General features: G+C 51.1%; 54 protein-coding genes, 4 tRNA genes and 1 other annotated feature (1 of these 59 running past the window's edge). Of the genes, 53 read left to right on the top strand and 5 right to left on the bottom strand.

The genetic code is table 11. The annotated features are described in order from the left end of the window. The 23 genes from FZ040_RS09770 to rpsI form a co-directional block, all read left to right on the top strand. Positions 1–762: the final stretch of a TonB-dependent receptor plug domain-containing protein gene (locus tag FZ040_RS09770; RefSeq protein ID WP_187620303.1), read on the top strand. It extends 1134 nt beyond the left edge of the window; only the last 762 of its 1896 coding nucleotides appear in the window; its start codon lies beyond the left edge, outside the window; it ends in the stop codon at positions 760–762. Positions 763–773: 11 nt separating this feature from the next. Continuing rightward, the gene (locus tag FZ040_RS09765; protein WP_149171802.1) at positions 774–1610 is read left to right on the top strand and encodes an ABC transporter ATP-binding protein; all 837 of its coding nucleotides are present in this window, start codon (positions 774–776) and stop codon (positions 1608–1610) included. Further along, entirely contained in the window at positions 1607–2632 is a 1026-nt protein-coding gene (locus FZ040_RS09760; RefSeq protein ID WP_255448832.1) for a FecCD family ABC transporter permease, read from the top strand. Before FZ040_RS09765 ends, FZ040_RS09760 begins: the two co-directional genes overlap by 4 nt. Positions 2633–2641: 9 nt before the next feature. Then, entirely contained in the window at positions 2642–3304 is a 663-nt protein-coding gene (locus tag FZ040_RS09755; protein ID WP_149171801.1) for a MotA/TolQ/ExbB proton channel family protein, read from the top strand. Then, positions 3291–3698 (top strand): ExbD/TolR family protein, encoded by a 408-nt coding sequence (locus FZ040_RS09750; protein ID WP_149171800.1) that lies wholly within the window; start codon positions 3291–3293, stop codon positions 3696–3698. The genes FZ040_RS09755 and FZ040_RS09750 overlap by 14 nt, the downstream gene beginning before the upstream one ends. A 1-nt stretch (position 3699) precedes the next feature. Beyond that, positions 3700–4461, top strand: a complete 762-nt coding sequence (locus FZ040_RS09745; RefSeq protein ID WP_149171799.1) for a TonB family protein — start codon at positions 3700–3702, stop codon at positions 4459–4461. A gap of 63 nt (positions 4462–4524) precedes the next feature. Next, a complete protein-coding gene (locus FZ040_RS09740; protein WP_149171798.1) occupies positions 4525–6498 on the top strand; it encodes a TonB-dependent receptor plug domain-containing protein in 1974 nt (657 codons plus the stop codon). 146 nt (positions 6499–6644) lie between these two features. After that, positions 6645–7400, top strand: a complete 756-nt coding sequence (cobM, locus tag FZ040_RS09735) for a precorrin-4 C(11)-methyltransferase (RefSeq protein ID WP_033170497.1) — start codon at positions 6645–6647, stop codon at positions 7398–7400. Then, a complete protein-coding gene (locus FZ040_RS09730) occupies positions 7397–8503 on the top strand; it encodes a cobalt-precorrin 5A hydrolase (RefSeq protein ID WP_149171797.1) in 1107 nt (368 codons plus the stop codon). The genes cobM and FZ040_RS09730 overlap by 4 nt, the downstream gene beginning before the upstream one ends. Beyond that, positions 8491–9246 carry a precorrin-3B C(17)-methyltransferase gene (gene cobJ, locus FZ040_RS09725; protein ID WP_033170495.1) on the top strand — a complete coding sequence of 252 codons (756 nt, stop codon included), beginning with the start codon at positions 8491–8493 and terminating at the stop codon, positions 9244–9246. The genes FZ040_RS09730 and cobJ overlap by 13 nt, the downstream gene beginning before the upstream one ends. After that, positions 9243–10043 (top strand): precorrin-6A reductase, encoded by an 801-nt coding sequence (gene cobK / locus FZ040_RS09720; RefSeq protein ID WP_149171796.1) that lies wholly within the window; start codon positions 9243–9245, stop codon positions 10041–10043. The genes cobJ and cobK overlap by 4 nt, the downstream gene beginning before the upstream one ends. Beyond that, the gene (locus FZ040_RS09715; protein ID WP_149171795.1) at positions 10012–10647 is read left to right on the top strand and encodes a precorrin-8X methylmutase; all 636 of its coding nucleotides are present in this window, start codon (positions 10012–10014) and stop codon (positions 10645–10647) included. Before cobK ends, FZ040_RS09715 begins: the two co-directional genes overlap by 32 nt. A 1-nt stretch (position 10648) precedes the next feature. Then, positions 10649–11227: a bifunctional adenosylcobinamide kinase/adenosylcobinamide-phosphate guanylyltransferase gene (gene cobU / locus FZ040_RS09710; protein WP_149171794.1), complete on the top strand. Its 579-nt coding sequence runs from the start codon at positions 10649–10651 to the stop codon at positions 11225–11227. 12 nt (positions 11228–11239) lie between these two features. Then, complete coding sequence (locus tag FZ040_RS09705) at positions 11240–12781, top strand: cobyric acid synthase (protein WP_149171793.1); 1542 nt, start codon at positions 11240–11242, stop codon at positions 12779–12781. Further along, a complete protein-coding gene (gene cbiB / locus FZ040_RS09700) occupies positions 12778–13719 on the top strand; it encodes an adenosylcobinamide-phosphate synthase CbiB (protein ID WP_149171792.1) in 942 nt (313 codons plus the stop codon). Before FZ040_RS09705 ends, cbiB begins: the two co-directional genes overlap by 4 nt. Before the next feature lie 36 nt (positions 13720–13755). Next, positions 13756–14523: an adenosylcobinamide-GDP ribazoletransferase gene (gene cobS, locus FZ040_RS09695; protein ID WP_149171791.1), complete on the top strand. Its 768-nt coding sequence runs from the start codon at positions 13756–13758 to the stop codon at positions 14521–14523. A gap of 28 nt (positions 14524–14551) precedes the next feature. Continuing rightward, entirely contained in the window at positions 14552–15442 is an 891-nt protein-coding gene (locus FZ040_RS09690; RefSeq protein ID WP_149171790.1) for a GHMP family kinase ATP-binding protein, read from the top strand. Positions 15443–15475: 33 nt separating this feature from the next. Next, complete coding sequence (locus tag FZ040_RS09685; RefSeq protein ID WP_149171789.1) at positions 15476–16882, top strand: cobyrinic acid a,c-diamide synthase CobB; 1407 nt, start codon at positions 15476–15478, stop codon at positions 16880–16882. Next, positions 16879–17949 carry a threonine-phosphate decarboxylase CobD gene (gene cobD, locus FZ040_RS09680; protein WP_255448830.1) on the top strand — a complete coding sequence of 357 codons (1071 nt, stop codon included), beginning with the start codon at positions 16879–16881 and terminating at the stop codon, positions 17947–17949. The genes FZ040_RS09685 and cobD overlap by 4 nt, the downstream gene beginning before the upstream one ends. A 3-nt stretch (positions 17950–17952) precedes the next feature. After that, the gene (locus FZ040_RS09675; RefSeq protein ID WP_149171788.1) at positions 17953–18570 is read left to right on the top strand and encodes a histidine phosphatase family protein; all 618 of its coding nucleotides are present in this window, start codon (positions 17953–17955) and stop codon (positions 18568–18570) included. 29 nt (positions 18571–18599) lie between these two features. Next, positions 18600–19523, top strand: coding sequence for an NAD-dependent epimerase/dehydratase family protein (locus tag FZ040_RS09670; protein WP_149171787.1), 924 nt, complete (start codon positions 18600–18602; stop codon positions 19521–19523). Positions 19524–19721: 198 nt separating this feature from the next. Continuing rightward, positions 19722–20162, top strand: a complete 441-nt coding sequence (gene rplM, locus FZ040_RS09665) for a 50S ribosomal protein L13 (protein WP_033170485.1) — start codon at positions 19722–19724, stop codon at positions 20160–20162. A gap of 23 nt (positions 20163–20185) precedes the next feature. Beyond that, positions 20186–20578 (top strand): 30S ribosomal protein S9, encoded by a 393-nt coding sequence (gene rpsI, locus FZ040_RS09660; RefSeq protein WP_033170484.1) that lies wholly within the window; start codon positions 20186–20188, stop codon positions 20576–20578. Between the two features lie 137 nt (positions 20579–20715). Here the strand turns inward: rpsI and FZ040_RS09655 are convergent, their stop codons facing one another. Beyond that, positions 20716–20922, bottom strand: a complete 207-nt coding sequence (locus FZ040_RS09655; protein ID WP_074515355.1) for a hypothetical protein — start codon at positions 20920–20922, stop codon at positions 20716–20718. A gap of 238 nt (positions 20923–21160) precedes the next feature. On the opposite strand from FZ040_RS09655, the gene FZ040_RS09650 reads away from it, so the two are divergent. The 10 genes from FZ040_RS09650 to FZ040_RS09605 all read left to right on the top strand — a co-directional run bounded on the left by FZ040_RS09650 (position 21161) and on the right by FZ040_RS09605 (position 30861). Next, complete coding sequence (locus FZ040_RS09650; RefSeq protein ID WP_149171786.1) at positions 21161–21883, top strand: Tat pathway signal sequence domain protein; 723 nt, start codon at positions 21161–21163, stop codon at positions 21881–21883. 503 nt (positions 21884–22386) lie between these two features. Then, positions 22387–23016 carry a phosphoribosylanthranilate isomerase gene (locus FZ040_RS09645; RefSeq protein ID WP_149171785.1) on the top strand — a complete coding sequence of 210 codons (630 nt, stop codon included), beginning with the start codon at positions 22387–22389 and terminating at the stop codon, positions 23014–23016. Then, complete coding sequence (gene trpC, locus FZ040_RS09640; protein ID WP_149171784.1) at positions 23013–23780, top strand: indole-3-glycerol phosphate synthase TrpC; 768 nt, start codon at positions 23013–23015, stop codon at positions 23778–23780. The genes FZ040_RS09645 and trpC overlap by 4 nt, the downstream gene beginning before the upstream one ends. Before the next feature lie 33 nt (positions 23781–23813). Continuing rightward, positions 23814–25004 carry a tryptophan synthase subunit beta gene (gene trpB, locus FZ040_RS09635; protein ID WP_149171783.1) on the top strand — a complete coding sequence of 397 codons (1191 nt, stop codon included), beginning with the start codon at positions 23814–23816 and terminating at the stop codon, positions 25002–25004. Then, positions 25001–25795, top strand: coding sequence for a tryptophan synthase subunit alpha (gene trpA / locus FZ040_RS09630; RefSeq protein WP_149171782.1), 795 nt, complete (start codon positions 25001–25003; stop codon positions 25793–25795). The genes trpB and trpA overlap by 4 nt, the downstream gene beginning before the upstream one ends. Positions 25796–25871: 76 nt before the next feature. Beyond that, positions 25872–26138, top strand: a complete 267-nt coding sequence (locus FZ040_RS09625; protein WP_255448829.1) for a hypothetical protein — start codon at positions 25872–25874, stop codon at positions 26136–26138. Positions 26139–26209: 71 nt separating this feature from the next. Next, on the top strand, positions 26210–27712 hold the full coding sequence (locus FZ040_RS09620; protein ID WP_149171781.1) for an anthranilate synthase component I family protein: 1503 nt from the start codon (positions 26210–26212) through the stop codon (positions 27710–27712). After that, positions 27693–28262 (top strand): anthranilate synthase component II, encoded by a 570-nt coding sequence (locus tag FZ040_RS09615; protein ID WP_149171780.1) that lies wholly within the window; start codon positions 27693–27695, stop codon positions 28260–28262. Before FZ040_RS09620 ends, FZ040_RS09615 begins: the two co-directional genes overlap by 20 nt. Before the next feature lie 139 nt (positions 28263–28401). Then, positions 28402–30093, top strand: coding sequence for a DUF4127 family protein (locus FZ040_RS09610; RefSeq protein ID WP_149171779.1), 1692 nt, complete (start codon positions 28402–28404; stop codon positions 30091–30093). Positions 30094–30165: 72 nt separating this feature from the next. Continuing rightward, positions 30166–30861, top strand: coding sequence for a thiamine phosphate synthase (locus FZ040_RS09605; RefSeq protein WP_149171778.1), 696 nt, complete (start codon positions 30166–30168; stop codon positions 30859–30861). Between the two features lie 88 nt (positions 30862–30949). On the opposite strand, the gene FZ040_RS09600 is transcribed toward FZ040_RS09605, so the two are convergent. Next, positions 30950–32029: a haloacid dehalogenase-like hydrolase gene (locus tag FZ040_RS09600; RefSeq protein WP_149171777.1), complete on the bottom strand. Its 1080-nt coding sequence runs from the start codon at positions 32027–32029 to the stop codon at positions 30950–30952. Between the two features lie 220 nt (positions 32030–32249). Here FZ040_RS09600 and clpB point away from each other — a divergent pair, with 220 nt between their 5' ends. Further along, positions 32250–34823 (top strand): ATP-dependent chaperone ClpB, encoded by a 2574-nt coding sequence (clpB, locus tag FZ040_RS09595; RefSeq protein ID WP_149171776.1) that lies wholly within the window; start codon positions 32250–32252, stop codon positions 34821–34823. A 751-nt stretch (positions 34824–35574) separates the two neighbouring features. Here clpB and FZ040_RS09590 read toward each other — a convergent pair. Both FZ040_RS09590 and FZ040_RS09585 read right to left on the bottom strand, forming a co-directional pair. Further along, the gene (locus FZ040_RS09590) at positions 35575–36420 is read right to left on the bottom strand and encodes a polysaccharide deacetylase family protein (protein WP_149171775.1); all 846 of its coding nucleotides are present in this window, start codon (positions 36418–36420) and stop codon (positions 35575–35577) included. Between the two features lie 111 nt (positions 36421–36531). Further along, complete coding sequence (locus FZ040_RS09585) at positions 36532–37203, bottom strand: C40 family peptidase (RefSeq protein ID WP_149171774.1); 672 nt, start codon at positions 37201–37203, stop codon at positions 36532–36534. 277 nt (positions 37204–37480) lie between these two features. Here FZ040_RS09585 and map point away from each other — a divergent pair, with 277 nt between their 5' ends. The 17 genes from map (at position 37481) to FZ040_RS09500 (ending at position 54093) form a co-directional block, all read left to right on the top strand. Further along, on the top strand, positions 37481–38353 hold the full coding sequence (gene map / locus FZ040_RS09580; RefSeq protein ID WP_149171773.1) for a type I methionyl aminopeptidase: 873 nt from the start codon (positions 37481–37483) through the stop codon (positions 38351–38353). After that, a complete protein-coding gene (locus tag FZ040_RS09575) occupies positions 38353–39672 on the top strand; it encodes a DEAD/DEAH box helicase (RefSeq protein WP_149171772.1) in 1320 nt (439 codons plus the stop codon). Before map ends, FZ040_RS09575 begins: the two co-directional genes overlap by 1 nt. Before the next feature lie 140 nt (positions 39673–39812). Next, a complete protein-coding gene (gene pfp, locus FZ040_RS09570; protein ID WP_149171771.1) occupies positions 39813–41102 on the top strand; it encodes a diphosphate--fructose-6-phosphate 1-phosphotransferase in 1290 nt (429 codons plus the stop codon). A gap of 159 nt (positions 41103–41261) precedes the next feature. Further along, positions 41262–41337: transfer RNA gene (locus tag FZ040_RS09565), tRNA-Met, on the top strand. Between the two features lie 38 nt (positions 41338–41375). Next, positions 41376–41451 (top strand) — tRNA-Met (locus FZ040_RS09560). 12 nt (positions 41452–41463) lie between these two features. Next, a tRNA-Thr gene (locus FZ040_RS09555) sits at positions 41464–41539 on the top strand. Positions 41540–41547: 8 nt separating this feature from the next. Continuing rightward, positions 41548–41624, top strand: a tRNA-Met gene (locus FZ040_RS09550). 169 nt (positions 41625–41793) lie between these two features. After that, on the top strand, positions 41794–41943 hold the full coding sequence (gene rpmG, locus FZ040_RS09545; RefSeq protein ID WP_033170892.1) for a 50S ribosomal protein L33: 150 nt from the start codon (positions 41794–41796) through the stop codon (positions 41941–41943). 36 nt (positions 41944–41979) lie between these two features. Next, positions 41980–42153 (top strand): preprotein translocase subunit SecE, encoded by a 174-nt coding sequence (gene secE, locus FZ040_RS09540; protein ID WP_033170891.1) that lies wholly within the window; start codon positions 41980–41982, stop codon positions 42151–42153. A 16-nt stretch (positions 42154–42169) separates the two neighbouring features. Then, positions 42170–42721, top strand: a complete 552-nt coding sequence (gene nusG / locus FZ040_RS09535; RefSeq protein WP_033170890.1) for a transcription termination/antitermination protein NusG — start codon at positions 42170–42172, stop codon at positions 42719–42721. 40 nt (positions 42722–42761) lie between these two features. Continuing rightward, positions 42762–43187, top strand: coding sequence for a 50S ribosomal protein L11 (rplK, locus tag FZ040_RS09530; RefSeq protein WP_033170889.1), 426 nt, complete (start codon positions 42762–42764; stop codon positions 43185–43187). Positions 43188–43253: 66 nt separating this feature from the next. Next, entirely contained in the window at positions 43254–43934 is a 681-nt protein-coding gene (gene rplA, locus FZ040_RS09525; protein WP_149171770.1) for a 50S ribosomal protein L1, read from the top strand. 35 nt (positions 43935–43969) lie between these two features. Continuing rightward, positions 43970–44108, top strand: a sequence feature (ribosomal protein L10 leader region). Positions 44109–44142: 34 nt separating this feature from the next. Continuing rightward, positions 44143–44682, top strand: coding sequence for a 50S ribosomal protein L10 (rplJ, locus tag FZ040_RS09520; protein WP_149171769.1), 540 nt, complete (start codon positions 44143–44145; stop codon positions 44680–44682). 62 nt (positions 44683–44744) lie between these two features. Beyond that, positions 44745–45113, top strand: coding sequence for a 50S ribosomal protein L7/L12 (gene rplL / locus FZ040_RS09515; RefSeq protein WP_074515948.1), 369 nt, complete (start codon positions 44745–44747; stop codon positions 45111–45113). A gap of 296 nt (positions 45114–45409) precedes the next feature. Then, a complete protein-coding gene (gene rpoB / locus FZ040_RS09510; protein WP_149171768.1) occupies positions 45410–49138 on the top strand; it encodes a DNA-directed RNA polymerase subunit beta in 3729 nt (1242 codons plus the stop codon). An 18-nt stretch (positions 49139–49156) separates the two neighbouring features. Beyond that, positions 49157–53164 carry a DNA-directed RNA polymerase subunit beta' gene (gene rpoC / locus FZ040_RS09505; RefSeq protein ID WP_149171767.1) on the top strand — a complete coding sequence of 1336 codons (4008 nt, stop codon included), beginning with the start codon at positions 49157–49159 and terminating at the stop codon, positions 53162–53164. Positions 53165–53256: 92 nt separating this feature from the next. Next, positions 53257–54093, top strand: coding sequence for an Mrp/NBP35 family ATP-binding protein (locus FZ040_RS09500; protein WP_149171766.1), 837 nt, complete (start codon positions 53257–53259; stop codon positions 54091–54093). A gap of 445 nt (positions 54094–54538) precedes the next feature. On the opposite strand, the gene FZ040_RS09495 is transcribed toward FZ040_RS09500, so the two are convergent. Further along, a complete protein-coding gene (locus FZ040_RS09495; RefSeq protein WP_149171765.1) occupies positions 54539–55390 on the bottom strand; it encodes an AraC family transcriptional regulator in 852 nt (283 codons plus the stop codon). Between the two features lie 138 nt (positions 55391–55528). Here FZ040_RS09495 and FZ040_RS09490 point away from each other — a divergent pair, with 138 nt between their 5' ends. Together FZ040_RS09490 and FZ040_RS09485 are read left to right on the top strand one after the other, a co-directional pair. After that, on the top strand, positions 55529–55888 hold the full coding sequence (locus tag FZ040_RS09490; RefSeq protein ID WP_255448828.1) for a diaminopimelate epimerase: 360 nt from the start codon (positions 55529–55531) through the stop codon (positions 55886–55888). A gap of 151 nt (positions 55889–56039) precedes the next feature. Then, a complete protein-coding gene (locus FZ040_RS09485) occupies positions 56040–57563 on the top strand; it encodes a flotillin family protein (protein ID WP_149171764.1) in 1524 nt (507 codons plus the stop codon). Positions 57564–57671 lie beyond the last annotated feature (108 nt).

Here is a 57671-nt window from a genome sequence, read left to right as displayed (position 1 = left end):
GTGCCAGGCGTGCGGGTAGATAATCATACGAGCTTTGGCACCCATTGGACACCGAAGGCCGGTCTTACCTATCGGGCGGATAAAGCCACCAAGATGTTTGCTTCCTGGGGACGTGTTTATAAGGCCCCAACTGCGGATGATATGTTCTATGTCTCTTACGGTACCTGGGGGTCTTTTAAGGGGAATCCGAACCTCAAGGCCGAGACGGGGCATACGGAGAGTTTGGGAATTTCCCATGACTTCGATGCCAAGTCGACGCTGTCGGCCAGCTATTTCCACAGTGTCTTGAACGATGCGATTACTTGGTATCCTGTGGATGGTATGAACAACAATGAGATGACGAATGTTGACCACGAAAAACGGCAGGGGATTGAACTTTCGTGGCAGCAGAAACTGACGCCGGCATGGAGCTATGACATCGGGTATACCTATACGGATACCTCGGCTACGGATACTTCGGCAAAAAGTAGCTATTTGCGTCATAACAGCATGCCAAATGCTTACCGTCTCGGCCTTCACTATCAGCAGGGGGCTTGGAAGGCAAATCTCATGAGCCGCGTGGGAACGGGGCTTGATAAGGCAAGCTACGGCAATCGCCACTTTGCGGTCTGGGATTTCAACACGAGCTATGAAGCCAGCAAGCAGTTGACGGTTTATTTGAAAGCGTTGAATTTCACCAATCAGGCATATTCGGTTTACAGCAGTTACCGGTATCCGGCTGCAGGACGATTCTTCCAGTTGGGCATGACGTATCAGTTCTAAGGAAGAGGCTTATGGTTTTATCAATCCGTGATTTGCAGGCTGGTTACTCGGGAAAGACGATTTTACAGCAGGTTTCTTTTTCTGTGGAAAGAGGAGAACTGGTGAGCTTGGTGGGGCCAAATGGGGCAGGAAAAAGTACCTTATTGAAGACCATTCGCGGCTTGCTTCCGGCACTTCAGGGAAAAATTTTCCTTCAGGGAAAAGATATCACCAAGTTATCCGAGCGGGAATTTGCGCGGCGGGCTGGCTATTTGCAGCAACAAATGCAGGTGCCCTTTGCGTATACCGTGCGGCAAATTGTGCAGACGGGACGGTATCCCTATCTTCACTGGTGGCAGCAAGCCGGAAAGCAGGATGAAGAAATCGTTCGGGCGTGCCTTTCTTATACAGGGGCTTTGGATTTTTTGGACTGCCCCGTACAGGAGTTGTCCGGTGGCCAGCAGCAGCGGGTCTATTTGGCGAAGATATTGGCCCAGCAGACTCCGATCTTGTTGTTGGATGAACCGGCAACAGGCCTCGATCTCATCTATCAGGAGGAGATATTTCGTTTTTGCCGGGAGCTCTGTGCTGCTGGCAGGACGATTGTGATGGTTGTTCACGAACTGTCACTGGCTGCGCGCTTTAGCTCTAGGCTTTTACTGCTTTCGCAAGGGAAAGTCCTCGCCGATGGGAAGCCGGAGCAGGTACTTACGCCAGAACTTTTGACCAAAGCCTATGGAGCTCCGATTGCGGTGAAGGAAAATCCGCTTACCGGTCACATGGATATCTATACGACGGGGAGCAGGCGGCAGGACGAGCGTCAGGCAAGACTTTTGCAAGCGGTGCTCGGCAGGGAGGTGACAGAGTGAGACGGTATGGCATTATCGTGTTAGTTCTGGGAGTCTGCCTAGCTGTGGCAGGTATCCTTTCACTTAGCTGGGGGCAGATGAAGATTCCCTTCCTTCATGTGGTGGCAGGACTCGCACAGGGAATGGAGCTTCCGTTTTTGACGCAGGTACCTGTGCCAGCGGATGAGATGGCAGTTATCTGGCATATCCGGCTGCCGCGAACCATCGTTGGTCTCTTGACGGGAGCGGGGCTAGGGATTTCTGGTGCAGTGCTTCAGGGAATTTTTGCCAATCAGTTGGCAGATCCTGGAATCATTGGCGTGTCAAGCGGCGCCTCGGTGGGGGCTGTGCTGGCAATTGCCACAGGAGCGGCTGGAGTTACGATGTTTGCCCTGCCAGTGGGAGCACTCGTCGGCGCGCTGGCAGCGGTTGGCCTTACGGTGGCGATGGCCTGGCGGCATGGGAGGATTCCTGTGATGACATTGCTCTTGTCTGGTGTAGTGGTTGGGATGTTTTTGGCGGCTTTTTCGGCAGCGGTGTTAACGCTTCTTGACGTGAACAAGCTGCAGGAGTACCTCTTCTGGACTATTGGCGGACTTGATTACCGCCGTTGGGAACATGTGCTGCTGGGAATTGGCCCGATACTCGGCAGTGCTGTTGTTATGCTGCTGCTGGCGCGTCAGCTGAATGTGCTGGTACTCGGTGATAATGAGGCGCGGGCCGTGGGAATGGCAGTCAAAAGATACCGGCTGCTGTTGTTGGTATTGGCCTCACTGGCTACGGCGGCCAGCGTCTGCATAAGCGGCAATATCGGCTTTGTCGGTTTGGTGGTTCCACATATGATGCGGCTCATTATCGGTCCTGACCACCGGCGCTTGCTGCCGGCAAGTCTTTTGGCCGGGGCAGCGTTTTTGGTGCTTTGTGATGCGATAGGGCGTGTTATTGTGCCAGGCTGTGAAATACGCGTGGGAATTATGACCGCCTTTGTTGGCACACCCTATTTTTTGTATTTGCTCCGGCGATATCAACGGAGTCTGGATTAGGAGGATTTTATGGAAAGTATTATGGCAGGCCTGGCACTCTTTCAAAAAGGCGGTTTCATTATGTATGTGCTGCTTCTTTGCTCGCTTTTTGTAGTGGCAGTTGGCGTGGAACGCTTTCAGTATTTCCGCCGCGAAGATTCGGGCAGAATGTTTGCCAGCCGTTTTATGGAGCTTTCGGCACAGGCAGATTATGCAGGTGCTATGGAGCTTTCGGCAAAACAGCCAGGGGTGCTGAGCGATTTGCTTACGAAAGCCGCTGTCCGTTATGCGGCGGGAAATCATGATGTTGCTGCTTATCTGGAGATTCAGTCGGGAACGGCGCTTTCCCGCTTCCGCCAGCGGCTTTATTATCTTAGCGTCGTGGTCACGATGGCACCTCTTTTGGGATTGTTGGGAACCATCAGCGGCATGATTTCCGCGTTTAGTGTGTTTAATGGCGAATCGGCTCAGGCCGCCGCGATTACAGGCGGCGTAGGCGAAGCGCTGATTGCGACGGCGTTTGGTCTTTGCGTGGCGATTCTTTCGCTCATGATTCATGCGTATTTTTCCCAGCGGCTCGAAAATATCGTAACGGATATGGAGGCCTGCTTCTCGCTCGTCGAGACGAATCCTTCGGCGTTTGCAGAAGAAGTCCGTAAGGAAGAGGAAGGTGCTCAGCATGCGCTTGCGTGAACGTCATCATATCAAACAGCCGGACCTCATCATTATCCCGATGATTGACATTATGTTTTTCCTGTTGGTGTTCTTTATGATGAGCACGTTATATATGGTCAATATGAAGACCGTTGATGTGGATATGCCGGCGGCGCAGCATGCGGAAACGAAACTTCACGTAACCTATGTGGTGACGGTCCGCAAGGATGGTTCCCTCTGGCTCGAAGATAAGCCGATAAGTGAGGCAGAACTCCTGACGAAGGCACAGCAGTCCTATCAGCATGACCCGCAGTTTGCCGTTGTCGTTCGGGCGGATCAGGGGCTCGATTACGGAATGGTGATCGGTTTGCTCGATGAGTTCAAGGCGCTTGGGATTACGCATATCGGCTTGGCCGCAGATGGAGGAAAGTGATATGCGTGAGGAGGAACAGAAAGCAAAATGGCGGGCCTGGGGGATTTCTATCCTGCTGCATGTAGTTATTTTCCTGCTGGTGGCGGCGACTGGCTTTTTCTTGCTGGTAAGACCCACTGATAAAACGGTGCCGGAAGATACCGTTTGGCTTGAGCAGCCGATGGGAGCCGCAGGAAGTGGCGGCGGTCAGGCTCCAGCTGCGTCTGCCCCCGCGGCGATGGAAGTTGCGATGCCGCCAGCGGCTGACTTGCCGGCGATTACGGAAGATTACACGCGTCATCCGGAGAAAAAGAACGATTATCGCAAGCAACATCAGGTAGCAGAAGATGGAACAAAACATGAGAACCAAGAACCGGGAGCTTCGCCTCGGGGAAATTCTCAAACGAAAGGTTCTGGCGGTAATGGCGGTGGCAATTCCTCCGGGAGTGGTACGGGGAATGGCAATGGAGATGGAGCTGGTGCAGGTGCTGGCGGTGCGGGAAGCGGCAGTGGCGAAAGCAAGGCACCGGAACCAGCCAAGTGCCTGGCGAAAGCTTCGCCGGTGTACCCGGCCAGCCTGCGGTCGCAAAATGCTGAAGGCGTGGTGGCCCTGCTTATCTATGTGCAGGATGGTTTGGTCACCAATGTGGCGGTGACGGGTTCTTCAGGGTATGGGGCGATGGATCAGGCGGCTGTTGAGGCCGGTTATCGCTGCCAGTTTCGCGGCAGTGGTGTCTATCCAATCCGCTATCGGTTTCAAATGACGGATGGAGATGACTGGTAAGTAATTACCCGTTAGCTCTTGCGAATGGATTCTAAAATGGGAAAGCAAGTTTAGGAGGATTATATGAACAAGAAGACGAAACAGAAGTTAGCAGCAAGTGTGGCAGCAGGATTGACAGCTGCTATGTATTGGTCGGTTCCATCTGGCGCAGCAGCCGCTGGGCAAAATGTGACCGAAGACCTTGGGGAAGTGGTGGTAACGGCTACCCGTTCGCAGAAAAAAGATGTAGATGTTCCGGCCGCAACGGAAATCATCACTGCCGAAGAAATCAAAGACAGTGGTGTACAGACGGCTGGAGAGGCATTGTCGAAAGTTGATGGCATTGCCTATGGCGCTTTTGGCCCCAATGGGGCAGCGATGGGCACGATGGATAACTCCGTCAACATCCGCGGCATCGATAATGGCACGCTGGTTCTCGTCAATGGCAATCCGATTTCCTGGCGCGGCAAATATGACTTGTCAGCAATCCCCGCTGACAGCATCGAGCGCATCGAGGTCGTAAAGGGCTCTGGCTCGGTACTCTACGGAAGTGAAGCTATGGCTGGTGTGGTAAATATCATCACGAAAAAGGGCGCAGCCAATACGGTTACGGCTGGCATCGGCAGCTCGGGACAGCACCATTATGCCGCCAACGTCGGCGATGACCGTCTGGCGGTCAGTTACAATTTTAATGAGTGGCGTCACGGTGTAGATGTCAGCAAGACGGCAACGAAATTTGGCAGCACGCGCACGACGCTTACCGGTGTGAAAAAACAGAGTGCCGGGGTAAGTTATCAGCTCGATGAGCATCTGTCGCTTCTTTACAATTATCTGGAAACGGAGAGCAAGTTCAGCCGCTACGCCGAAGCGGTCAAGGCAGGCTCTACAATTGCTCAGGGAGACCTCTTCAACAATCGCAAGTATACGACCCAGCGTCATATCACCCAGCTCAATTATAAAGACAAAAAGGTTAAGGCTGGTGTGTATTTCAATACGGGTACGGTAGAGTCAAAAGGTGTGACGAACTTCCAAAATACTGCGAAGGGCGATAAGGAAACCGAGGCGCCACGTTATAATACGCGTGAGAAAAATATAACTTATGGTGCTGATGTGCAGCGCCGCTGGATTTTATCGCCGAAAACCAAATGGATTCTCGGCAGTTCGGTTCAGCGTGAGCAGTACGATAAATTGCTTACGTATACGACTAAGCCAGCGGCTCAGTATGCCCGCAATAATTTTGGCTTGTTCTCACAGCTTGAACAGGCTTTTGATGCCAGGAACACAGGGATTTTTGGCGTGCGGGAGACTTGGACCAACGGTGCCTGGATGGACAAGAATTATCATAACTTCAGTGCCTCGGGCCAGTGGCTCCACAAGATGGATAAAGCCAACAATCTGTATGTGAATGTTTCCCAGTCCTTTATCATGCCTACCTTTGCGCAGATGTATGGCTCATCCGAAAAGGCCATTCCAAACTATAATCTAAAGCCGCAGAAGGGAATCAATTATGAGCTCGGCTGGAAGCAGAACCACGGCGCCCATAAATGGAAAGCGGCTTTGTTCCACATGGACATCAAGGACAATATCAGTGCTTCCTGGAAGGATAAAAAGAATGAGTATGAATATACCAACGAAGACTTCCGCAACACTGGTCTGGAACTCAGCTGGGACATTAAGGACGCAAAGCCCCTTTCTTATCATTGGGGAATAACGGTTCAGAACCCGGAAAGCAAGAGCAGTAAGAAGGGCTATTGGGACCGCAAATACGGCCGCGTTCAGCTGACTTCGGGAATAACCTATAAGAAGGATAAATGGGTATCGAATCTCAAGGCCGCTTACCTGTGTAAACGCGTACAGGCACCATCGTCGGAGCATTCCTTTGATACGAAACCGTATTTGCTCACGACGTGGAATACGACTTATGCACCGGATAAGGCCAACGAACTCAGTCTGATGATTCGCAACGTGCTCAATCGTCAGGACATCATTTCGCATTCGTCATCCGCTTATTATGATGCACCAACCAGCTATATGTTTAATTACACCTATAAATTCTGATCTGATTTGAGAAAGCCCGGCAGGAAGATTTTCTGCTGGGCTTTCGTGCTTGTGCTATGGACTTATTGGACGGTCATTTGTATAATATATAGATGCGATGTATGGAAGAATAAAAACATTTGCAAAATAGATGGGAGGAACATCTCATGGTACATATAGTTGGTGCAGGACCTGGTGATCCTGAGCTCATTACCGTTAAAGGACAGCGGTATCTTTCTGAGGCCGATGTGGTCATTTATGCCGGTTCGCTGGTTAATCCAGCGCTGCTGGATTTCTGCCAAGAAGGAGCAGAAATTCATAACTCGGCGTCGATGACGCTGGATGAGGTCGTCTGTGTGATTGAAAAAGCTGAGCGGGAAGGTAAGACGACGGTTCGCCTGCATACTGGCGATCCATCCGTCTATGGAGCAATCCAGGAACAGATGGATGCCTTTGACAAGAAAAAAATCGCTTACGATATCGTTCCAGGCGTGAGCAGTTGTTTTGCGGCGGCAGCGGCACTCAAGCAGGAATATACTTTGCCGGGGATTTCCCAGACCGTCATCATCACGCGCAACGAGGGACGCACCCCGGTGCCGGAGGCAGAAAAACTTCGGAGTTTGGCGGCACATCAGTCGACAATGTGCATATACCTTTCGATTACAATGCTCGATAAGGTGGTAACGGAGTTATTGGCGGGCGGCTATACGCCGGATACGCCTATCGCCATCGTGCAACGGGCGTCGTGGCCGGAGCAGAAAATTGTCCGGGGAACTTTAGCAACTATTGTGGAGGAAATAAAAGACAAAAATATTGACCGTACCGCTATGATTGTAGTCAGCCGCTGCCTCGGTGCCGATTATGAGCTTTCGCGGCTCTATGCGCCGGAGTTTTCCCATATGTTCCGAGAGGCCAGCAAATGAGAACAGCTTGTTTTGCCTTAACGAAAAAGGCCTACGAATTAGCCAAAACGTTTCAGTTAAGTCTCGACAGCACGATGACCATTTATGTGTCGGAGAAGGTCCTGACGAAGGAACAGGAATCACTGGAGGGGACGCGCAGCTTTGTGAAACTCTCGCAGGTGGTGGCCGAAGCCTTCCCCATTTATGATGGTCTGGTATTCATTATGGCTACAGGAATCGTCGTGCGGACTATTGCTCCCTTGCTGGAAAGTAAGTTGAAGGACCCAGCGGTGGTGGTGTTTGATGAGCGCGGGCAGCATGGTATCAGCTTGTTGTCGGGGCATATTGGCGGCGCCAATGTGTTGACGCAGCTGCTCTGCCAGGCCGTGGGAGCGGCGCCGGTCATCACTACGGCAACGGATGTTAATAAGTGTCTGGCTCCGGATGCGTTGGCAGCGCGGCTGAGCTTGCGCCCATGGCCCAAGGTACGAATCGGAACGCTCAATTCGGCGGTGTTGGAGGGCCAAAAAGTTACTTGGCGTATTGATAAAACGCTGCCTCATAGCGTGTTCTATAAACGAATGCTGGAACAGTCCGGGCAGCCCGCTGAACTTTGCATTACCAGTCAGTTGATGAATATTCAGCCCGAAGATCAGCAGCTATATGCGGTTATTGTTTCGGAAGCCAATCTTCCGGAGCTTTCGGAGTTGCCAACTAATGTACTTTGTTTGTCGCCGCGCCGCTTGATTGCTGGTGTGGGCTGCCGCCGGGGAACACCGGCAGCAGTGGTCATGTCAGCGATTGACACGGCCTGCCGCATGATTGGTCGGGATCGGTCCTTTGTGGATGTCATCGCCAGTACGGCGGTAAAACGCCATGAGGCGGGAATCCTTTTTACCGCGGACAGCTTGGCGCGGCCCGTAAGATTTTATGAAAATGCGGAAATGGAACAGAACATTGCGAAATATCAGCTGGAGGAGTCGTCCTTTGTCAAAGAGACCATTGGTATTGGGAATGTCTGCGAGGCAGCAGCTTATTGCTGTGTGGGGGAACGTGGCGGACGGATGGCTCTTCGCAAAACCAAATTTGAGAAAGTGACGGTAGCTTTATTATGGGAAAAATAACAGTAATCGGTATCGGTCCGGGAAGTCTTGAGGATATGACCCCGCGGGCTAGAAAAGCGATTGAAGCGGCGGAAGTAGTCGCAGGCTATAATACCTATATTAACCTGGTGGAATCGCTGCTGGCGGGCAAGAAGGTTATCGGCACGGCGATGATGCAGGAAATTGACCGCTGCCGCATGGCTGTGGAGGAAGCCGTGGCAGGCCGGGATACCGTGGTAGTATCCAGTGGCGATGCCGGTGTCTATGGAATGGCCGGCCTCGTGTTGGAATTGATCCTTCAGCGTGAGGAAGCGCAGCGCCCAGAGTTCGGTGGCGTCATTGCCGGTGTTTCGGCGGTCAATGCGGCAGCTTCAGTTCTTGGCGCACCGTTGATGCATGATTTTGCGGTTATCAGTCTATCCAATCTGCTTACCCCTTGGGAGCTCATCCGTAAGCGTGTAGAGATGGCGGCTCAGGGCGATTTTGTTACCGCACTATACAATCCCAAGAGCAAGAAACGCGTGAAAAATATTGAAGAGGTCCGGGAAATCATGCTGAAGGTCCGTGACCCCAAAACGCCAGTGGGGATTGTTACGGCTGCCAGCCGCGATAAGGAGACAAAGGTAATCTCGACGCTCGAAGACTTTACCCAAGAGGACATCAATATGTTTTCGCTGGTGGTCATCGGTAATAGCCAGACCTATGTCAAAGATGGCTGGATGATTACCCCGCGCGGTTATCAGAATAAGGAGAACGGTTTATGATTTTTGTCGCTGCCGGTACGCAGGATGGCCGCGAATTGGCAAAATATCTGTTGGATAACGGTTATGATGTGACGGCGTCGGTGGTGAGCCACTATGGAGAGCAGCTGCTGGCCGACTGTCGTGGCCGCAACTTCATCATTAACGATAAGCCGCTGGATCAGCAGCAATTGGAGGAATATCTGCGAGTTCATGACATCCGTCTGTTTGTGGATGCGAGCCATCCCTATGCGGTGAATATGTCCCAAAATGGCTTGACGGCCTGCAAGAATTTGCAGCTTCCTTATATCCGTTATGAGAGGGATTTAACTTCAAGCAACTATGATCGATTATCCATTGTGCATGACTATGAATCGGCGGCAAAATTAGCTGCCAAGTTTGGGAAAAATATTTTTCTGACTACAGGCAGTCGCAATTTGGAAAAATTTACGACGTCGGAGTATCTGCGTGACTGTCATATAATTGCCAGGGTGCTGCCTACCGCGGAAGTCATGCGTTTGTGCGAAGGGCTTGGACTTACGCCGGGGCAGATTATCGGCATGCAGGGACCGTTTTCCAAAGAGCTCAATAAGGAATTATACCGGCGGTATAACGCCGATGTTGTCGTCACCAAAAACAGCGGTACGATTGGTGGTACCGATACGAAGTTTGCGGCGGCGGCCGAGCTGGATTTGCCAGTTATTGTCATTGATCGGCCGGTGATGAATTATGGAAATGTTGGCAGGACTTATGAGGAAATCCTGAAGTTTGTAGAGGAGCGATACGGACATGGAGTTTATCAAACAACCGATGGAAATTGAAACGCGCAGTATGGAAATCATCGCCCCTTATCTTGAGGGAATGAATCTTGATGAGAAGGCCGTGAAAGTTTACAGCCGCATTATTCATGCGGCTGGTGATGTGGAATATGCACCAATCATTCGCATTGGCGCAGGGGCAATTGATAAAGCCATGGGGGCTCTTCGGAGTGGTTCGGATATCTATACCGATGTTGAGATGGTCCGCACGGGCATCAACAAGCGCAAGCTGGCTTCGTTTGGCGGTGAGGTTCACTGCCTGATTGCCGATGATGAGGTGGTGGCGATGGCGAAAGCTGAGGGAATAACGCGTTCCATGGCTGCGATGCGCAAGTTTGGCAAAAAGCTCGAGGGAAGTATTGTTGCCATTGGCAATGCGCCGACAGCCTTGTTTGAAGTGCTTCGTCTCGTGCGGGAAGAAGGCATCCGTCCTGCCTGCATCGTTGGCATCCCGGTAGGTTTTGTCGGTGCCGCTGATTCTAAAAGGGAATTGGCCGAAAATGGTATCGTGCCCTACATTACGGTTGAGGGAACAAAGGGCGGCAGCCCGATTGCCGCGGCTGCTATCAATGCCATGATGTATCTGATTAACAACGACCGAGGCTGATATGGACGAGGAAAAAAAAGGCAAAATCGTTTTGGTGACGGGCGGCGCCCGCTCGGGAAAATCGACGTTTGCCGAAAAACTCGTGGCGGAGAGCGGCAAAAAAATCGCCTATATCGCCACATCCCAGATTTTTGATGAGGAGATGCGCTTTCGCGTGGCGCTGCATCGTAAGCGCCGTCCCGCGGACTGGCAGACGTATGAGGCGCCCTTTGACGCACAGCGTGCAATCGAGGCGGCAGCGCAGCAGCACGATGCCATTTTGTTTGACTGCATCACGATTTATCTTAGCAATATCCTGTGCCAGTTGGAGGAGCAGGAACTTGACAAGCCGGAGCAAATTTATCAGCTGACCCGTCAAAAAATCAGCCAGCTGATTACGGCTGCCGAAGAAGCCGCCGCACAGGGCGCAGTTGTCGTATTTGTCACGAACGAGGTGGGCGCAGGAATCGTTCCCGAAAATAAACTCAGCCGCCTCTATCGGGACATCAGCGGGCTGGCCAACCAGCAGCTGGCGAAGGCGGCAGCCGATGTTTATGCGGTTATCGCAGGAATACCGGTAAATATTAAAGCATTAGCTTAAGGAGGAATCCACATGTCCAACGCTATTATGCTCATGGGGACGAGTTCCCATGTCGGCAAAAGCATTATTACTACGGCCCTCTGCCGCATCTTCCATCAACAGGGACGCAAAGTCGTTCCATTTAAGGCACAGAATATGGCGCTTAATTCCTATGTTACCCGCGACGGCCGGGAAATGGGACGGGCGCAGGTGGCGCAGGCGGAAGCGGCAGGCTTGGAGCCGATGGTGGACATGAATCCGGTCCTGCTGAAGCCTACTGGCAACAGCTGCTCGCAGGTAGTGCTGATGGGAAAGCCGATTGGCAACATGAGTGCCCGCGAATACCATAAAGGTTATAGCCTCAAAGCCTTTGATGCGGTGAAGGAATCGCTGGGACGGCTGCAGGCGGAATACGATACGATTGTCATTGAAGGGGCGGGCAGCCCGGCCGAGGTCAACCTCAAGGCCAATGACATCGTCAATATGCGCGTGGCCAAATATTTACAGGCGCCGGTCCTGCTGATTGCCGATATTGACCGTGGTGGTGCATTGGCGGCATTGGTGGGAACGCTGGAACTTTTAGACGAAGACGAACGGGCTTTGGTCAAGGGGCTTATCATCAATAAGTTCCGTGGTGATGTGAGTCTTTTGACGCCGGCTATTGATTTTCTGGAGCAGAAGACCGGTAAGCCGGTATTAGGGGTAGTTCCTCATGTCGAGGCGCTGGGCATTGACGATGAAGATTCGGTTTCCTTGGAGGAGAAGCAGGCCGTTCCCTTGGATGCACCGATAAAGATTGCGGTAATCCGGACGCCGAAATTATCGAATTTCACCGATTTTGACAGCTTGGCCGCGGAGCCTGATGTGTCACTCTACTATGTTTCGGACAAGGAGGAACTGGGCGAGCCGGATATGATTATTTTGCCCGGTTCGAAAAATACTACGGAGGACCTCATTCATTTGCGGGAAACGGGGATGGAAAGAGAAATTTCCCGCAGGGCAGCGAAAGGAACGCCCCTTTGGGGAATCTGTGGTGGCTATCAGATGCTTGGCAAGGCTATCCATGACCCGGAACATACAGAATCGGAGCATGATAGCATCGAGGGACTCGGGTATCTGGATATGGAGACAACCTTTGCGGCGCAGAAGCGTACGACGCAGGTAACGGCTGATTGTGTGCAGTTTCCTTTCCTCGGACAGCTGCTGGCGGCGCAGGATATGCCTGGCTATGAGATTCACATGGGTAAGACTGCGTTTGGTCCGGCGGTTCATCATCCGTTCCATATTCATGCCAGGGCAGCCCAGGAGGCAGACAGTTGGGATGGCGCCGTGCTGCGGGAGCAAAATGGGCAGCAGGGAGAAGTGGTTGGCACGTATATCCATGGGATTTTTGACCACGACGGTTTCCGCCGTCAGGTAATTAATGCCTTGCGCAGCCGCAAGGGGCTTTCGCCGCTTGCCATTCAGCGCAATGTGAGAGCGGAAAAAGAAAAAGCCTATAACCATCTGGCGGCAGTAGTTCGCGAGAGTCTCGATATGGAAAAGCTGGCAGAAATCATGGGGGAAAAACTATGATGACGGCAATTATCGCTTTTCTGGTCGATACTATTATCGGTGATCCCAACAGCCGCTGGCATCCCGTCGTGCTGATGGGGAAACTCATTGGCGCTTTGGAAAAGTGGTTTTATCAAAAAGAAGACAGTGACGGCAAAAAGTTCACGATGGGAGCTATGCTCGTACTGATTACGCTGCTCGTTACTTATGAAGCAGCGGCCGCGGTTATGATGCTTTCCTATCGGATTCCTTGGTCGTATGGATCAGCGGTAGCCGGCGGTATTTTGCTGTCATTTACGATTTCGCCCAAGAGTCTGGCTAAGGCGGGAAAAGGCATCTATACACTGCTGATTCTTGGCCAGCTGGAGGAAGCCCGCAAGAAGGTCGGTTGGATTGTCGGCCGTGATACGGAGAATCTTGACGATGCGGAAATTGCCCGGGCAACCGTTGAAACGATTGCGGAAAACACCGTTGATGGCATTATTGCGCCGCTCTTCTTTTTTGTTATCGGTGGCGTTCCGCTGGCCGTACTCTATCGGGCAGCCAATACCATGGATTCGATGATTGGCTACAAGAACGACAAATACCTTTACTTTGGCCGGGCAGCCGCGAAGCTTGATGATGTTTTGAATTATATTCCAGCGCGTATTACCGGCGTGCTGTTTATCTTTGCTGCCTGTGTGCTGGGCTTTGATTATAAGAATGCCTATCGGGTAATGCTGCGGGATGCAGAAAAACATCCAAGCCCCAATGGCGGCTATGCTGAAGCTACCGTAGCGGGAGCGTTGCACATCCGGCTCGGCGGCGTAAATTCGTATTTTGGCAAGAAGCATTTTCGTGCGTATATGGGCGATGTCATCGAGATGATAGCACCCAAGCATATCATGGAATGTATCCGCATGATGTATACGGTAACCGTGATGTTTATCCTTATTGTCTATGCCATGTTTGGGTTATGATAAAGATAGTATCAGAAATATAGGAGGATATTATCGATGAAATCATTTATTACGGCATTGCAGTTTTTAACGCGCATTCATGTGAAGGAGCAGCCTGACCTGACCGTGGAAGATTTTGGCCGCAGTACAAAATTTTTTCCGCTGGTAGGTGTCCTTTTGGGGCTGATTTATATGCTGGTAACCTGGTGCCTCGTGGCGGTTTTTGGCTGGGCCAATTTCGTTACGACGATTTTGGTTCTGCTGCCAGTGCTTATGACGGGCGGTCTGTTGCTCGATGGGTATATGGATACGGCCGATGGTGTTTTTTCGGCGCGCAGCCGGGAACGCAAATTGGAAATCATGAAGGACAGCCGGGTGGGGGCATTTGGTGTCATTGCGTTGGTGTCTTTGATGATGATGAATTGGTCGGTGCTGCGTGATATTAAGCTTGTACTGATTATGACGGCGCTGTTTGTCATGCCGGTTATCGGCCGGATGGCCATGGTTATGGTCATTGCCTTTTTTCCTTATGCGCGTCCGGAGGGGATGGGCAAGGCGTTTTCGGATATGGCTGATAAGAAGACGGTAGCATTGGCTGCCATAACGACGCTGGTTTTCGTCGTTCCCTGGGGGCAGGCCGCGATTGCAGCACTGGCGGCCGGCTTGGGCTTTGCCTGGCTGCTCGGGGCGTGGCTGACCAGTAAGCTTGGCGGTCTGACCGGGGATACCTATGGCGCGGTGGAAACGCTCACGGAGACTATGGTATTGCTCGTCTTTTGGGTGACATCCTGGATTCCGGGAGGTCTGCATATTTTGTGGCGCTGATAGAAAAAGTGTTTTAGGAGCGTAAGGCATGGAATTGACGGTTCGCGTTCCCGGCTCCTGTGGGGAACTCCTGCAGGGGATGAAGGCCGGGAACCCCTTTCTTGTCACCTGCCCGGTGGGAAGTTATACAACAGTCCGGATTTCCGACACGTTAGCGGGGATTCATGGTCTGGGAAGAAAATCGCTTATGGCGTTAGAGAAGACATTGACGAGCCTGGGGAAGGAGGAACTTCCCTGGGGGCTTTGCCTGGAATCGAGTCTGCCGCGGGGGAAGGGAATGGCTTCTTCGAGTGCCGATATTGCCGCAACGGTGGCGGCGGTGGCCCTGGCCTTTGGTTATCGTACCTATCCCGAGGAAATTATGCGCATGGCGGCTGGTATCGAACCGACGGATGGGGTCTTTTATCCGCAGGTGGTCCGCATCAACCATATGAATGGCGATTGGCTGGCAAGCTATCAGGGCTTGCCGGCTTTTCGTATTTCTATTTTCGACACAGGCGGCGTAATCGATACGCTCAGCTATCACGAGCAGGTGAAAGAGGATGGGGTAGCCAATCGTTCGGCAGAAGCGTTGGCTTTATTCGAAGAAGGATGGCGCGCGCAGGATGAAACGCTTATCGCTGAGGCCGCATCTATGAGTGCGTGCAACAATCAATCGTTATTATATAAGGATGGTTTGGAAGAACTGTTGGCATTTGCCAAAGAGCGAGGTGCATTGGGCATCAATATCGCGCACAGCGGCACCGTGATTGGCGTGCTCTGGCCCGAACGATTCCCAGATGATGACTTGCAGCGGGAAACGCGTGCGATACGCTGCCGCTTTCCGCATTTGTCGTTTTTGATGCAAACGCGGCTGCAGGGCGGTGGCGTCCAGGTGGCAGAAGGAAAACAGCAAGAGTTTGTAGAACTTTTTAGATAATCAAAGAGAAATCGTAGCAGAAGAGGTGTTTCGTTGCAGTACGCAAATCAATATTCCATCCCGCGGATTGTCATAGGGGCAACCCAGTCGGGGTCAGGAAAGACGACAATCGTAACCGGCCTCCTGGCGGCGCTCAAGGAACGTGGCCTTACCGTGCAGTCGTTTAAAGTGGGGCCGGATTATATCGACCCGGGCTATCACGAACTGGCCAGTGGCCGCGCGGCGCATAACCTTGACACCTGGCTGACGCCCAAGCAGGTAGTACCAGCAATTTTTGCCGCCGCCTGTGAAGGGGCCGACATCGCCGTGGTGGAAGGTGTGATGGGATTATACGATGGGGGACGGCAGGGCGTTAGCTCCACCGCCGAGGTGGCAAAACTCATCGATGCACCGGTGCTGCTGGTTATTGATGCAAAATCGATGGGCGCCTCGGCAGCTGCCATCGCACAGGGCTTCCGGGATTATGACAAAACGGTCCAGCTGGCAGGCGTCATTTTGAACCGTTTGGGGTCGGATACCCATGAAGCCATGATTCGTGAGGCGATGAAGGCCATCGGGATGGAAGTCTATGGCGCGCTTCGCCGGGAGGAGAATTTGCAGCTGCCAGAGCGTCACTTGGGGCTGCTGCCCGTTCAGGAAAATGAAGAATACCAGGTCATAGATCAAATGGGAAAGGCGGTGGGACAGCAGTTAGACATCGAGGCCTTGCTCCGGTTAGCCAGGGCGGCAAAGCCATTGAAGGGATACGAACCATTCCTGCGTGGAAAGCAGAAGCCGATGGCATGCCGTATCGGTATAGCACAGGACGAAGCATTTTCGTTTTACTATCCGACCAGCCTGAAGGTGCTAAAACATTTGGGGGCGGAACTCATTCCATTCAGTCCGCTTCGCGATAAAACACTTCCCGAGGTTGATGGCTTGCTGATTGGCGGCGGTTTCCCCGAGATGTTTGCCGCAGACCTTGCCGCCAACGAATCCATGCGGCAGGCTGTACGGGAAAAGGCTGCCGCGGGCATGCCAATCTATGCCGAATGTGGAGGGTTCATGTATCTGATGGAGAGCCTTACGGATTTTTCGGGTAACGTTCATGCAATGGCCGGCGTGTTTTCCGGACAGGCGGTTATGACGAAAAAACTGCAAATGGTCGGGTATGTAGAGGCGGTCCTTAAACAGGATTCCCTGCTGGGCAGGAAGGGAACAAAACTCCATGGCCATGAATTTCATTTTTCGGTGGAACAAGCGGCAGAAGATGAAGACCGGCCATTTGCTTTCACCAAGCTTCGCAACAACCAGACTTATGGGGCTGGGCGGAAGTATAAAAATGCCCTTGGCAGTTATTTGCATCTTCATTTTGCTGGCTGCCCGGCTGCTGCGGAATCATTCGTAGAAAATTGTCTGGCATGGAAGCTGGAAAAAGAGAAAGAGAGTGATTGGGTATGATGAATAAGTTTGAGCATGGCGGAAACATCTATGCGGCGCGTGATAATGGCGAAGCATGGCTGGATTTTTCGGCAAATGTAAATCCATTGGGATTGTCATCGGCAGTATATCAGTCTGTTTCGTTAGGAATAAAAGATGTGGTCCATTACCCGGATCCCAAAGCTGCGGAATTAAAAAAAGCTATTGAAGCCTGCTATAACGTTCCGTCTTACGAATTGGTACTAGGCAATGGTGCATCGGAGCTCTTTTACCTCTTTTTGCAGACGGTCCGGCCGCGCAATGTACTGTTGCCAGTTCCTTCGTTTAGCGAATATGAACGGGCGGCTTTGGCGGCAAGGGCGAAAGTGAACTGTTTCCAGATGGACCCGGATGATAACTTCCGCATCGATTGGGATTCTTTTATGGGAGCTTTAGCGGTGGCAGACTGCATCATTCTGGGGAATCCGAACAATCCCACCGGGTCGCTTATAACCCGCAATGAATTGGTCCACTTGCTCGATGAGATGCGCGGGGGACATCAGTGGCTCGTGGTTGACGAGTCGTTCCTGGATTTCCTTCCCTATGACAGCCGTTACACGGTGCGCGATTTGGTGGAGGAATATCCGAATCTCTTTGTGATACAGTCGCTGACGAAATTTTATGCCCTGCCTGGGTTGCGATTAGGCTTTGGTGTGGCCTGCCCGATGCTGGCGAAAAAGCTCAATGCCGGCAAGGATGTCTGGAACGTCAATCTGCTGGCGCAAAAGGCAGGTGTAGCGGCACTGAACGATAAAGAGTACCAGCAGCATAGCAGGAAATTTATTGCGGAAGAAAGGCAGCGTTTCTTCGAGCGGATAAATGGACGCAAAGGGATTCGCGCCTATCCGCCGAGCGTCAATTTTATGCTGCTCGATGTCCGTGGTACGGGGCTCACCAGCAGCGAGTTTACGCAGAGGCTTCGCGAGAAGGGGATTCTCGTGCGGGATTGTGCCAATTATTTAGGTTTGGATGGCGAAAGCTATGTGCGTGTTGCCATCCGTCAATCAGCGGAAAACGACCGGCTGATTGACGCATTGGAGGAATTGTAATTCATGGTAAAAGTGGTTTTTGTCCGTCATGGACAGACGGAGTGGAATGTCAGCGGCCGTTATCAGGGGCAGTCGGATGTGGCCCTGTCGGCAGCAGGAATTGAGCAGGCAGAAAAATTAGCCGCGAATTTCCCGGTGGAACATATTGATGCCGTATATTCAAGTGACCTTATTCGCGCGCGGGTTACGGCTGAGACTGTTGCTAAGCGTTTTGGCCTTTCGGTGCAGCTGGAACCTGCTTTCCGTGAGTTGAGCTTTGGCGATTGGGAAGGCCTTACCTACGAGCAGATTGTTGCCTCGTGGCCCGATGCGATGGAGAACTTCCTGGCGCATCCGGATATTCTCAATATCCCGAATGGGGAATCTTTTCCCGAAGTCCAGCAGCGTGCTATGTCGCGTCTGCAGGAATTGCTTCGGGAACATGAAGGGCAGACGATTATGATTGCGGCCCATGGAGCGGTACTGCGCACTATGCTGACAGCAGCACTGCACATGCCGCTGCAATACCTTTGGAGCATCCGTCAGTTCAACACTGCGGTAAATATCGTCCGCTATGATGCTGAGGGAAATCCTACGGTTGAACTGCTGAACAGTACGGCGCATTTGGGAGAACTGCGCTGAGAATTCAGGGAAAAAGAGAGGAATCTGTTATGAAGGTTTTGGTAACAGGTGGAGCTGGATTTATTGGTTCGCATGTTGTGCGCCGGCTGCTGACAGATGGTCATGCGATAACGGTGCTCGATAATGGCAGCACGGGTGATTTTGCTAATGTGCCGTCTGATTGCGATTCATGGGAAATGGATGTCCGGTCGGCTGCGGTCATTCCGCGTATCATGAAAGCACGTTTTGATGCGATTGTTCATTTAGCGGCTCAGACTACGGTCAAGGATTCCCTGGCAGACCCGGCCTTTGATGCGATGGAAAATATAATCGGTACGGTCAATATCCTGGAGGCAGCCCGTAAAAGCGATGTGCAGCGGGTTGTCTTTTCGTCTGCTGCCGCAGTATATGGGGATGTGCCGGAAAACCAGCAGCCTGTTGGTGAACTACAAGAGCGGAAACCAAACTCGTTTTACGGTCTTAGCAAAAAGACTGTGGAAGATTATCTGATTATGTATCAGCGACGCTATGGATTGCCGTATATCATCCTGCGCCTGGCTGATGTATATGGGGAACGCCAGAGTGACAGCGGAGAAGGCGGTGTAATCCGTGCCTTTATCAAAAAAATCAAGGAGAATAGTGCGATTACCATTTACGGGCAGGGGCTGGCGCAGGATTTTATCTATGCCGGTGATGTGGCTGAGGGAATTTATGCGGCACTATTTACCGAAGAAGTCAATGCAATTTATAATTTGAGTTCTGGCACGGTGACAGATTCCCAGGCGCTGGTCCGGCTGTTGGAAGATGTAACCTGGAAAAAGCTGGAGGTTGTTTCTGGTGCGGCTGGCAGCCAGCAGCAGGGAAACTTGGTGCTGGACTATGCAAAAGCATGCGAAAAACTCGGCTGGAAGCCACGTACCAGCCTGAAAAAAGGACTAAAGAAAACCGTCAGCTATTTTACGGAAAACGATTAAGTTATCCACAAAAAATGCGTGGATAACTTAAAGAAAAATTCTAAGGAAATGCAAAAAAGTCCTTGACTTGTTGCACTTTTATGAGTAGAATATTTCTATGTGATGTTACGGAATCAGGCATCCATTAGCCCCGGAAGCCGATACAAGAGCATCATATACCGATTAAATTAGAAATGAAATTATTAGGGGGGAAATCGCATGAAGACAACGTTTATGGCAAATGCATCCAATATCGAGCGCAAATGGTATGTTGTAGACGCTGAAGGCCAGACTGTCGGCCGCCTCGCAGCTGAAGTCGCAAAAGTTCTTCGCGGTAAAAATAAACCGACCTTTACTCCGCACGTTGATACGGGTGATTACGTCATCGTCATCAATGCAGAGAAAGTAAAATTCACGGGTAAGAAACTGACGGACAAGACTTATTTCCGTCATTCCGGTTACCAGGGTGGCACGACGTTCACGTCTGCTGGCCTGATGCTCGAGAAGTTCCCGGAGCGCGTTCTGGAGCACGCTATCAAGGGCATGCTGCCGCATAACCGCCTCGGTGCTCAGATGTATCGCAAACTCAGCGTTTATGCTGGCAGCGAGCATCCGCATGCAGCTCAGAAGCCGGAAAAGCTCGAGCTGAACATTCGCTAATCTGGAAAGGGAGGAACTTCTAAATGGCACAAGTAAGCTACTACGGCACTGGCCGCAGAAAATCTTCCGTTGCCCGTGTTCGTCTGGTTCCAGGCGAAGGCAAAGTTACGATTAACGGTCGTAGCATGGAAGAATATTTTGGTCTGGGTACGCTGGAACTGATTGTTCGTCAGCCGCTCAACCTTACGGAGACTAACGACAAGTATGACGTCATCGCAAATGTTGCAGGTGGCGGTGTAACTGGTCAGGCTGGTGCTATTCGTCATGGCATCACCCGTGCACTCATGGAAATGGATGCTGAGCTGCGTCCGGCTCTGAAAAAAGCTGGCTTCGTAACGCGCGACCCGCGTGAGAAAGAGCGCCGTAAATACGGTCTCAAGAAAGCTCGTAAAGCTTCGCAGTTCTCCAAACGTTAATTCTTGCGTTTTTATACGAATTGCAAAATCCCATCGGCCTATTGGCTGGTGGGATTTTTTTGTGGAAACATCTTATACTATAGAAAAAGAAAGAGTCAGGCAATGCCTGGCTCTTTCTTTATGTTGTAAATTTGGAATTACTTCTTCAGAGCTTCCTTCAGGATTTCCGTCAGGGCCTTTTCTGTTACACGCATCATATCGTTAAGCAGAGCGTTGTAAAGATCGCCACCGTCCGTCACACCACGACCATTCTCCGTAATGAAGAATTTTTTCGGATGCTCCTCCGACTGATAAGCATCGTTAAGTTTTTCCCGGACAAGTTTTTCAATTTCCTGTTCCGTCATTACACAGTCACCTCTTTCCTAAAATCTATTATATATTATACGACATTTGGTTTGATTTTTCCTTGTTTTTTCTAAAAATAAATAGCAGTTATCCTTTCAGTTGATTTCCATCGAATTTGAATTGGAATTTAATTGACACTTAAAACTAGTTTAAGTAGCCTTCGCTATACTATGACCATACCATTCAACAAGAGGATGGATGAAGAAAAGGTTCATTTATAGAAAGGTGATGTGACATATGAAAAGTGCGAATAAGAAATTAGTAGCAGGTATCCTGGCTGGCGCAATGCTGACGGGAATTGGTGTCAATGCAGCGAGTGCAAAATCGGTTTCTCATGCTGACAAGCATCAGCGTCCGGCTGCTATGCAGAAGGGGCAGATGCCGCAGCATCCGCCGGTTCAGATGAGTGCCGATGATGCGGCTAAAAAAGTCCATGATACGTTCGGCGTCGATGAGAAAGAAGTCAAGAGTGCTATTGAGGATGGAAAAGACATTCGTGATATCGGTCAGGCCGCTATGTTTGCCAATATCAGCGGAAAATCGTTTAAAGAAGTCATGGATATGAAGACGGATACCAAGGATTGGCCAGAAGTAGGCAAAGACCTTGGTATCACCCGCGAGCAGGTTCAGGATAAGATGGCATCGATGCAGGCAAAAGACATTGCCGAGAAGGCTGCTATCGATGAAAATACGGCTGTTTCGCTGCTGAAAAATGGCTATCGTGCGCACGATATCGTAGCAGCAGGTGTTTTGGCAAAAGCTGCCAACAAAGATATCCAGAGCGTTCTGGATATGAAGAAAATCAACAACCGTTGGGGTGATGTAGCAGACCAGCTGGGCGTTGATAAAAGCGTGCTGAAAGTAGGCCCTGGTCCGCAGGAAATGAATGGTCATGGCCCGCAGGGCGGCCCGCCGCCAGCAGATGCACCGGAGGCTCCGGAAGAACCGGCTGATAAATAACATCAAGATAAGAACCCGTTGGCTCATCGCAGAGTCAACGGGTTTTTGTTCGTTGAGGCAGTGGAATATTTTCATTTTATGAATAAAATATCAAAAAAATGACATAAAATGTAAAATATGTATTGACAAGAAAAACAAAAGCGTGTAAGATGTAAAACATCGACGGGTTAACATAGTTACAGTCGATCAACAGAGCGAAATCAACGAACGGGAAATAGTACGGTTACAGGTAGCTGTCAAGCGAGCCGGAGACTGGGAGACCAGTGGTGTGAAGTCCGGTCAGTGAGGTAATCTGAATGGTCCTGCGAGAGTCCACCCAAAGCAGATAGATGTCTGTTAGTAGGCTGGAACGGCTGCCTCCGTTATCGGGCTATGGCATCGGTGTTTGTCCTGTGCCGGAATGAGATGTATTGATACATGCAAACGGGTGGTACCGCGAAGCTGATTCGCCCCGGCTGGAGTTTTCTCCGGTCGGGGTTTTTGTAGTATTAGGGGATGAGTGGATGAAGGTTAAGATTTGTGGAATGAAATCGCTGTTGACGGCAAAAGTTGCGGAAGAGGCAGGAGCGGATTTCATCGGATTTATTTTTTGGCCCGAGAGCCATCGTTATATTGAGCCGGAACACGCTGCCGTGATCAGCAGCCAGCTGCAGCATTCATGGAAAACCGGTGTGTTTGTCGATGAGGACATCGAGAAAGTCAACGAAATCGTCCGGCAGGTACATCTTGATTTCGTCCAGCTTCATGGGCACGAAAATGCGGCTTATGCTCGCAAGGTGCAGTGCTCCGTCATCAAGGCATTCCGTTATGGGGACAACTTCTCGGCAGAAGCAGCCAATGAATATCCGGCCGAGTTTATTCTAATTGATGCGTTTCGTCCGGGCAAACTCGGGGGAACCGGGGAGAGTTTCGACTGGCGGTCCGCCGCCGAAGAAATAGCGAAAGTGGAAAAACCAGTGTTGATTGCCGGTGGTATCAACATCGACAACCTGCAAACGGTGCTGCGGACGTTCCATCCCTATGGTGTGGATGTGTCGGGCAGTTTGGAGGTCGATGAAGAAAAATCAATCAGTAAGATACAGGCGTTTATGCGCAGAGCCAGGAGCCTGCCGCGAGGGAGGAAGCGTCAATGAGAGATATATTAGCGGAAATCGTAGCCGAAAAGAAGGCGATCGTAGCAGCTGCCAAGTCCAAGATGCCTTTGGAGGAAATCAAGGCAAAGATAAAGCCAGATACGTTCCGCATGAGCAAGAAATTCAAGAAGGGGGATTGGAACCTCATCGCTGAGTGCAAGCTCCAGTCACCGGCCAAGGGGCGGTTAAACAAGACCCATACGGTAGAAGAGCTGGCCCGTATCTACGAAGAAAGTGGTGCGAGCATGCTGTCGGTTCATACGGACCCGCATTTTCTCGGCTGCAACGAAGATTTTGCCAAGGTTCGGCAGCTGGTAAAGCTTCCGCTGCTTCGAAAAGATTTTATTATCGATGAATATCAGATTTATGAGGCGAGAATGCTCGGTGCTGATGCGATTCTGCTGATTGCGCGGATTTTGACGCCCGCGCAGCTGAAAGAATTTCTTTACACGGCATGGAGTTTGGGTATGGATGCTTTGGTGGAAGTCCATGATGAAGCGGATATGAAGGCCGCCCTTTCGACGCCGGCGGAATTTATCGGCATTAACAACCGGAATCTCAAGACTTTTAAGACCGATATCCAACAGACGCTGGATTTGCTGCCGAGCGCCGACAGCAGCCGGGTGCTCATCAGTGAGAGTGGTGTTTTCTCTGCTGAGGATGCCAAGGTGCTCCGCGCGGCTGGCTGTGATGGAATCCTGGTAGGCGAGGGGCTCGTACGCTCGGAAAATATCGGCGCGATGACGCGGAAACTTTCCCATTAACCCCTGTGATATAGCAAAGAGTAGGAGATTAACATGAATACAAAAGGAAGATTTGGCAAGTTTGGCGGACAGTATGTACCGGAAATCGTTATGCCGGCACTTAATGAGCTGGAAGCCGCTTATAAGAAATATAAAGATGATGCAGAGTTTCAGCGTGAGTTCCGTTCGCTGCTGCGCGAATATGCAGGGCGGCCGACGAACCTCTATTATGCGCAGAAATTGACAGAGCACTATGGCAAGGCAAAGATTTTCCTCAAGCGTGAAGATTTGCTCCACACAGGTGCCCATAAAATCAACAATGCGCTCGGACAGGCACTGTTGGCAAAGCTCATGGGCAAGAAACGCATCGTTGCTGAGACAGGTGCTGGCCAGCATGGTGTTGCTTCGGCGACGGTGGCCGCGCTCTTTGGCATGGAATGTCATGTGTTTATGGGCGCTGTCGACGTTGAGCGTCAGAAACTCAACGTGTTCCGCATGAAGCTTTTGGGCGCAAAAGTCATTCCGGTATCGAGTGGTACGGGGACGCTGAAAGATGCCACGAGTGAGGCAATCCGCTATTGGGCAACAAATATTACCGATACCCATTACATCATTGGCTCGGCCGTTGGTCCGCACCCGTATCCGACGATTGTTCGCGATTTCCAGAAGGTTATCGGCGAAGAAATCCGCGAGCAGATTAAGGAAAAGACTGGCGGTCTTCCCAACTACATGGTCGCTTGCGTCGGCGGCGGCAGTAACGCGATTGGAACGTTCTATGATTTCCGCAACGATAAGGAAGTAAAGAAGTTTGGTGTTGAGGCCGGTGGACGCAGCGATGCGGTAGCTGACAATGCTAAAACGCTTTCCGGTGCTGGCGAGCCGGGCATCCTGCATGGTGCTTACAGTTATCTCTTGCAGACCGATGATGGACAGGTCGTGGAAGCTTATTCGATTTCGGCTGGCCTCGATTATCCTGGTGTAGGCCCAGAGCATTCCTATTTTAAGGATGCAGGGATTGTCGATTACGTTTCGGTAACGGATGAGGAGGCACTTGAGGCCTTCCAGCGTGTTTCGAAGGTAGAGGGCATTATTCCGGCGCTGGAAAGTTCCCATGCGCTGGCTTATCTGGAAAAGCTCATGCCCCAGACGAAGAAAGAGGAAACGGTGGTTGTCTGCTTGTCGGGCCGCGGGGACAAAGACGTGGCGATGGTAGCAAAAGCATTGGGGGAGGATGTAGAGTTATGAACCGCATTGAAAAGAGAATGGCTGAGCTCAAAGCGGCCAATAAAAAAGGAATATACGTCTACATCACTTGCGGGGCTCCGGATGTAGCGACGACGATTGAGGCTGTAAAGCAGGCTGAAGCAAATGGCGCAAGCCTCATTGAATTAGGACTGCCATTTTCGGATCCCATGGCTGATGGGCCGGTGATCCAGACGGCCTCGGTCATTGCTTTGAAGAATCAGATGACGCTGGCCAAGGAACTGGAAGTATTACGGGAAATTCGCAAGTTCTCCGACATTCCCATCGTCGGTATGGGCTATATCAACAACATGTATCATTACGGCTTTGAAAAATTCGTCAAGGATTTCAAGGAAGCCGGCATGGACGGCATTATCGTTCCCGATGTGCCCCATGAGGAATCTGGTGAGATGCGGCGCATCTGTGCAGAGCATGACTTCGTGCTGGCAGAATTTATCACGCCGGGAACGACCGAAGCGCGCATGGCTGATACCTGCCAGGATGCCCGTGGCTTTATCTATTGTGTATCCAACAACGGCGTAACCGGAGTCAAAAAAGTGGATTACAGCGTAATTGGCGGTGTTTGCGAAAAGGCCCGTAAATTCACCGATACGCCGCTGGCTGTTGGCTTTGGCATAGGCTCGGCAGAAGCTGCCGTAGCGGCGGCAGCGCATGCCGATGCCGTCATCGTCGGCAGTGCAGTAGTCAAGCGCCTGCTCGATGGAAAGCTCGACGAGGCGATGCAGCTGATTCACGATATGCGTGATGCTTTGGATGCGAGCTGCCTGCATTAACTGGCAGGAAAAAGGGTTTTCTTTTCTCATGACGAATAATACTATCAGGTAAAATGAGTCAGAAAGGAAGACCAGTATGATCATTACAGATATTAAGACCGTTGATGCGGCAGAGGATATGATCCGTCGTCATGCCAGCAATCGTCCGGAGAAGCCGAGGAGTGTTCAGGAGATTTCGGCCCGTTATCAGCAGGCCATAAAACAGTATCAGATGCTCATGCGGTCTCAGAATGACAACCGCGAACAGCGCGTGATGCTCTACTCGGAAATAAAAGCCCTCGGATGGTGCCTGGGACGCGATGAACATAAAATCGTCCAGGAGATTAATCTGCCGCAACGGTAAGAGAAACTGTCCGGAGAAAGCCCCTGCAGGCGTTCCCTGCAGGGGCTTTTTGCAGAATGGAGTGAGGTAAAATGGAACTTACACCATCACGAGCTGGCTTTTGCCGGCTGGCGAAAGAAAAGAATCTGATTGCGGTCTCAACCGAAATCAATATGGATATGGATACGCCGGTATCGGTGTATTATAAACTCGTAGATGACCACAAGGGCTTTATTCTCGAATCCGTAGATACTACGCATCAGCAGTTCGGCCGGTATTCCTTTATCGGGGCCGAACCGTTTGCGCGGCTGCAGGTGTTCAAGAACCGGCTGATCATCAAAGAAAACGATTTGATGAAAACCGTGGAGGGTGAACCAACTGTTTCTATCCGGAATTATATGAAACGCTTCAGCCCTGCGCTCGAGGATGCGGAGATACCCTTGGCTAATGGCGGAATGGTCGGCTATTTCAACTATGAGATTGTTTCGACCTTTGATCGCGTGCGCGGGCTGGACCTCGGCGAGGAGGAACTTCTCGGCCAGTTTATGATTTGCCGCATTCTGGTCGTATACGATGCCCTGCGCAACAATGCCCGATTGATTTATTTTGCCGATGTCAAAGGCGCGGAGAATCCCGATGAAGTCTACGGTGTGATTGAGGAAAAGATGGCGGCCCTTAAGCAGCGGTTGGCAGAGCCCGTTAAATCACATAAAATCGAGACGTCAACCGAACGGGAACCGGTGGACTTCCTGAAAAAATACGGGGAAGCTCCGGCCGATTTTCTGTCAGCAATCCGCAAAGCCAAAGAGTATATTTTCGCCGGAGATATCTTTCAAGTGGTGCCTTCCCGTCAGTTCCGCCAGAAGATAACGAAGCCGTGCTTTCATTTTTATCGCCGCCTGCGCCAGGTGAACCCGTCGCCGTATATGTTTTATTTCAATTTCGGCAGTGTGAAATTGGTAGGCGCATCGCCGGAGATGCTCGTAAAGGTGGCTGGCGATACGGTCTACACGTATCCGATTGCGGGTACCCGCCGCCGGGGCAAAAATGCTGCCGAAGACCAGGAGCTGGCGGCAGGGCTTAAGGACGATACCAAAGAGGTGGCCGAACATTCCATGCTGGTGGATTTGGCGCGCAATGATATTGGTCGTATCAGTGAGCCGGGCACGGTCAAGGTGACGAAACTTAAACAGGTGGAATTTTTCAGTCATGTCATGCATATGGTTTCGGAAGTGACCGGGAAAATCAAGCAGGGATATGCGCCAATGGATGTCCTGCGGGCAACGTTCCCCGCAGGAACCGTCAGCGGTGCGCCAAAACTCCGGGCAATGGAAATCATTCATGAGCTTGAGCCGGTGAAGCGGAATACCTATTCGGGGACCGTTGGCTACATGGATTTTGCCGGTAACATGGATATGTGCATCACGCTCCGGACGATGCGCATCGAAAACGATGACACGGCAATCATTCAGTCTGGGGCGGGCATTGTCGCTGACTCAGTTCCGGAAAAAGAATATCAGGAAATCCTGCAGAAATCCAAGGCTCTGTTTGAAGTAGTAGAGGAGGTGGAAAACGATGCCGTTACTTTTGCTTGATAACTATGATTCATTTACCTACAATGTCTATCAGCTCTTGAGTGAACTCGGGGCTGAGGTGGAAGTCATTCGTCACGATCAGATTACCGTCGCCGAAGTTGCTGACCGGCATTATGACGGCATTGTGATTTCACCGGGACCCGGCGTGCCCAAAGACGCCGGCATCAGCGAGGAGCTTATTTATACGCTCAAAGGGAAAGTGCCGATGCTGGGGATATGTCTCGGCCATCAGGCTATCGGAGAGGTCTTTGGGGGCCGCATAGTGCGCACGGGCGAAGTCGTTCATGGCAAGACGTCACCGCTTCATCACCAGGGGACAGGACTCTACCAGGGACTGCCGCAGGACATTCCGATTGGCCGGTATCATTCACTGATTATTGACCGGTCAACACTGCCGGATTGTCTGGAAGTGACCAGTGAGTTGGCCGACGGCATGATTATGGGCGTCCGCCATAAGGAATATGCGATTGAAGGCATTCAGTTTCATCCGGAATCCATTCTGACTCCGGATGGGCGCACGATGATGCAGAATTTCCTGGAACAGTTATAGAACATAAACAGAATAAAAAATTAATATTTTATGAGCCTTTCTGTAGGGAAAGGCTTTTTCTTTTGTTTGAGTATGGTATAATAGTGTTCGTATCTCGTCAAATTAGGACTTTAGAATCGATTTACGAAAGGATTTTTTCATGCGAAAGACATTAGCCAAGGCTGGCATATTGGGATTGCTGCTACTACTGGTGCTGCCCATGACGGTGGGCGAGGCTCGCTGGAGTATCGGCCGGCATCGTGAGCAAAAAGTCGAGCAGCAGGTGCCGCCGGGACCACCGGACCATAAGGCCAAGATATTATTCATTCCCCACGACAACCGGCCGACTTCCTGTGAGCAGACGGCGGCTGTGGTTCAGGAGTTGGGGTATGAGGTAATCATGCCGGATAAAAAACTCCTCGGCGGCCTTACTACCAAGGGGGATACGGAAGAACTCTGGAAGTGGACCAAGGAAAATGCCAAAAGCGCTGAGGTGGCAGTAATCGCCACCGATTCCCTGGTTTACGGCGGTCTGGTGACTTCAAGGGTTCATGAAATCCCCAGGGCTGAGTTGAAGGAACGGGCCAATCGTCTGCATGAGCTTCGGGAGCTTCATCCGTCGTTGAAGATATACGCGTTTACGTCATTGATGCGCACGCCGCGCAGTGGTGCGGCTTCGGGCGGCGAGGACCCGGATTATTATTTCACGTATGGCACGAAGATTTTCCGCTATACGGCCTTGATGGACAAAGCGGAAATGGAAGGCTTGTCCGAGGAAGAACGTCAGGAGCTTGCGCAGCTTACGCAGGATATTCCGGCACCGGTGCTGAAGGACTGGCTTGGACGCCGCCAGCATAACCTTGAAGCAACCAAAATGCTGATTGATGATGCCCGGGCGGGGAAAATCGATTACCTGCTGATTGGCAAAGACGACAATGCGAGCCTGTCGCAGACCCATCGCGAAGACCGCTGGCTCCGCGAGTATGCCAAGAATATTCCCGACAGCCGTTTTCATATCGTGGCGGGCATTGACGAATTTGCCATGCTGCTGATGACCAGAGCGGTCAACCAGTGGGAACAGGTTGTACCGAAAGTAGCCATCCGCTACAACATCGGCAAAGGGGGGGATACGATTCCGACGTATTCCGATGAGCGCATTGCAGCTACCCTTCGTACGGAGCTCGCTGTTGCTGGTGGACAGCAGGTGGATGCACCGGGACTGGCAGATTTCACCCTGCTGGTCAATACGACACCAGAGGGCGTAACGGGGGAAGCCAATCACGTCCGTGACTGGGAACCGGCGCCGCTCAACAACTGGAAAAACCGCCCGGGTACTTATGCGTTCTTGGAACAGGTCAGCACGTTGATTCGCAAGGGCTGTTCGGTGGGAATTGCCGATATTGCCTTTTCGAATGGTTCGGATAATGTCCTGATGTATCATCTGAAGGCTAATAACCTGTTGTTTAAGTTAAAGAGTTATTCGGGATGGAATACCGGTACAAACAGCCTTGGCTTTGCGTTGGGACAGGGAATGCTGGCCAGCCGTCTGCCACAGGAGAAAGCAAATGAGCTTTTGCTGACCCGTTATCTGGATGATTGGGCTTATCAGGCCAATGTCCGTACCGCAATGGCTCATAAGATTGAGCGGTTGGGCAATCCGATGGTTTATTTGTATCTTGGCGAATATGAGCCGGAGATGGAAGCGGATTCGACGCGTCTGTTGCGCCAGTTCTGCAAAGACCATTTGCCGGAATTCAAGCAGGTTGATTCCCTGCAGGTGACATTCCCCTGGCATCGCATGTTCATTGCTTCGATTCGCTATGATGGGATGTTCGATTTTAAGCATTCATAACGAAAGAAAAACCTGCTATCATTAAGATAGCAGGTTTTTTGTAAACTTAGGAAAGGATAGTGGTTGGTGCTGATGAAGCGAAACAGAGCATTGGATATTTCTTCTTATTTAATTGTCGGACCGGAAAATACCAAGGGGCGTCCGGTGGCGGCTATTGTCCGGCCGGCAGTGGAACAGGGCTTTACCTGTGTGCAGATTCGTTCGAAGGTTGCGTCGGCGCGTGAACTCATAGGGCTTTGCCGAGAGGCGGCTGAGGTGATTGCTGCAGCGGGCAAAAGTGACTCGGTGACACTGCTGGTCAATGACCGGCTTGATGTGGCGCTGGCAGCTAGAGCCAGCGGGATTAAAGTCGATGGCATCCATGTCGGGCAGAAAGATATTCCGCCGGATATATGCCGCCGGTATTTGGGCGAAGCGGCGATTATCGGTCTATCGGCGCGGACGAATGAATTATTGGACTATGTCCGCCACTTTGATACCTGTGATATCGATTACTTTGGCGCTGGTCCCTTGCATCCAACGGCATCAAAACCAGACGCCGGGGTCGCGGCAGACGGCAGCCGCCATACGCGGACTATTGCCGAACTAACGGAGCTTTCGCGGATAAGCCCGGTTCCCGTGGTCGTCGGCGGTGGTGTAAAAGCAGCTGATTTGCCATCGCTAAAGGCGGCAGGCGTTGATGGGTTCTTTGTTATCAGCGCGGTGGCCGGAGCGGATAATCCGGCCGCTGCTGCCCGGGAATTGACCGGTATATGGAAAAGGCCATAAACAAAAGAAGTCTTGCCAATCGTCAGATGGGCAGGACTTCTTTTGCTAAGGGTTATAAAAACAATAAAGGGTTATTGGGGAACGCAGTTTATTTGATGCGTTTTACGTTATCGCCATAGATGGTTTTGAAATCATCGCGCATGGAGATAGCGGTCCAGCCATTAGCTTCGGCTGATTTTTTCATCTTCTCGGCTTTTGACGGTTTGCCAAACTCGCGGGTGGTATCGTCACAGAGCAGCGTAAAAGCGGCCGCTTTGTATTTGTTATTGGTAATCGTGTACTCGAACATGCTGGCGTCACCGGAGCTGTTGCCAAAGGCGAGGACTGGTTTCTTGCCGATTTCGCGCTCGATTTTGATAACTTTTTCCGTTTTGACGTTGATGTCTTCGAGTTTGTCGCCACGGACGAGTTTGTCGTCTTTCTTGAAATCGTGGAAGTCAGCACGGACGTCTTTGCCCTGCTTCATCGCGCGGAAGGAGTGGTCGGTGCCGATGATGTGATTCGGTGCGATATCCATGACATCTTTGACAAGGGCGCGGACGGTCTCGCGTTCGCAGCCGGAAACAATGTAGACGGTGAAGTTGTTTTTGTTGAGATACGAAACAACTTCCACCATCGGCAGGTAGAACGATTCGCCAGTCTTCAGATTGGAAAGACCTTCGACATACGTCTTGTTCATGTAATCCGTTACGTATGCCTTGTATTCTTCTGGCGTCATGCCCGCAAATACGCTGGGGAAAGTCTGGTTCTTGAATTCGTCCATTTCGTCGGTTACCTTGTGAGCGGCAATGGCTTTCTGGAATTCTGCTGCCCGGGCCTTTTCTTCGGCTGTCGGTGTATAAGTCGGGTCGTTCTGCAGGCGATGGATGTAGAGCATCCAGTCGAAATAGAACGGTGCGGTCTCGCAGAGCAGGGTGCCATCGCAGTCAAAAACGGCGATGCGGTCTTCGGCAGGGATGAAGTTTTTGCTCTTTTTGTTTGTCACGTCTTTTACATAGGCAATGAGCTGCTCTTTGGCCGGTGCATCAGCAGTCCAGTAGTGAAAATCTTTGGCAGAATTCACTTGGATCGCCGCCAGTTCACTGCGGCTGGCGGCCTGGGTGTCCATCGAAAATCCCCATGCGATGGAAGCAGCTAAGGCGCAGGCTAATAGTTTTTTCTTGTTCATATTGGTATCCCCCTGTGAATGTTTCTTATTACGCTATTGATTATATCTGTTTTGTATTGAAAAGAGTATCCTTGAAAAAGGACAAATATCGCGAAAAATGAATTTATGCGCAGAAGGTCAAAAAGTCAAAATAATATTTGACTTTTTGACCTTCTGCGGTATAATAAGAATTAGAAACGGAACCGTTTAGAATGCGTATAAGATAACGGAGGAAATAGATATGGGTCAGGAAAAATATACGACGAAAACGATGGCGGCTTTGCAGTCGGCACAGCAGCTGGCGGCAATGCGCTATCATCAGGAAATCACTTCGGCACATGTACTGTTGGCATTAGCCAAGGAGCCGGAGGGGCTGCTGGCAACGATTTTTGAAGATTGCCAGACGGACTTGCCGATGCTCAAGGCATCGCTCGAACAGGTGTTAAACAAGATACCGAGCGTAAAAGGGTCAGACCGTTTGGGTATGGGCATGGACATGGTCCGCGTATTGGGACGGGCCGAGGCTCTGGCTGGTTCCATGAAAGATGATTATATCTCGACGGAACACCTGCTGCTGGCCATCGTAACCGATGGCAGTGATGAGGTTCAGGCGGTTTGCCGCGAATTCAAATTGACGAAGGGCGGTATCCAGAGTTCTATCAAGAAGAACCGCAAACAGAATGTCACCAATGAAAATCCGGAAGAAGGCTATAAGTCGTTGGAGAAATATGGCCGCGACCTTACGGAGGCGGCACGTCATGGCAAACTCGACCCGGTCATTGGCCGCGATGAAGAGATTCGCCGGACGGTTGAAATTCTGTCTCGCCGTACGAAGAACAATCCAGTACTGATTGGTGAACCGGGCGTTGGCAAGACGGCAATTGTCGAGGGATTGGCACGCCGCATTGTAGCAGGCGATGTGCCGGAATCCTTAAAGAACAAGACACTGTATTCCCTCGATATGGGAGCGCTTATTGCCGGTGCAAAATTCCGCGGTGAGTTTGAGGAACGGCTGAAGGCAGTGCTCGGCGAAATCGTCAAATCGGATGGACAGATTCTGCTCTTTATCGATGAAGTCCATACGGTGGTAGGTGCCGGTGCAGGTGAAGGTGCCATGGATGCCGGAAATCTGCTGAAACCGATGATGGCCCGTGGGGAACTCCGCTGCATTGGCGCAACGACGCTCAACGAGTATCGTAAATATATCGAAAAGGATTCGGCGCTTGAGCGCCGCTTCCAGCCGGTAATGGTAGGCGAACCAACTGTGGAGGATACGATTTCCATTTTGCGCGGACTCAAGGAGCGCTATGAAGTGCATCATGGCGTAAGGATTCGCGACGCCGCACTGGTGTCGGCGGCAGTTCTTTCCGACCGTTATATTTCGGATCGCTTTCTGCCGGACAAGGCCATTGACCTTGTCGATGAGGCCGCGGCAAAACTTCGCACGGAGATTGAGTCGATGCCGGCACCGCTCGATGAAATCCGCCGCAAAATCATGCAGCTGGAAATTGAAGAGCAGGCACTGAAAAAAGAGAACGATGCGGCTTCGAAGGAGAAGCTCGACAGTATGGCCGCAGAGAAGGCGGAGCTCACGCAGCAGGAAGCGACCTTGAAATCCAAATGGGAGGGCGAAAAGCAGGCCATTTTGCGCGTTCGCGCCATCAAGAAAGAAATTGATGAAGTGAACAGTCAGATGGAAACGGCGGAACGCTCCTATGACCTCAACCGCCTGTCGGAATTGAAATACGGCCGTTTGCCGGAATTGCAGAAGAAACTGCAGGAGGAAGAAGCGGCAATCGGGAAGCAGTCCAAAGATGAGCAGCTGCTCAAAGAAGAAGTTGGCGAGGAAGATATCGCGAAGGTCGTCAGCCGTTGGACTGGCATTCCGGTGGCCAAGATGATGACGGGCGAGCGCGAGAAGCTGCTTCATCTGGAGGAAGTCCTGCATACGCGTGTCGTCGGGCAGGATGAAGCCGTAAGTTCGGTCAGCGAAGCTATCCTGCGGGCGCGGGCCGGCATCAAGGACCCCAACCGCCCGATTGGTTCGTTTATCTTCCTGGGGCCTACGGGCGTCGGCAAGACAGAGCTTGCCAAGACGCTGGCCGAAAGCCTTTTTGATGATGAGCGCAGCATGATTCGCATCGACATGAGCGAATATATGGAGAAGCATAGCGTATCCCGCCTGATTGGTGCGCCTCCGGGCTATGTCGGCTACGATGAAGGCGGCCAGCTTACCGAAGCTGTGCGCCGGCGTCCGTACAGTGTCATTTTGCTCGACGAGATTGAAAAAGCGCATCGGGATGTCTTCAATGTGCTGCTGCAGATTCTTGATGATGGCCGCTTGACTGATGGCAAAGGGCGTGTGGTCAACTTCAAAAACACCGTTATCATAATGACGAGCAATCTTGGTTCGCACGAAATTCTGAACAAGGATTACGAGGAGGCTAAGAAGGCTGTAGATGGTATTTTGAAGGAGTATTTCCGTCCGGAGTTTTTGAATCGAGTGGATGACATCATCGTCTTCAAGGCATTGGCCAAGGAACAGGTCAAAAATATCGCCGCCATTCTCTTGCAGAAATTGGGTGAGCGTTTGCAGAAACAGGTCAAGATTACCCTGGGCTGGAATGAGGCGGCACTGGACGCCTTGGCTGAACAGGGATTTGAACCGAACTTCGGCGCAAGACCACTTCGCCGCTTGCTGGTTCATACGGTAGAAACGGCGTTGTCCAAAGAAATCATCAAGGGAGAAGTACAGGAGGGCGATACGGTAAATATTGGTTTCTTGAATGGAACATTCACCTTTGAAAAAGCATAAACTTGCAGTTTGTGGGGGAGAGGAATGGGTTCGAAGCGTTACTCCGGCGGCGAGGGACACAGTACCAACGCTTCACCGGTGACAACCCGCTACAAGAAATTTTTGCCTTTTAATTAAGAGTTGGAAAACAGTTAAACGCGCTTCGCTTGAACGAAACTGCTTTTCCAACGAGAACGCAGGCAAAAATTTCTTGCTTAACGCGGAACGTCAAGGCTGCGCTTATGGTACTGTGTCCCCCGCCGCCTAGGATCGTGCCGACACGCAACTGCCTTACCCTCTCGGGGATGCCAGTGGCATCCCCGAGAGGTGGGCGCGAAGCGCTCGGATGAGGTCATTCTGTATAACTTACGATTAAATTTATACCTAAAGTTGCTACCTCATCCGCCCCTAACGGGGCACCTTCCCCAGAGGGGAAGGCAAAAGTTCGTGTCTGTTCTAACCTCAGCCGCCGCTAGGGACAGTGCCATAAACGAAGCTTTGATGTTTTCCGTTAAGAACGAAATTTTTATCCTCCCCCTTCGTCGGAAAAATTCTACCGTCCAAGCGAAGCGCGTTTTGGATTTTTCCGATGCTTAATTTAGGATAAAAATTTCGTTTAGGAAAACATCTTGGCGTAGTGTTGGCACTGTCCCTAGCGGCGGCGAAGAGCTGTTTCGAACCAAGACTCACTAATCCACAAACTGTAATCTACAGAAAAAGCCCATTGACTTTTACAGTAAGTCAATGGGCTTTCATAGTTGTTTTTGACATGTCATGGTGTTGGGATAAACTTTGCGAGGAAAGTGTGACCGCCAGCTACCAGATTCTTGTGGATTTTTGCCAACGGGGCGAAAATCGGAGAATATTCCAGGCGCATCTTGAAGCGCAGCTGCGTATGGTCGGTGCAGCCGAAAATAGGAACGCGGTCAAGGACGAATGGGTTTTCCGTCTGGCTGCTGACGCCGTAATTGACGGTAAAGGCTGCGCGGTAACCGGCATCTTTGGTCATTTTGATGAGGTCATCATCATAGGAGCCACAAGGATAAGCAATGAAATTGATATCCTTTTTAAGATGCCATTCCAAGGCTTTTTTGGAGCCGTCAAGCTGATTCCAGGTTTCCTCCGGACTCGTGGAATCCAGTTCCATATGTGACAGGGTATGGCTCTCAAAATCAATGCGGCCGCTTTCCTGCATCTCTTCCACCTGAGCCCAGGTCAGATAATTGGGGTAGGTGCTCACATAATCGGAAATCAGGAAAATCGTACCTTTCAGATTGTATTTTTCGAGGATGGGGTAAGCGTTGCGGTAGTTGTCCACATACCCGTCATCGAAGGTGAGAATTACCGGTTTGTCCGGCAGTTCAGTCCCGTTTTCCCAGGCATCGAACATCTCGGCTGGCGTAATGGTGTGAAAACCATTGTCGGCCAGATATTTCATTTGAGCCTCGAACTGGTCGGTGTGGACAGTCAAGGCATTTTCGTCTCGGTCGTTGATTTGATGATAATTGAGCACAGGAACAGACCGGGCCGCACTATGCATCAGATAGGCGCAGACAGCAAAACCGGCTAGTAAAAGCACAAGCGCAATGAAACTTACGCGCTTTATCCAGGTTGTCATGAGTAGACACATCCTTTTTTAGTATTCAATCCTGTCTAATATAATACAATCAAGTTGACATGTCAAATGAAAAACTCCCCGTCCGCAGACAGGGAGTTTTCTGTTGCTGTTTTACTGGAGTACGCGGCAGGCACCGGCATAATGTGCTACGCGATAATCACGGGATAAATCGTCATAGGCAATGCCGTAAGTGGTGGAGGCATGAATCATCTTGCCGTCGCCAACGTAAATGCCTACATGGGAAATATTCACGTAATCACCAGCGAAGAATACCAGGTCGCCGGGCTGAAGTTCCGATTTGCTGACCGGTGTACCGGCAGTTGCCTGAACATCTGCCGTGCGCGGCAGGTCGATGCCGCAGCGGGCAAATACATACTGCACGAAACCGGAGCAGTCAAAACCGCTCGGAGAAGAACCGCCCCACACATACGGAACGCCGAGGAACTGCTGCGCGGTATCGATGACGTTGTTGCCGCTGGTAATGTAAGATTCTGGTTTTACCTTTGGCATCGGACGGTGCAGAAGCATCTCATAAGACTGTGCCCCTACGAGTCCATCAACATCGAGGTGATTATCTTTCTGGAACTGACGGACCGCTTCCTGAGTAGCCGGACCGAAGTCGCCATCAACACTTACATCGTAACCGGAGCTGGCCAAAGCCTGCTGGATTTCTGTTACTTCCTGTCCCGTATCGCCGAGACGGAAGGCAGCCGCATCGCTGACCGATGGAACCGAAAGGCAGAACGCGGCGGCTAAAAGCATAGCACCAATTTTCTTACGCAATAGAAGACCTCCTCAAAACATTACATATTAATCTCTAATTTTCAATTTAAACTTCGGATATTATACCATGTTAGTACCTGAGAGGTCAACTGGGTCATAAATGGCGGCGGGCAATATCGTACGCCCCGTGGCGATGCAAAAACAGGACGCTTATAGAATTGATAAGAGAACGATTTGCCTATGGCAAATCTGAAACAAAGGCGTTATAATAAAAGATGCTGTATTTGATTAGGAACCGCGGAAGTTGATTCCATAGATAAAGGAGATATTGCAATTTATGCAGAGAAATGATTTGTGCTGGTGTGGCAGCGGGAAAAAATATAAGAAATGCCATGCCGACTTTGATGAACGTTTGGATGAAATGAAGTTTAACGTGTTTTTGGGGCAGTGCCGTCCGCCAAAGAAGATTATCAACAATGCTCATGACATCGAATGCATCCGCAAGGCTGGTGTAATCAACGATGGTGCCCTGGATTTGGCAGGAACGCTGGTAAAAGAAGGCGTGGACACGGCAACGATTGATAAAGCCGTTCATGATTATATTGTCGAGCGTGGCGGTTATCCGTCGTGTCTTAATTATGAAGGCTTTCCGAAGAGCTGCTGCATTTCCATCAACGAGGTGGTCTGCCATGGCATCCCGTCGCCGAAGACGATTTTGAAGGATGGCGATATCCTCAACATTGATATAACGACGACGCTGGATGGGTATTATGCTGATGCATCGCGTATGTTTATGGTAGGAAATGTTTCGCCGGAAGCGGAGAAACTGGTGCGTGTTACCAAAGAATGCATGGAGCGTGGCATCGCGGCTGCGAAACCCTGGCATTTTGTCGGTGACATCAGTGCTGCCTGCGGAGATTATGCACATCTTAATGGCTATTCTGTCGTGACGGACTTGGGTGGTCATGGTGTTGGCAAAGATTTCCACATGGAGCCGTTTGTCGCGCATGAAGGCGAGGCGAATACCGGCATGCTGCTGGTGCCGGGCATGGTGCTGACGGTTGAGCCGATGATCAACGTTGGCAAGAAGCAGGTTACCGTGGACAGCAGCGATAACTGGACTGTTCGCACGAAGGATAAGAAACTCTCGGCTCAGTGGGAGAAGACGATTCTCATCACGGAAACAGGTACGGAGGTATTGTCGTCGTAATGACAACATTTAAAGAATTAGGAATCAGCGATAGCGTATGCGAAGCGTTGCGCAACAAAGGAATCAAAGAAGCTACTCCGGTTCAAGAGCAGGCCATTCCGCTCGTTCGTGCCGGTAAGGATGTCATCGCCCAGGCACAAACCGGTACCGGCAAGACGCTGGCATTTTTGCTGCCTATCCTGGAAAAAATCAAGCCGCAGGCTGATGTCGCCCAGGCACTGGTCGTCACGCCGACCCGTGAACTGGCAATTCAGATTGCCAAAGTGGCATCAATAGTAGGTGAGGCTGCTGGTGTCAGCTCACTGGTCATTTACGGTGGGCAGGACATTGAACGCCAGAAACAGAAACTTCGCCGTCACCCGCAGCTTATCATCGGCACGCCGGGGCGTCTTCTCGACCATCTGCGCCGCGGTACGATTGACTTGTCAAAAGTCAATAAAGTAGTGCTCGATGAAGCTGATGAGATGATGCGCCTCGGCTTTATCGAGGATGTCGAGGTGCTGCTGAAGGCGGCGGCAAACGACCGCCAGCTGACCTTGTTCTCGGCAACAATGCCGGACCGTATCAAGGCATTGGCTGCTCGTTATATGCGGGCCCCTGAGAACATCAAAATCAAGAGCGAGCACGTGACGCTGGATGCCATTGAGCAGGTTATCATCGATACAACGGAAGAGCAGAAAATCGACCGTCTGTGTGAATGCATCAACGGCGATAATCCATATCTGGCCATGGTATTCTGCCATACCAAACAGCGGGCACATATGGTTACGATGGCACTGGCTGCCCGCGGCTATCTGGTTGATGAACTGCATGGCGATTTGTCGCAGGTGCAGCGCGCTTTGGTGCTCAAGCGTTTCCGCAAAGCGGAACTGCAGATACTCTGCGCGACGGATATTGCTGCCCGCGGCCTTGATATCGAGGGCGTGACGCATGTATTTAACTACGATATTCCGCATGATGCCGAAAGCTATATCCATCGTATCGGCCGTACCGGACGAGCTGGCCAGCAGGGCAAGGCGGTGACCTTTGTCAATGCACGGCAATACGATTTGCTGCGCCGCATTGAGACGGGCATCAAGAATCGTATCCGCAAGGAACATTCGGAACGCCATCACAAGCACCAGGAGAAGCAGGCCAAGATTCTGCAGGAAATCCGTCAAAAGCGCGAGGAGAAAAAGAAAAAGGCGAAACCTCTTTCCAAATATGCCAATCGCAAGGGCGCTTCCCACAAAGGTCGCAATGGACGGAGCCGCCGTACATCTGCGCCAAAGAAAACCAAAACGAATTTCGGCAATCGTTCCAAGATGGGACGTCATTGATAAAAAGCTTTCTGATTGAAAAATCAGGAAGCTTTTTTATTATTTGTCGTAAATTTTCAAAAAAATCTACCAAAACAAGCAGGAAATCAGGGAAAAAGGTCGAAAACTTTCACTGTAACCAAATAAAAGGGGGAGATTCCATGATTGGTATCAAAAATGTTATTGCCATTGTTTGCGGCGGTGGACCGGCGCCAGGCATCAACAGTGTTATCTCAGGTGTAGTCAACGAGGCGACTCGTCATGGCTGGGATGTCTTAGGTATTTACGACGGTTTTTCCCGCATTGGCCGTGGGGAAAAGAATTATGTCCGCTTGGAACCGAAGAATATCAGCCGCATCCATCTGACTGGTGGCTGCATCCTCAAGATGTCGCGCTTCAACCCAACGAAAAAAGAGTCGGATTTGCGGACCGTAGTGGAGACGCTTACGGAACTTGGTGTAACGCATCTGGTGACGATTGGCGGTGACGATACGGCCTACAGTTCGGCCGCGGTTTCGGAATATGCGCGCAAGATGGGACGTACCATCAACGTCGTTCATGTCCCCAAGACCATCGATAACGACCTGCCGCTTCCGGAGGGCGTACCGACCTTTGGCTTTGAAACGGCACGCGCTTTTGCTACGACGGAAATTGAAAACCTCATGGAAGATGCCCGCACGACGAACAACCGCTGGTACTTTACCATTGCCATGGGACGTACGGCAGGTCATCTGGCCCTCGGCATGGGCCGCAGTGCCGGAGCAGCCCTTACGGTAATTCCTGAGGAGTTCCCCGAGGAAAAGATTCCGCTTCAGCAGATTGTCGATATCATCACGGGGTCGGTAGTCAAACGTTACCTGACGGGCAAGAACTACGGCGTTGCAGTTATCGCGGAGGGTGTTATCGAGAAAATCGCTCCGGAAGACTTCGAAAAACTTGGCACGGTAGTTAAAGACGAGCATGGACATATCCGTTACAGCGAATTGGACTTCGGTGAAATCCTCAAACAGGCTGTACTGGCAGAAGTCAAAAAACTTGGAATCAAGATTTCGGTCATTGATAAAGAAATCGGTTATGAGCTTCGCTGCACGGCGCCGATTGCTTACGATATCGATTATGCACGCTCCCTTGGTTATTCGGCCGTTAAATTCCTCATGGCAGGTGACAGCGGTGCGCTGATTACGATACAGGACAACAAAGCAGTACCAATGCGCTTTGAGGACATTAAAGATCCGGCAACCGGCAAAACGATGGTCCGCAAGGTCAATATCGATTCTATCCAGTATCGGATTGCCCGTGGGCTCATGATGCGGCTGGAACGGGAAGACCTCGATGACCCGGGACTGGCCAATGCCTACCGCATGGAGCCGAAGGCATTCAAAGAACGTTACCTGTATCTCTTCGATGATAAGGAAGAAAAAGCGGCAGGTGCTTCTAAGAAAAAGAAATAAACTGGCGCATTGATACGCCTGAAATTAGCAGGAGAAAATTCTTCTGCTAATTTTTTTATTTTTTTTAGAAAAAGGGGTTGACGGATAGGTCGAGATACTCTATAATAATTTCTTGTCAGCCAGTGATGCGAAAGAAAATGCATTACGGATGAGAAATATCGCGGGGTGGAGCAGTCGGTAGCTCGTCGGGCTCATAACCCGAAGGTCACAGGTTCAAGTCCTGTCCCCGCAACCAAATGATAATTACCCAACATTCGAGATAATTTTTATTATCGCGGGATGGAGCAGTCGGTAGCTCGTCGGGCTCATAACCCGAAGGTCACAGGTTCAAGTCCTGTTCCCGCAACCAAATGCTGGAAGTGCTGATATAGCTCAGTCGGTAGAGCGTATCCTTGGTAAGGATAAGGTCACCAGTTCAATCCTGGTTATCAGCTCCATATATTCTGGCGGCGTAGCTCAGTTGGCTAGAGCATGCGGTTCATACCCGCAGTGTCAGGAGTTCAAATCTCTTCGCCGCCACCAAATTTACAAATGAACCCCTATTGAAGGGGTTTTATTTATGTATAATGTCGAAAAAATAATTTCACCTTGTCAAGGTTTTTTTATTGACAGTCTTTGGTAAGTGTGATAAATTGTATTAGTGACATTGTGAAAGAGTCATAGTTTCTGAGCGTAAGGGGTGTAATAAGAGATGCGCAACAATATCACGTTGGAGTGCACGGAGTGCAAAAGCCGCAACTACCGTACCAACAAGAACAAGAAGAACAACCCGGATCGTCTGGAGTTCAATAAGTACTGCAAGTTCTGCAAGAAGCACACGCTGCACAAAGAGACGAAATAATCGCTTTAGCGGGTTGAACGGAGATGTGAAGTAACTGTGAAGAAATTCATAGACGAAGTAATCGCCGAGATGAAAAAAGTATCCTGGGCAACAAAGAAGGAGCTTTTCAACTATACAATAGTTGTCGGCATCGCTGTTGCGATTGTCTGTGCCCTGATTTGGTTCTGCGATACGGTCTTTGCAAGATTGTTCCACATCATTTTAAGGTAAGCAGGGTGAGATAAGCATGGCAGACAAGGACGAGATGGATCTCCGTCAGGATAATCCTGGCAGAGCCTGGTATGTAATTCATACCTATTCAGGTTACGAGAATAAGGTTAAAGCGAATCTCGAACGCCTGATTCACACGGCCAATATGAGCGACATGATTTTTAATGTCGTCGTTCCCGTAGAGGATGAGGTCGAAATCAAGGACGGCAAGAAAAAAGTCGTTCCGAGAAAAGTCTTCCCAGGCTATGTGCTGGTTGACATGATTGTCGATGAGCATTCCTGGTACGTTGTGCGCAACACCACTGGTGTAACGGGGTTTGTCGGTTCTGAGAAACACCCGATTCCGCTTACTGATGCTGAAGCGAAACGTATCTTGAAATCCATGGGCGAGGAAGAGCTTAAACCCGAACTGGACGTTTCCGTCGGGGATGTGGTTCGCATCAACTCGGGCGTTTTTGAGAACTATACTGGTACTGTTTCTGAAATCGATCAGGAAAAAGGCCGTTTGAAAGTTCTGGTAGAGGAAACCCCGATTGACCTTGGCTTCAATCAGGTCGAAACACTCTAATTGAAGCCACTAAAATCCATTTTTGGGAGGTGTAAATACAATGGCAAAGAAAGTTTCTAAGATTGTCAAGCTCCAGGTTGTTGCTGGTAAAGCTAATCCGGCTCCTCCGGTAGGTCCGGCTCTTGGTCAGGCTGGTGTCAACATCATGGGCTTCTGTAAGGAATTCAACGAGAGAACCAAAGCACAGGCTGGCCTTGTCATCCCTGTTGTTATCACGGTTTTTGAGGATAGATCCTTCACGTTCATCACCAAGACTCCGCCGGCTGCTGTTCTTCTGAAGAAGGCTGCTAAGATCGACAAAGCTTCTGGTGAGCCGAACAAGAACAAAGTTGCTAAACTGCCGCGTGCAGAGGCAATGAAGATTGCTGAGAGCAAGATGGCTGACCTCAACGCTGCTGACATCGAGGCTGCTACCCGCATGATCGAGGGTACGGCTCGCAGCATGGGTATTGAAATCGTTGACTAATTAAGGCTTCGATTTCATCCCGTGGGAGGAAATTACCGTTATTACCACGAGAGGAGATTACTTACAATGGCTAAAGCTGGTAAGAAATATCAGGACGCTTGCAAGCTCGTAGAAGCTGGCAAGGTCTACACGGCTGCTGAGGCTATGGAACTCGTCAAGAAGACGGCTACGAAGAAGTTCGATGAAACCATCGAGCTGCACGTTCGTCTCGGCGTTGATCCGAAATACGCTGATCAGCAGGTCCGCGGCGCTATGGTCCTGCCGCATGGCACGGGTAAATCCAAGCGCGTACTCGTCTTCGCAAAAGGCGAGAAAGTTAAGGAAGCAGAAGCAGCAGGTGCTGACTTCGTTGGTTCCGATGAAATCGTCCAGAAAATCCAGGGCGGCTGGCTCGACTTTGATGTCGCTGTCGCTACTCCGGACATGATGGGCACTGTCGGTCGTCTTGGTAAGGTCCTTGGTCCTCGCGGCCTCATGCCGAACCCGAAACTGGGCACGGTTACGATGGATCTCACGAAGGCTATTTCCGAGATTAAAGCAGGTAAAGTCGAGTACCGTACCGATAAAGCAGGTAATGTTCATTGCCCGATCGGTAAGGCATCCTTCGACGCTGAGAAGCTTCAGCAGAACTTCCAGGCCCTGATTGATACACTGAACCGTGTAAAACCGGCTGCTGCTAAAGGCCAGTACATGCGCTCCATTACGGTCAGCGCAACGATGGGCCCTGGCATCCCGGTTCAGCTCTAATCTGAGCTGATTAGGTTCACGAGGCTCCGGTCTCATTAACTGTATAACGATGGCTGTAGACAGCAGGTTTGATTTTATCATCTAACGACGATTCGTCGCCTGCCGAGGCCGGAGCACATTGAATTTGACTATTCAACCTCCGGCTGGTGCAGCCGGAGGTTTTTTTACAGGCTTTAAAATATATTGTAGACAGGAGGTGTATTCTAGAATGGCAGATTTAACGAAAAAACAGGCAATCGTCGCTGAGCTCAAAGACCAGCTGACGAATGCTAAAGGTGTAGTCCTCACGGGCTATAAAGGTCTGACGGTTGCTCAGGACACGGAACTCCGCCGCGAGCTCCGCGCTGCTGGCGTAACGTATCATGTTGTTAAAAACACGATGCTCCGTCTGGCTGCTAAAGAAGCTGGTATCGAGGGCTTTGATGAGCATCTCGAAGGCACGACGGCTTTCGCATTCTCCATGGAGGATGCTATTGCTCCGGCAAAAGTCATCTGCGGCTTCATCAAAAAGAACAAACTCGACGAGAACGAGGTACTGACGATTAAAGTTGGTACGGTTGAGGGCAAGGTCATTGACGCTAATGAGGTCAAGGCTCTGGCTTCGCTGCCGTCTCGCGAGGAACTCATCGCCAAGATGCTGGGCAGCATGAACGCTCCGATTTCCAATACGGTCAACGTTCTGCAGGGTGTTATCCGCAATGCTGTTTATGTGCTTGACGCTGTTCGCGCTCAGAAGGAATCCGCTTAATCGCGTTCCCTCATATAATTAATTAAGAAATTTAAAGAAAAGATTTTTGGAGGTATATTCAAATGACTAAAGAAGAAATCATGGAAGCCATTGAGAACATGACTGTCCTCGAGCTGTCTGAGCTCGTTAAAGCTATGGAAGAGAAATTCGGCGTTAGCGCTGCTGCTCCGGTTGCAGTTGCTGCTGCAGGTGCTGCAGGCGCTGCTGCTGGCGAAGAGAAATCCGAGTTCACGGTTGTTCTCGCTTCCGCTGGCGACAAGAAAATCAACGTTATCAAAGCTGTCCGTGAAGCTACGGGTCTCGGCCTGAAAGAGGCTAAGGCTCTCGTTGATGGCGCTCCGGCTAACGTTAAAGAGAACGTTGCTAAGGCTGAGGCTGAGTCCCTCAAGGCTGCTCTTGAAGAGGCTGGCGCTACGGTTGAACTGAAGTAATTTCAGCTTCCGACGTTTAAAAGAATCACTCCTTCGGGAGTGGTTCTTTTTTTATATAATTTTTTCTTTGCCAAGCAGGAATGCTTGACAGAACGGGTAAACAGTGCTAAACTAAGAAACTACAGGAAAATGAATAGGGATAACTATGCGCAAGCGGAAAGAAACTGGAAGCAAGGTGTAAAATGTCTCATACCTTGTTTTTTTTCTGGTTCCTGTATTCCGCTATTGTTTGTGTGGTTATAATCCCTGCATTTCAAAGATCATTCTAGTAAAAATCAGGCTAAGGGGTGAAGGATTTGTTATTTAATCCTGTGCCGGTGGGCAAAAGAACCAGGTATAGCTATGCCAGAATCAAGGAAGTCATGGAAATGCCGCATCTGCTGGATATCCAGCGGAACAGCTACAAGTGGTTCCTCGATGAGGGTTTGCAGGAAATTTTCAACGACATTTCGCCAATCAAGGACTTTTCCGAGAATCTCGTACTGTCCTTTGAAAGCTTTTCGCTTGGCGAGCCGAAATATGGGCTCGATGAGTGCAAAGAGCGCGATGTGACCTATGCGGCTCCTATCCGGGTCAATGTCCGTCTCATTAACCGTGAGACCGGTGAAATTAAAGAACAGGAAGTATTCATGGGCGATTTCCCGCTCATGACGGATACGGGTACGTTCATCATCAATGGTGCTGAGCGCGTTATCGTCAGCCAGTTGGTTCGTTCTCCTGGTGCATATTATGGAGAAGAGATTGACCCGACCGGTAAACATCTCTATAATTCGACGGTAATCCCGAACCGTGGCGCTTGGATTGAGCTCGAGACGGATGCAAATGATGTTGTATCCGTACGTATCGACCGCACGCGCAAGATGCCGGTAACGTATTTCATCCGCGCCCTTGGCTTTGCTACTGATGAGGAGATTATCGATCTCTTTGGCGAAGACCCGCGTATCATGAATACCCTCGAGCGCGATGGCGAAGAAGTTAAGTCTCAGGGCAAAGCTGTCATTGAGATTTATAAACGCCTCCGTCCGGGTGAGCCTGCGAATGAGGATAATGCAACGCAGCTCCTCAATTCGCTGTTCTTTGACCCGAAACGCTACGACCTGGCTACGGTCGGCCGTTATAAACTGACGAAGAAACTGGGCTGGAAACGCCGTATTCTCGGTAAAGTATTGGCTGAGCCGATTGTTGATACGGAGACCGGTGAAATTGTCATCCCGCAGGGCGAAGTCGTTACGGAAAGCATGCTGGATGCTGTCGACGCTGAGCGTGAAAAGCAGCTCTTTGGTGAGGGCAAACTGATTACGCTTTATGCGCTGACCAAAGATGGCGGCAAAGTCAAGATGCTTTGCAGCCCGACGCTTGACATCCATGAGCGTACGATTACGAAGAACGATATCATTGCGTCCATTAACTATCTGTTGAATCTCATGGATGGTTTTGGCAACACCGATGATATTGACCATCTGGGCAACCGCCGTGTCCGTGCAGTAGGTGAGCTGCTCCAGAACCAGTTCCGTATTGGTCTTTCCCGTATGGAGCGCGTTGTTCGTGAGCGCATGACGATTCAGGATGTTGACGTTATCACGCCGCAGGCTCTTATCAATATCCGTCCGGTTGTGGCAGCAATCAAAGAGTTCTTTGGTTCTTCGCAGCTGTCGCAGTTCATGGACCAGCATAACCCGCTGTCGGAACTTACGCATAAACGCCGTCTGTCGGCACTTGGACCGGGTGGTCTGTCGCGTGAGCGCGCAGGCTTCGAAGTCCGCGACGTACACAACTCCCATTACGGCCGTATGTGTCCGGTAGAGTCTCCTGAGGGACCGAATATCGGTCTTATCGGTTCGCTGGCTACCTATGCCCGCGTCAACCAGTTCGGCTTTATGGAGACGCCGTACCGCCGTGTCGATAAAGTCACGCATCAGGTAACGGATGAAGTCCGTTACCTGACGGCTGATGAAGAGGATGAGCTCGTAATTGCTCAGGCCAATGAGCCCCTCGATGAAAATGAGTGGTTTGTCAATGAGCGTGTAACGGCTCGTTATAATGAAGAAACTGGTCTGCACAACCGCGATACGGTTGACTACATGGACGTTAGCCCGCGTCAGGTCTTCTCGATTGCAACGGCTATGATTCCGTTCCTCGAGAACGACGATGCGAACCGTGCCCTCATGGGTGCGAACATGCAGCGTCAGGCTGTTCCTCTTCTCCGTACGCAGGCACCGCTCGTCGGTACTGGTATGGAGTATAAGGCAGCCTGTGACTCCGGTGTCATGATTCTCGCGAAGCATGCCGGTACGGTTGAGCGTGTAACGGCTGACTTCATCGATGTCCGCCGTGAAGACGGTCAGCTCGACCACTACAAACTGCAGAAATTCCTGCGTTCCAACCAGGGCACCTGCATCAACCAGGTTCCTATCGTATACAAAGGCGACAAAGTTGTCGAGAAACAGCCGATTGCTGACGGCCCGGCTACGGACCACGGTGAGCTGGCTTTGGGTTACAACATCATCGTTGCCTACATGCCTTGGGAAGGCTACAACTACGAGGATGCTGTCCTCCTGTCGGAGAACCTCGTAAAACGCGACCTCTACACCTCGATTCATATCGAAGAGTACGAGTGCGATGCGCGTGATACGAAACTCGGACCAGAGGAAATCACTCGCGATATCCCGAACGTTGCTGAAGAGGCTCTTAAAGACCTTGACGAAGAGGGTATCATTTCCATCGGCGCTGACGTACGTCCTGGCGATATTCTCGTCGGTAAGGTCACGCCGAAAGGCGAGACGGAGCTTACGGCTGAGGAGCGCCTGCTGCGCGCTATCTTCGGTGAGAAAGCTCGTGAAGTCCGCGATACGTCCTTGCGTGTACCGCATGGTGAACAGGGTAAAATCGTTGACGTCAAGATTTTCAGCCGCGAGAACAACGATGAGCTGCCGCCAGGCGTCAACCGCCTTGTCCGCGTCTACATCGCCCAGAAACGTAAGATTTCCATCGGCGATAAGATGGCAGGCCGTCACGGTAACAAGGGTGTCGTTTCCCGCATTATGCGTCAGGAAGACATGCCGTTCCTGCCGGATGGTACGCCGGTTGACCTCGTACTGAACCCGTTGGGCGTTCCGTCCCGAATGAACATCGGTCAGGTGCTCGAGGTTCATCTCGGTATGGCAGTCAAAGTCCTCGGTCAGCAGATTAAGGATGGCGATCCGACGGTTGAGCAGCGTCTCCGCGATGCCGGCTATGACTTCGATAAGTATGGCATGCCGAAACCGGATGTCGCTGGTATCCACATCGCAACGCCGGTCTTCGACGGTGCGAAAGACGATGATGTATGGGGCACGGTTAAAGCTGCTGGCCTGCCGGCTGACGGCAAGACGGTCCTCTATGATGGCCGTACGGGTGAGCCGTTCGAGAACCGCGTAACGGTTGGCTGCACCTACTTCCTCAAGTTGCATCATCTCGTTGCCGATAAGATTCATGCGCGTTCGACCGGACCGTACTCCCTCGTTACGCAGCAGCCGCTGGGTGGTAAAGCTCAGTTCGGTGGCCAGCGTTTCGGTGAGATGGAGGTTTGGGCCCTCGAGGCATACGGTGCCGCTTACACGCTGCAGGAAATTCTGACGGTTAAATCCGATGATGTTGTCGGCCGTGTTAAAGCTTATGAAGCTATCGTCAAGGGCGAAAACATTCCAGAACCGGGTGTACCGGAATCCTTCAAGGTTCTCATTAAAGAGCTCCAGTCTATCGGTCTCGATATCAAGGTGCTCAATGAGGATGCTAAGGAAATCTCGCTCTTGGACGAGGATGATGATGAAGATATCAACAAGACGGCGAAGGATCTTGATCTTGACGTCGCTGGTGTTGATCCGAATAAAGAAGGCGCCGCTGCGTCGCAGACGGCTGGAGCAGACTCCTACGATGAAGGTGCTCCGTCTGATGATGAAAAGCCGGACGACATCATTGCCGACATCGGCAGCATGGGTTCCATTGAAGACCCGGCCGTAGACAATGCTGATGATGGTGAGGAATAAGAAGGGAGTGTCATCTCTTTGCTGGATGTAAATAATTTTGATTCGATGCGCATCGGTCTGGCCTCTCCGGAGAAAATCCGTGAGTGGTCATACGGTGAGGTTAAGAAGCCGGAGACCATCAACTATCGCACGCTAAAACCAGAGCGCGATGGTCTGTTCTGCGAGCGTATCTTTGGACCGACCCGTGACTGGGAATGCCATTGCGGTAAGTATAAGCGTATCCGCTATAAGGGCATTGTCTGCGACCGTTGCGGCGTTGAAGTTACGCGTGCTAAGGTACGTCGTGAGCGTATGGGGCATATCGAGCTTGCCGCTCCGGTATCCCATATATGGTATTTTAAAGGTATTCCGAGCCGTATGGGCCTGATTCTCGATATCTCTCCGCGAGCTCTCGAGAAAGTCCTGTACTTTGCTTACTATATCGTTCTGGATCCGGGTGAGAACACGGATCTGGCCAAGAAGAGCCTGCTTTCCGAGAAAGAGTATCACGATGCTCTCGAGAAATATGGCAACACGTTCCGCGTCGGCATGGGTGCTGAGGCTATCAAAGAGCTCCTCGATGAGCTCGACCTCGAGGCCATGAGCGAATCGCTGCGTAAAGATGTCCGCACGACGTCTGGCCAGAAGAAAATCCGTGCCATCCGCCGTCTGGAAGTTGTCGAGGCTTTCCGCAAGTCTGGCAACAAGCCGTCCTGGATGATTCTTGACGTTGTTCCGGTCATTCCGCCGGAACTGCGTCCGATGGTACAGCTCGATGGCGGCCGTTTCGCAACGTCCGACCTCAATGACCTGTATCGCCGTGTCATCAACCGTAACAACCGCCTGAAACGCCTGCTGGATCTCGGTGCGCCGGACATCATCGTCCGCAACGAGAAACGCATGCTGCAGGAAGCTGTTGATGCTTTGATTGATAATGGTCGCCGCGGCCGTCCGGTCACTGGTCCGGGCAACCGTCCGCTCAAATCCCTTTCCGATATGCTTAAGGGTAAACAGGGACGTTTCCGTCAGAACCTGCTCGGTAAGCGCGTTGACTATTCTGGTCGTTCCGTTATCGTTGTTGGTCCGGAACTCAAACTCCATCAGTGTGGTCTGCCGAAGGAAATGGCACTGGAGCTCTTCAAGCCGTTCGTTATGAAGAAACTCGTTGCTTCGGGTGCTGCTCATAACATCAAATCGGCTAAGCGCATGGTTGAGCGTGCACGTCCGGAAGTTTGGGATGTGCTTGAGGATGTCATCAAAGAGCATCCGGTTCTCTTGAACCGTGCCCCGACGCTGCATCGTCTCGGTATCCAGGCTTTCGAGCCGGTCCTCACCGAGGGCCGTGCCCTGAAGCTCCATCCGCTGGCTTGTACGGCATACAATGCCGACTTCGACGGTGACCAGATGGCAATCCATCTGCCGCTGTCGGCTGAGGCTCAGACGGAGGCCCGCATCCTGATGCTGGCTGCCAACCACATCCTGGCACCGAAAGATGGTAAACCAATCATCGTTCCGACGCAGGACATGGTTCTGGGTGCTTACTATCTGACCATTGTCCGTCCGGGCGCAAAGGGCGAGGGCATGGCTGTTACGGGTATTGCCGAGGCACTGCTCGCTTATCAGCAGCATGACCTTGACCTGCAGGCACAGATTACCTGCCGCATCGAGGGACATGGTCTCGTCAAGACGTCGCTGGGCCGCATGATTTTCAGTGAAATCCTGCCGCCGGAGCTGCGTTACTTCTACAAAGAAAAAGATTCCGACCAGGAATGCCTGGGTATCCTCATGAACAAGAAGGAACTCGGCAAATTGGTTGCGAACTGCTATAATCACTTTGGCGCTACGAAGACCGCTGAGGTCATCGATAACGTCAAGAATCTCGGTTACCATTACGCCTGCATCGCCGGCATGACGGTTGCTATCTCCGACGTTATCGTACCGCCGAAGAAAAAGACCATCATCGCCGACACGCAGAAGATCGTCAACAAGGTTGAGCGCCAGTTCGACCGCGGTCTTATCACCGAGGAAGAGCGTTATCATAAGGTCGTCGACCTCTGGTCGGTTGCTACCGATGATGTCGCTGATGCGATGATGGACAACATGGACACCTTCAACCCGATCTTCATGATGGCTGACTCCGGTGCCCGTGGTAACAAACAGCAGATGCGTCAGCTGGCTGGTATGCGCGGTCTTATGGCTGACCCGTCTGGTAAAATCATCGACCTGCCAATCACGGCAAACTTCCGTGAAGGTCTGTCGGTATCCGATTACTTCATTTCGTCGCATGGTGCTCGTAAAGGTCTTGCCGATACGGCTCTGCGTACGGCTGACTCGGGTTACCTTACGCGTCGTCTCGTTGACGTCGCTCAGGATGTCATCGTCCGTGAAGAGGACTGCGATATCTCGACGCTCAACATGGTTCAGGCACGTGCAAGACTCGCTGAGTCCACGCTGGATGCTCTTGAAATTCTCAACGACAGCCTTATGGGCCGTCTGCTCGGTGCCGATGTTCTCGATCCTGAGACCAAGGAAGTTATCTTCAAGAAAGATACGATCCTTGGCGAGGAAGAACTTCAGATTATCGGCGAGAAGAGCGTATCTGAAATCATGGTTCGCGGTTCTTCGCTGGCATCCGAGGCTGCTATCAGCAACGCGATGATTACCGAGGCAATTTCGCTGGGTGAGCCGGATGCGGCTGCTCGTGCGAAAATCAAGGATTCCATGCTGCATGAGATGAACGGCAAGGAAGTCACGCGTGATGTTGTCGACGAAGAGGGCAATGTTATCCTCGCAGCTGGCGAACATCTTGACGAGGCTAAGATTCAGGCCGTTCTCGACAGCAGTGCCAAGGAACTCCGTGTTCGCAACAATAACGTCCGCGGTATTGAAGTCGAAGCCATCAAAGAAGGCGACGGCATTATCGAGTCGCTGGCTGAGCGTATTGTCGGCCGTGTTCTCGCTGAGAACATCGATGACCCGCAGACGGGTGAGCGCATTGCGTCCATCAACGATACGGTCAACGAAGACCTCGCAAAACGCATCGAGAAAGTCCGTGACCGTGTATCGATCCGCAGTGTCCTGACCTGTAAGTCGCAGTTCGGCGTCTGCATCAAGTGCTACGGCCGTGACCTTGCCAACCAGGCTGAGGTTGAAATCGGTGAGGCAGTCGGTATCATCGCCGCACAGTCCATCGGTGAGCCGGGTACGCAGCTCACCATGCGTACGTTCCACTCCGGTGGTGTTGCAGGTGACGATATTACCCAGGGTCTTCCGCGTGTCGAGGAGCTCTTCGAGGCTCGTAAGCCGAAACATCATGCCATCATCGCTGAAATCGAAGGCCGTGCAGAGGTCGAAGATTCCGGTAAGGGCATGCGCAAAGTTACGATCGTTCCGGACGAGGGCGAAGCTCGTGAATATGCTATCCCGTATGGTGCCCGCATGGCAGCAAAACAGGGGATGCATTTGAAACCTGGCGACAAGCTCACGGAAGGTTCCATCAACCCGCATGATATCCTGCGCGTTTGCGGCCTGCAGGCTACGCAGCGTTATCTCGTATACGAAGTTCAGAAAGTATACAAATCTCAGGGTGTTGAGATTAACGATAAACACATCGAGGTAATGGTTCGCCAGATGCTTCACAAAGTGAAGATCGAGGAATCCGGCAGCACGGACTTCCTGCCAGGCGAATACATCGATATCAATTCCTTCGAGGGTGCCAACACGAAAGCTATCGAGGAAGGCGGCGAGCCGGCTGTGGCTAAACCGATTCTCCTTGGTATCACGAAGGCATCGCTGGCTACGGATTCCTTCATGTCCGCTGCATCGTTCCAGGAGACGACTCGTGTCCTGACGGATGCTGCAATCAAGGGCAAAGTTGACCCGCTGATTGGTCTGAAGGAGAACGTCATCATCGGTAAACTCATCCCGGCTGGTACGGGCATGAGCCGTTATCGCAACCTCAAGATTGTCGATAACGATCCGAAACCGGCTCCGGAGGCTGAGGCAGAGTCCGTAGTGGACGATGCTGCTGATACAGCAGAAGTTTAATCGTTTCGATTTACATGTTAAAAGGAGGAAACTGTCCAGGGGATGGTTTCCTCTTTTTTATAGCAAGATATTGATTTTAGGAGGCAAGAAATATGTCTGAAGCTTGTAATCACGATTGCAGTTCCTGTGGTTCGACTTGTGGAGAGGATACCCGCAAACTTAAGGATTTTCATGAAGACCCCAATGAACTCAGCGACATTCGTCACGTCATCGCTGTAGTAAGTGGTAAAGGCGGTGTGGGCAAATCGCTGGTAACGGGACTGCTGTCGGTGGCAATGGCACGTAAAGGCAAGCATGTTGGCATTATGGATGCCGATATCACCGGACCGTCGATCCCGAAGATGTTTGGTACGACCGGCGAAGTCCGCGGTACGTCTGCTGGTGCCTATCCGGTAACTACGGCTGGCGGCATTGATATCGTCAGTATGAATCTGCTGCTCGAAAACAGCACAGACCCGGTTGTCTGGCGTGGGCCGGTAATCAGCGGTGTCGTCAAACAGTTCTGGCATGATTTTATCTGGCAGGATGTTGACTATATGTTTGTCGACATGCCGCCGGGAACAGGTGATGTACCGCTGACGGTCATGCAGACGATTCGCCTGGACGGTATTGTCATCGTCACGAGTCCGCAGGAGCTTGTATCCATGATTGTGGAAAAAGCTGTGAAGATGGCCGAGGCGATGAAAGTGCCTATTCTTGGTCTGGTCGAGAACATGAGTTATTTTGAATGTCCGGATTGTGGCAAACGTCATGAAATCTATGGCAAAAGCCATGTAGAAGAAGTGGCCGCTCAGTATGGTCTTGATGTACTTGGCCGCATTCCCATTAAACCGGAACTGGCAGCGCAGTGCGATGCTGGTCAGATTGAAACGGTTGAAGGAAATTATCTCAGCGAGGCCGCTGCAAAAATTTTGGAACTTGATAAATAAAACGCTTAGGAGAAAAGCCCCGTTGACTCATGTAGAAGTCAACGGGGCTTTTGTCATTTACAGTTTGCAGGGGAGTAGTACCCAGCTCGTATTCGAGGTAAGTCGCCGGCGGCGGGGGCCCCAGTACCAACGCTCCACCGGTGACAACCCGCTACAAGAAATTTTTGCCTTTTAATTAAGAGTTGGAAAACAGTTAAACGCGCTTCGCTTGGACGAAACTGCTTTTCCAACGAGAACGCAGGCAAAAATTTCTTGCTTCACGCGGAACGTCAAGGCTACGCTTATGGTACTGGGGCCCCCGCCGCCTCGGTTAGAGTCGGCACGAATTGCTGCGCCCTCGGAGGGGGTAGCCCCGCGAAACTTGCCACAGACTCAGCTGCCCCTAGCGGCGGCGAAGAGTTGCTTCGAATGAGATTCGTGTAACCTACAAACTGTAATTTGAAGTTTAATGCGTATTTCGATATTCCCGGGGGGAGCATTGGAACATTTCCCGGAAGGCGCGGGAGAAGGTGGAGTAGTCGGCAAAACCGACTTCCCCGGCAATCTGGGCGATGGGCATATCACTGCGAAGCATATCGCGGGCCAGCAACAGGCGTTTGCTGCGAATATACTGATGCAGGGCATAGCCCGTATTGGCTTTGAATTTGCGCATCAGATAGAATTTGCTGGTGTAGGTATGGGCTGCCAGGGTATCAATGCTCAGGTCTTCTGCCAAATGCTGATTGATATAGGCGAGAACATCCTGGATTTTCTGGTCATAGGAGGCATTTTCCAGACCGGCCAGTTCGTGCCCTTCGAGCAGCCGGTTGATAAGGATCATAAATTCAATAAAGAGTATTTCGGTAAACAGTCCATTGGCGAAGCCTTCGCCATGGGCTGTTTTTTCTAATTTATCCATGTGGAACAGCAAATCGTGACTGGTTCCCGGAGCCTGATGCATGACACTGGCCGTTTCGCGGGCCTGGGAAAAGCATTGGGCAAGGTTATTGTGCTGCGGGTCCTGCTGCTGCCATCGCTCGAGAAATGAGGGCGCTACATAGATGACAATTCGTTCATAATCGGCAGAACCCGGCAGGAAAATGGGACGATGGATTTCGCCGGCTGAGACAAAGACGACATCCCGCGCCGTGAGGTGATAGGTCTTGCCCTCGATAACATAATCGACGTTGCCGTCAAGAAATAAAATGATTTTATGGAAATCGTGATAGTGGAATGGAATAGGCTTCAACGCTGAATCCTTCAGGCGGAATATGCGGTAATCCGTGGAAAGATAGCCTTTCTTCTCATAATCGCTCACGGTAGATACTTCCTTCCTTTGTAAATGCTATGTATTAGTTTAGTACATCTTTTGCAATATTTAAAGCATATTTTGTGATTTTATTGCAATTTAAACCTTGCTATAATAAAATCATCGAAAGACGAGAAGCGTCCGGGGATGGGCGCAGATGATTTAGAAAGGCCGGTGACAGAGATGATGTTAGTTCGCAGTTATCTGATGGAGGATAAAGAAGTTATGATGCTTGATGGTACGACGGGCTTCATGCCGGGTGCGGCAGCAATTCGTCTCCTAGCCAGCCGTCAGGGAGTAGGAGCAGACCGCATTATCGTGTTCACTGGTACGCAGGAAATTCCGTCGTTCAAGGCGTTTACGAGCGAGGGCGTGCAGGAAGACCTTACGGCGGCAGATTATCTGGTCTTGTCGCGCAGCCAGGCCGATTATGAAATCCGTTTGACCGATTATTTCGTAAGATGCATGCGCGAAGCTGATGCGCTGAATGAAGCGGCTGCCTGTTAATTTCAAAGGAAAAACGCTTAACTTCCTCGGATGAGGAAGTTTTTTTATTAACAAAAATCCAATGACAATTTAAAGCGAACAAAAGAATAAAGGCGCAAAATAGTACCCGTGATTGTTTTCCTAATACGAACTGATTTTATGGGAGGTTTTTATGGGGACTGTTTTGTTAATTGCGATTCCTGTTGTGCTTTTATTGGGAATCCTGTTTGTAGTGATTACGATGATGTATGTCAAGGCATCGCCGAATCGGGCGATTATCTTGTCCGGTTTGCGCAAGGAACCGCGGTTCTTAATCGGCCAGGGCGGTATCAAGATTCCGGCGTTGGAGCGGGCGGATTATCTGTACTTAGGCCAGATTTCCGTTGATATCAAAACGGGCCAGTCGGTGCCGACCAATGATTTTATCAACGTGCGCGTTGATGCCGTGGCGAAAGTTGCTGTGGCTAAGGATATCGAGGGGCGCAAGATTGCCGCGCTGAACTTCCTCAATATGAAGCCAGAGGAGATTGCCACCAGCCTGCAGGATTCGCTAGAAGGTAATATGCGTGAAATCATAGGTACGCTTGACCTCAAGGACATCAATACGGATCGCGATTCGTTTTCGGATCAGGTGGTCAGCAAGGCGTCCAAAGATATGCGCAACCTGGGTATTGATATCATCTCGTGCAATATCCAGAATGTCACCGATGACAATGGCCTTATCGTAGACCTCGGTGCCGACAACACGGCGAAAATCAAAAAGGATGCAGCGATTTCCCGTGCGCAGGCAGAGCGCGATGTAGCGATTGCCCAGGCGGCCGCTTCGAAAGAGTCTAATGACGCAAAAGTCAAAGCCGAGCTGGAAATCGCCCAGCGCCAGACGGACCTTGCCATCCGCAAGGCTGAGCTGCAGAAACAGTCGGATATCAAACGCGCTGAGGCAGATGCGGCTTATGAAATCCAGAATCAGGAACAGCAGAAGTCCATCCAGACGGCTACGGTCAATGCCGAAATCGCCAAAACCGAACGCGAGCAGGAACTCAAACAGAAACAGGTTGCTGTCCGCGAACAGGAATTGGCGGCAGAAATCCAGAAAAAGGCTGATGCCGACAAGTATGCGATTGAGGTACAGGCGCAGGCAGAACTGGCCAAGCAGCAGCGCGATGCCGAAGCACGTCTCTACATCCAGCAGAAAGAGGCTGAGGCGCAGAAAGCACAGGCAGAAGCGAAGAAATATGCAATGGAGCAGGAAGCTGCTGGTATCAAGGCCAAGGGTGAAGCCGAGGCAGCCGCTATCCGCGCCAAAGGTGAGGCAGAAGCTGCCGCTATGGACAAGAAGGCTGAGGCCATGAAGAAATATGGCAAGGCTGCCATGGCGCAGATGGCCATCGAAATCCTGCCGCAGGTGGCAGCGGAGATTGCCAAACCGCTTACGGCGATTGATAAGATTTCTATCATTGGCGGTGGCGAAGATGGTGCCTCGGTAGGACCGATTGCCGGGAATGTGCCGCTGGTATTAGCGAAGACCTTCCAGTCGGTTAAGGAGAGCACCGGGGTAGATTTGGCCGATATCATGCGCAGTGAATCCTACGATGCTAAGGTAACGCGCAATGTCAACGTAACCGGCGATACAACGCCTGATGAGACGGCAAAGATTGCAGCCGTAGCCAAGGCAATCGATGAAAAAAGCAAATAAATTTGAAGAACCTGCGAAATAGCAGATTCATCAGAAAAAGCCTTGTTGACGCATAAAATCAACAGGGCTTTTTTGCCAATTGCAGTTTGTGGGTTAGAGGAATGGGGG

Source organism: Pseudoselenomonas ruminis (assembly GCF_008271295.1).
Taxonomy (GTDB): Bacteria; Bacillota; Negativicutes; order Selenomonadales; family Selenomonadaceae; genus Selenomonas_A; species Selenomonas_A ruminis.
Note: the sequence above shows the minus strand (reverse complement) of the source record. Positions and strands in the feature narration are given on the sequence as shown.

Coding starts and splice junctions, on each gene's coding strand:
- FZ040_RS09690 (WP_149171790.1), top strand. CDS start 14,552: ATGGAATTGACGGTTCGCGTTCCCGGCTCCTGTGGGGAACTCCTGCAG.
- FZ040_RS09705 (WP_149171793.1), top strand. CDS start 11,240: ATGTCCAACGCTATTATGCTCATGGGGACGAGTTCCCATGTCGGCAAA.
- FZ040_RS09730 (WP_149171797.1), top strand. CDS start 7,397: ATGAGAACAGCTTGTTTTGCCTTAACGAAAAAGGCCTACGAATTAGCC.
- FZ040_RS09485 (WP_149171764.1), top strand. CDS start 56,040: ATGGGGACTGTTTTGTTAATTGCGATTCCTGTTGTGCTTTTATTGGGA.
- trpC (WP_149171784.1), top strand. CDS start 23,013: ATGAGAGATATATTAGCGGAAATCGTAGCCGAAAAGAAGGCGATCGTA.
- cobM (WP_033170497.1), top strand. CDS start 6,645: ATGGTACATATAGTTGGTGCAGGACCTGGTGATCCTGAGCTCATTACC.
- FZ040_RS09605 (WP_149171778.1), top strand. CDS start 30,166: ATGAAGCGAAACAGAGCATTGGATATTTCTTCTTATTTAATTGTCGGA.
- FZ040_RS09670 (WP_149171787.1), top strand. CDS start 18,600: ATGAAGGTTTTGGTAACAGGTGGAGCTGGATTTATTGGTTCGCATGTT.
- clpB (WP_149171776.1), top strand. CDS start 32,250: ATGGGTCAGGAAAAATATACGACGAAAACGATGGCGGCTTTGCAGTCG.
- nusG (WP_033170890.1), top strand. CDS start 42,170: ATGGCAGACAAGGACGAGATGGATCTCCGTCAGGATAATCCTGGCAGA.
- rplK (WP_033170889.1), top strand. CDS start 42,762: ATGGCAAAGAAAGTTTCTAAGATTGTCAAGCTCCAGGTTGTTGCTGGT.
- FZ040_RS09575 (WP_149171772.1), top strand. CDS start 38,353: ATGACAACATTTAAAGAATTAGGAATCAGCGATAGCGTATGCGAAGCG.
- FZ040_RS09600 (WP_149171777.1), bottom strand. CDS start 32,029: ATGAACAAGAAAAAACTATTAGCCTGCGCCTTAGCTGCTTCCATCGCA.
- cobS (WP_149171791.1), top strand. CDS start 13,756: ATGAAATCATTTATTACGGCATTGCAGTTTTTAACGCGCATTCATGTG.
- FZ040_RS09500 (WP_149171766.1), top strand. CDS start 53,257: ATGTCTGAAGCTTGTAATCACGATTGCAGTTCCTGTGGTTCGACTTGT.
- FZ040_RS09765 (WP_149171802.1), top strand. CDS start 774: ATGGTTTTATCAATCCGTGATTTGCAGGCTGGTTACTCGGGAAAGACG.
- rplL (WP_074515948.1), top strand. CDS start 44,745: ATGACTAAAGAAGAAATCATGGAAGCCATTGAGAACATGACTGTCCTC.
- FZ040_RS09715 (WP_149171795.1), top strand. CDS start 10,012: ATGGAGTTTATCAAACAACCGATGGAAATTGAAACGCGCAGTATGGAA.
- map (WP_149171773.1), top strand. CDS start 37,481: ATGCAGAGAAATGATTTGTGCTGGTGTGGCAGCGGGAAAAAATATAAG.
- FZ040_RS09740 (WP_149171798.1), top strand. CDS start 4,525: ATGAACAAGAAGACGAAACAGAAGTTAGCAGCAAGTGTGGCAGCAGGA.
- FZ040_RS09625 (WP_255448829.1), top strand. CDS start 25,872: ATGATCATTACAGATATTAAGACCGTTGATGCGGCAGAGGATATGATC.
- cbiB (WP_149171792.1), top strand. CDS start 12,778: ATGATGACGGCAATTATCGCTTTTCTGGTCGATACTATTATCGGTGAT.
- rpsI (WP_033170484.1), top strand. CDS start 20,186: ATGGCACAAGTAAGCTACTACGGCACTGGCCGCAGAAAATCTTCCGTT.
- rplJ (WP_149171769.1), top strand. CDS start 44,143: ATGGCAGATTTAACGAAAAAACAGGCAATCGTCGCTGAGCTCAAAGAC.
- FZ040_RS09590 (WP_149171775.1), bottom strand. CDS start 36,420: ATGACAACCTGGATAAAGCGCGTAAGTTTCATTGCGCTTGTGCTTTTA.
- cobK (WP_149171796.1), top strand. CDS start 9,243: ATGATTTTTGTCGCTGCCGGTACGCAGGATGGCCGCGAATTGGCAAAA.
- trpB (WP_149171783.1), top strand. CDS start 23,814: ATGAATACAAAAGGAAGATTTGGCAAGTTTGGCGGACAGTATGTACCG.
- FZ040_RS09620 (WP_149171781.1), top strand. CDS start 26,210: ATGGAACTTACACCATCACGAGCTGGCTTTTGCCGGCTGGCGAAAGAA.
- rplM (WP_033170485.1), top strand. CDS start 19,722: ATGAAGACAACGTTTATGGCAAATGCATCCAATATCGAGCGCAAATGG.
- FZ040_RS09655 (WP_074515355.1), bottom strand. CDS start 20,922: ATGACGGAACAGGAAATTGAAAAACTTGTCCGGGAAAAACTTAACGAT.
- FZ040_RS09755 (WP_149171801.1), top strand. CDS start 2,642: ATGGAAAGTATTATGGCAGGCCTGGCACTCTTTCAAAAAGGCGGTTTC.
- FZ040_RS09490 (WP_255448828.1), top strand. CDS start 55,529: ATGGGCGCAGATGATTTAGAAAGGCCGGTGACAGAGATGATGTTAGTT.
- rplA (WP_149171770.1), top strand. CDS start 43,254: ATGGCTAAAGCTGGTAAGAAATATCAGGACGCTTGCAAGCTCGTAGAA.
- FZ040_RS09675 (WP_149171788.1), top strand. CDS start 17,953: ATGGTAAAAGTGGTTTTTGTCCGTCATGGACAGACGGAGTGGAATGTC.
- FZ040_RS09645 (WP_149171785.1), top strand. CDS start 22,387: ATGAAGGTTAAGATTTGTGGAATGAAATCGCTGTTGACGGCAAAAGTT.
- trpA (WP_149171782.1), top strand. CDS start 25,001: ATGAACCGCATTGAAAAGAGAATGGCTGAGCTCAAAGCGGCCAATAAA.
- cobU (WP_149171794.1), top strand. CDS start 10,649: ATGGACGAGGAAAAAAAAGGCAAAATCGTTTTGGTGACGGGCGGCGCC.
- FZ040_RS09650 (WP_149171786.1), top strand. CDS start 21,161: ATGAAAAGTGCGAATAAGAAATTAGTAGCAGGTATCCTGGCTGGCGCA.
- FZ040_RS09745 (WP_149171799.1), top strand. CDS start 3,700: ATGCGTGAGGAGGAACAGAAAGCAAAATGGCGGGCCTGGGGGATTTCT.
- cobD (WP_255448830.1), top strand. CDS start 16,879: ATGATGAATAAGTTTGAGCATGGCGGAAACATCTATGCGGCGCGTGAT.
- pfp (WP_149171771.1), top strand. CDS start 39,813: ATGATTGGTATCAAAAATGTTATTGCCATTGTTTGCGGCGGTGGACCG.
- FZ040_RS09750 (WP_149171800.1), top strand. CDS start 3,291: ATGCGCTTGCGTGAACGTCATCATATCAAACAGCCGGACCTCATCATT.
- rpmG (WP_033170892.1), top strand. CDS start 41,794: ATGCGCAACAATATCACGTTGGAGTGCACGGAGTGCAAAAGCCGCAAC.
- FZ040_RS09610 (WP_149171779.1), top strand. CDS start 28,402: ATGCGAAAGACATTAGCCAAGGCTGGCATATTGGGATTGCTGCTACTA.
- FZ040_RS09615 (WP_149171780.1), top strand. CDS start 27,693: ATGCCGTTACTTTTGCTTGATAACTATGATTCATTTACCTACAATGTC.
- cobJ (WP_033170495.1), top strand. CDS start 8,491: ATGGGAAAAATAACAGTAATCGGTATCGGTCCGGGAAGTCTTGAGGAT.